52 protein-coding genes, 3 tRNA genes and 1 pseudogene (1 of these 56 only partly in view) are annotated in these 55,821 nt (G+C 68.5%); 34 read left to right on the top strand and 22 right to left on the bottom strand.

Annotation, left to right across the window (positions count from 1 at the left end; translation table 11 throughout):
- Positions 1–202: the 5' portion of a succinylglutamate desuccinylase/aspartoacylase family protein gene (locus EPL03_RS14530; RefSeq protein ID WP_135830066.1), read on the bottom strand. The gene continues 920 nt to the left of window position 1, outside the view; 202 of the gene's 1,122 nt are visible here — the first part of the coding sequence; its start codon is at positions 200–202; its stop codon lies beyond the left edge, outside the window.
- Between the two features lie 115 nt (positions 203–317).
- On the opposite strand from EPL03_RS14530, the gene EPL03_RS14525 reads away from it, so the two are divergent.
- Complete coding sequence (locus tag EPL03_RS14525; RefSeq protein ID WP_244605279.1) at positions 318–761, top strand: hypothetical protein; 444 nt, start codon at positions 318–320, stop codon at positions 759–761.
- Between the two features lie 100 nt (positions 762–861).
- Here EPL03_RS14525 and EPL03_RS14520 read toward each other — a convergent pair whose 3' ends face one another.
- Positions 862–1,791 carry an RNA-guided pseudouridylation complex pseudouridine synthase subunit Cbf5 gene (locus EPL03_RS14520; protein ID WP_135830065.1) on the bottom strand — a complete coding sequence of 310 codons (930 nt, stop codon included), beginning with the start codon at positions 1,789–1,791 and terminating at the stop codon, positions 862–864.
- 4 nt (positions 1,792–1,795) lie between these two features.
- Positions 1,796–2,371: a (d)CMP kinase gene (gene cmk / locus EPL03_RS14515; RefSeq protein WP_135830064.1), complete on the bottom strand. Its 576-nt coding sequence runs from the start codon at positions 2,369–2,371 to the stop codon at positions 1,796–1,798.
- A 141-nt stretch (positions 2,372–2,512) separates the two neighbouring features.
- Here cmk and EPL03_RS20125 point away from each other — a divergent pair.
- The 5 genes from EPL03_RS20125 (at position 2,513) to EPL03_RS14495 (ending at position 5,757) form a co-directional block, all read left to right on the top strand.
- Positions 2,513–2,664: transfer RNA gene (locus EPL03_RS20125), tRNA-Met, on the top strand.
- A 353-nt stretch (positions 2,665–3,017) separates the two neighbouring features.
- Complete coding sequence (locus EPL03_RS14510; protein ID WP_135830063.1) at positions 3,018–3,314, top strand: hypothetical protein; 297 nt, start codon at positions 3,018–3,020, stop codon at positions 3,312–3,314.
- Positions 3,315–3,405: 91 nt separating this feature from the next.
- On the top strand, positions 3,406–3,912 hold the full coding sequence (locus EPL03_RS14505; RefSeq protein WP_135830062.1) for a CBS domain-containing protein: 507 nt from the start codon (positions 3,406–3,408) through the stop codon (positions 3,910–3,912).
- Positions 3,913–3,998: 86 nt separating this feature from the next.
- On the top strand, positions 3,999–4,925 hold the full coding sequence (locus EPL03_RS14500; protein WP_135830061.1) for a DMT family transporter: 927 nt from the start codon (positions 3,999–4,001) through the stop codon (positions 4,923–4,925).
- A 103-nt stretch (positions 4,926–5,028) separates the two neighbouring features.
- Positions 5,029–5,757 (top strand): hypothetical protein, encoded by a 729-nt coding sequence (locus tag EPL03_RS14495; protein ID WP_135830060.1) that lies wholly within the window; start codon positions 5,029–5,031, stop codon positions 5,755–5,757.
- Between the two features lie 84 nt (positions 5,758–5,841).
- Here EPL03_RS14495 and EPL03_RS14490 read toward each other — a convergent pair whose 3' ends face one another.
- A complete protein-coding gene (locus tag EPL03_RS14490) occupies positions 5,842–6,255 on the bottom strand; it encodes a TRAM domain-containing protein (RefSeq protein ID WP_135830059.1) in 414 nt (137 codons plus the stop codon).
- A gap of 213 nt (positions 6,256–6,468) precedes the next feature.
- Between EPL03_RS14490 and mtnP the strand changes: the two genes are divergently transcribed.
- Positions 6,469–7,323, top strand: coding sequence for an S-methyl-5'-thioadenosine phosphorylase (mtnP, locus tag EPL03_RS14485; RefSeq protein WP_135830058.1), 855 nt, complete (start codon positions 6,469–6,471; stop codon positions 7,321–7,323).
- Between the two features lie 500 nt (positions 7,324–7,823).
- Here mtnP and EPL03_RS14480 read toward each other — a convergent pair whose 3' ends face one another.
- From EPL03_RS14480 to EPL03_RS14465, 4 genes are all read right to left on the bottom strand, one after another.
- On the bottom strand, positions 7,824–8,828 hold the full coding sequence (locus EPL03_RS14480; protein ID WP_135830057.1) for a segregation and condensation protein A: 1,005 nt from the start codon (positions 8,826–8,828) through the stop codon (positions 7,824–7,826).
- Positions 8,821–12,405 (bottom strand): chromosome segregation protein SMC, encoded by a 3,585-nt coding sequence (smc, locus tag EPL03_RS14475; protein ID WP_135830056.1) that lies wholly within the window; start codon positions 12,403–12,405, stop codon positions 8,821–8,823. The genes EPL03_RS14480 and smc overlap by 8 nt, the downstream gene beginning before the upstream one ends.
- Before the next feature lie 21 nt (positions 12,406–12,426).
- The gene (locus EPL03_RS14470) at positions 12,427–12,705 is read right to left on the bottom strand and encodes a DUF7518 family protein (protein WP_135830055.1); all 279 of its coding nucleotides are present in this window, start codon (positions 12,703–12,705) and stop codon (positions 12,427–12,429) included.
- Positions 12,706–12,780: 75 nt separating this feature from the next.
- Complete coding sequence (locus tag EPL03_RS14465; protein ID WP_135830054.1) at positions 12,781–14,418, bottom strand: sensor histidine kinase; 1,638 nt, start codon at positions 14,416–14,418, stop codon at positions 12,781–12,783.
- Positions 14,419–14,537: 119 nt separating this feature from the next.
- On the opposite strand from EPL03_RS14465, the gene gatB reads away from it, so the two are divergent.
- From gatB to EPL03_RS14450, 3 genes are all read left to right on the top strand, one after another.
- Positions 14,538–16,025 carry an Asp-tRNA(Asn)/Glu-tRNA(Gln) amidotransferase subunit GatB gene (gene gatB, locus EPL03_RS14460; RefSeq protein ID WP_135830053.1) on the top strand — a complete coding sequence of 496 codons (1,488 nt, stop codon included), beginning with the start codon at positions 14,538–14,540 and terminating at the stop codon, positions 16,023–16,025.
- 374 nt (positions 16,026–16,399) lie between these two features.
- Positions 16,400–17,275 carry an ABC transporter ATP-binding protein gene (locus EPL03_RS14455; protein WP_135830052.1) on the top strand — a complete coding sequence of 292 codons (876 nt, stop codon included), beginning with the start codon at positions 16,400–16,402 and terminating at the stop codon, positions 17,273–17,275.
- 1 nt (position 17,276) lies between these two features.
- A complete protein-coding gene (locus tag EPL03_RS14450) occupies positions 17,277–18,929 on the top strand; it encodes an ABC-2 transporter permease (RefSeq protein WP_135830051.1) in 1,653 nt (550 codons plus the stop codon).
- An 84-nt stretch (positions 18,930–19,013) separates the two neighbouring features.
- On the opposite strand, the gene EPL03_RS14445 is transcribed toward EPL03_RS14450, so the two are convergent.
- On the bottom strand, positions 19,014–19,445 hold the full coding sequence (locus EPL03_RS14445) for a hypothetical protein (RefSeq protein ID WP_135830050.1): 432 nt from the start codon (positions 19,443–19,445) through the stop codon (positions 19,014–19,016).
- Positions 19,446–19,567: 122 nt separating this feature from the next.
- Here EPL03_RS14445 and priS point away from each other — a divergent pair, with 122 nt between their 5' ends.
- Both priS and EPL03_RS14435 read left to right on the top strand, forming a co-directional pair.
- Complete coding sequence (gene priS / locus EPL03_RS14440) at positions 19,568–20,770, top strand: DNA primase catalytic subunit PriS (RefSeq protein WP_135830049.1); 1,203 nt, start codon at positions 19,568–19,570, stop codon at positions 20,768–20,770.
- Between the two features lie 10 nt (positions 20,771–20,780).
- Positions 20,781–21,692, top strand: a complete 912-nt coding sequence (locus EPL03_RS14435) for a hypothetical protein (protein ID WP_135830048.1) — start codon at positions 20,781–20,783, stop codon at positions 21,690–21,692.
- A 221-nt stretch (positions 21,693–21,913) separates the two neighbouring features.
- On the opposite strand, the gene EPL03_RS14430 is transcribed toward EPL03_RS14435, so the two are convergent.
- Positions 21,914–24,178 carry a CDC48 family AAA ATPase gene (locus EPL03_RS14430; RefSeq protein WP_135830047.1) on the bottom strand — a complete coding sequence of 755 codons (2,265 nt, stop codon included), beginning with the start codon at positions 24,176–24,178 and terminating at the stop codon, positions 21,914–21,916.
- Positions 24,175–24,420, bottom strand: coding sequence for a DUF7127 family protein (locus EPL03_RS14425; protein ID WP_135830046.1), 246 nt, complete (start codon positions 24,418–24,420; stop codon positions 24,175–24,177). Before EPL03_RS14425 ends, EPL03_RS14430 begins: the two co-directional genes overlap by 4 nt.
- A gap of 152 nt (positions 24,421–24,572) precedes the next feature.
- Here EPL03_RS14425 and EPL03_RS14420 point away from each other — a divergent pair, with 152 nt between their 5' ends.
- From EPL03_RS14420 to aroC, 5 genes are all read left to right on the top strand, one after another.
- On the top strand, positions 24,573–25,352 hold the full coding sequence (locus tag EPL03_RS14420; protein WP_135830045.1) for an alpha/beta fold hydrolase: 780 nt from the start codon (positions 24,573–24,575) through the stop codon (positions 25,350–25,352).
- Between the two features lie 175 nt (positions 25,353–25,527).
- Positions 25,528–25,764 (top strand): DUF5822 domain-containing protein, encoded by a 237-nt coding sequence (locus EPL03_RS14415; protein ID WP_135830044.1) that lies wholly within the window; start codon positions 25,528–25,530, stop codon positions 25,762–25,764.
- Between the two features lie 139 nt (positions 25,765–25,903).
- A complete protein-coding gene (gene paaI / locus EPL03_RS14410; RefSeq protein ID WP_135830043.1) occupies positions 25,904–26,305 on the top strand; it encodes a hydroxyphenylacetyl-CoA thioesterase PaaI in 402 nt (133 codons plus the stop codon).
- A 449-nt stretch (positions 26,306–26,754) separates the two neighbouring features.
- Complete coding sequence (gene aroA, locus EPL03_RS14405; RefSeq protein ID WP_135830042.1) at positions 26,755–28,056, top strand: 3-phosphoshikimate 1-carboxyvinyltransferase; 1,302 nt, start codon at positions 26,755–26,757, stop codon at positions 28,054–28,056.
- Between the two features lie 770 nt (positions 28,057–28,826).
- Positions 28,827–29,987 carry a chorismate synthase gene (gene aroC, locus EPL03_RS14400; protein ID WP_135830041.1) on the top strand — a complete coding sequence of 387 codons (1,161 nt, stop codon included), beginning with the start codon at positions 28,827–28,829 and terminating at the stop codon, positions 29,985–29,987.
- Here aroC and EPL03_RS14395 read toward each other — a convergent pair whose 3' ends face one another.
- Positions 29,988–30,626 carry a twin-arginine translocation signal domain-containing protein gene (locus EPL03_RS14395; RefSeq protein WP_135830040.1) on the bottom strand — a complete coding sequence of 213 codons (639 nt, stop codon included), beginning with the start codon at positions 30,624–30,626 and terminating at the stop codon, positions 29,988–29,990.
- 184 nt (positions 30,627–30,810) lie between these two features.
- On the opposite strand from EPL03_RS14395, the gene EPL03_RS14390 reads away from it, so the two are divergent.
- Genes EPL03_RS14390 through EPL03_RS14380 form a run of 3 tightly spaced genes read left to right on the top strand, consistent with a single transcriptional unit; the run spans position 30,811 to position 32,742 of the window.
- Positions 30,811–31,146 carry a HalOD1 output domain-containing protein gene (locus EPL03_RS14390; RefSeq protein ID WP_210425007.1) on the top strand — a complete coding sequence of 112 codons (336 nt, stop codon included), beginning with the start codon at positions 30,811–30,813 and terminating at the stop codon, positions 31,144–31,146.
- A 12-nt stretch (positions 31,147–31,158) separates the two neighbouring features.
- Positions 31,159–32,067, top strand: a complete 909-nt coding sequence (locus tag EPL03_RS14385) for a DUF7504 family protein (protein WP_135830039.1) — start codon at positions 31,159–31,161, stop codon at positions 32,065–32,067.
- Between the two features lie 42 nt (positions 32,068–32,109).
- Positions 32,110–32,742 carry a uracil-DNA glycosylase gene (locus EPL03_RS14380; RefSeq protein WP_135830038.1) on the top strand — a complete coding sequence of 211 codons (633 nt, stop codon included), beginning with the start codon at positions 32,110–32,112 and terminating at the stop codon, positions 32,740–32,742.
- Positions 32,743–32,808: 66 nt separating this feature from the next.
- Here the strand turns inward: EPL03_RS14380 and EPL03_RS14375 are convergent, their stop codons facing one another.
- Entirely contained in the window at positions 32,809–33,654 is an 846-nt protein-coding gene (locus EPL03_RS14375; RefSeq protein WP_135830037.1) for a VOC family protein, read from the bottom strand.
- A 151-nt stretch (positions 33,655–33,805) separates the two neighbouring features.
- Positions 33,806–34,012 (bottom strand): hypothetical protein, encoded by a 207-nt coding sequence (locus EPL03_RS14370; protein WP_135830036.1) that lies wholly within the window; start codon positions 34,010–34,012, stop codon positions 33,806–33,808.
- Between the two features lie 61 nt (positions 34,013–34,073).
- Here EPL03_RS14370 and EPL03_RS14365 point away from each other — a divergent pair, with 61 nt between their 5' ends.
- The 3 genes from EPL03_RS14365 to EPL03_RS14355 all read left to right on the top strand — a co-directional run bounded on the left by EPL03_RS14365 (position 34,074) and on the right by EPL03_RS14355 (position 35,778).
- Positions 34,074–34,835, top strand: a complete 762-nt coding sequence (locus EPL03_RS14365) for a TIGR04282 family arsenosugar biosynthesis glycosyltransferase (RefSeq protein ID WP_135830035.1) — start codon at positions 34,074–34,076, stop codon at positions 34,833–34,835.
- Positions 34,836–34,921: 86 nt separating this feature from the next.
- Positions 34,922–35,005 (top strand) — tRNA-Ser (locus EPL03_RS14360).
- A gap of 452 nt (positions 35,006–35,457) precedes the next feature.
- Positions 35,458–35,778 carry a DUF5785 family protein gene (locus EPL03_RS14355; protein ID WP_135830034.1) on the top strand — a complete coding sequence of 107 codons (321 nt, stop codon included), beginning with the start codon at positions 35,458–35,460 and terminating at the stop codon, positions 35,776–35,778.
- A gap of 248 nt (positions 35,779–36,026) precedes the next feature.
- On the opposite strand, the pseudogene udk reads toward EPL03_RS14355, so the two are convergent.
- Positions 36,027–36,639 (bottom strand): annotated as a pseudogene (gene udk, locus EPL03_RS14350) (uridine kinase); the annotation flags it as partial.
- 397 nt (positions 36,640–37,036) lie between these two features.
- Positions 37,037–37,231 (bottom strand): cold-shock protein, encoded by a 195-nt coding sequence (locus EPL03_RS14345; RefSeq protein ID WP_115862948.1) that lies wholly within the window; start codon positions 37,229–37,231, stop codon positions 37,037–37,039.
- A gap of 277 nt (positions 37,232–37,508) precedes the next feature.
- Here EPL03_RS14345 and EPL03_RS14340 point away from each other — a divergent pair, with 277 nt between their 5' ends.
- From EPL03_RS14340 to EPL03_RS14315, 6 genes are all read left to right on the top strand, one after another.
- Positions 37,509–38,267 (top strand): GTP cyclohydrolase III, encoded by a 759-nt coding sequence (locus EPL03_RS14340; protein WP_135830033.1) that lies wholly within the window; start codon positions 37,509–37,511, stop codon positions 38,265–38,267.
- Between the two features lie 88 nt (positions 38,268–38,355).
- On the top strand, positions 38,356–38,958 hold the full coding sequence (locus EPL03_RS14335; RefSeq protein WP_135830032.1) for a CBS domain-containing protein: 603 nt from the start codon (positions 38,356–38,358) through the stop codon (positions 38,956–38,958).
- Positions 38,959–39,146: 188 nt separating this feature from the next.
- Positions 39,147–40,259, top strand: coding sequence for a branched-chain amino acid ABC transporter permease (locus EPL03_RS14330; RefSeq protein ID WP_135830031.1), 1,113 nt, complete (start codon positions 39,147–39,149; stop codon positions 40,257–40,259).
- Complete coding sequence (locus EPL03_RS14325; protein ID WP_135830030.1) at positions 40,256–41,620, top strand: branched-chain amino acid ABC transporter permease; 1,365 nt, start codon at positions 40,256–40,258, stop codon at positions 41,618–41,620. The genes EPL03_RS14330 and EPL03_RS14325 overlap by 4 nt, the downstream gene beginning before the upstream one ends.
- Positions 41,617–42,450 (top strand): ABC transporter ATP-binding protein, encoded by an 834-nt coding sequence (locus EPL03_RS14320; protein WP_135830029.1) that lies wholly within the window; start codon positions 41,617–41,619, stop codon positions 42,448–42,450. The genes EPL03_RS14325 and EPL03_RS14320 overlap by 4 nt, the downstream gene beginning before the upstream one ends.
- Complete coding sequence (locus EPL03_RS14315; protein ID WP_135830028.1) at positions 42,447–43,151, top strand: ABC transporter ATP-binding protein; 705 nt, start codon at positions 42,447–42,449, stop codon at positions 43,149–43,151. Before EPL03_RS14320 ends, EPL03_RS14315 begins: the two co-directional genes overlap by 4 nt.
- 22 nt (positions 43,152–43,173) lie before the next feature.
- Here EPL03_RS14315 and EPL03_RS14310 read toward each other — a convergent pair whose 3' ends face one another.
- The 3 genes from EPL03_RS14310 to EPL03_RS14300 form a co-directional block, all read right to left on the bottom strand.
- Positions 43,174–43,488 (bottom strand): hypothetical protein, encoded by a 315-nt coding sequence (locus EPL03_RS14310; RefSeq protein WP_135830027.1) that lies wholly within the window; start codon positions 43,486–43,488, stop codon positions 43,174–43,176.
- 65 nt (positions 43,489–43,553) lie between these two features.
- The gene (locus tag EPL03_RS14305) at positions 43,554–43,859 is read right to left on the bottom strand and encodes a hypothetical protein (protein ID WP_135830026.1); all 306 of its coding nucleotides are present in this window, start codon (positions 43,857–43,859) and stop codon (positions 43,554–43,556) included.
- Between the two features lie 152 nt (positions 43,860–44,011).
- The gene (locus tag EPL03_RS14300) at positions 44,012–45,400 is read right to left on the bottom strand and encodes an ABC transporter substrate-binding protein (RefSeq protein ID WP_135830025.1); all 1,389 of its coding nucleotides are present in this window, start codon (positions 45,398–45,400) and stop codon (positions 44,012–44,014) included.
- A gap of 221 nt (positions 45,401–45,621) precedes the next feature.
- Here EPL03_RS14300 and EPL03_RS14295 point away from each other — a divergent pair, with 221 nt between their 5' ends.
- The 5 genes from EPL03_RS14295 to EPL03_RS14270 all read left to right on the top strand — a co-directional run bounded on the left by EPL03_RS14295 (position 45,622) and on the right by EPL03_RS14270 (position 50,246).
- Positions 45,622–46,821, top strand: coding sequence for a phosphoglycerate kinase (locus tag EPL03_RS14295; RefSeq protein WP_135830024.1), 1,200 nt, complete (start codon positions 45,622–45,624; stop codon positions 46,819–46,821).
- Entirely contained in the window at positions 46,822–47,325 is a 504-nt protein-coding gene (locus EPL03_RS14290; protein ID WP_135830023.1) for a GNAT family N-acetyltransferase, read from the top strand. It abuts the gene before it with no gap.
- 19 nt (positions 47,326–47,344) lie between these two features.
- Positions 47,345–47,418, top strand: a tRNA-Thr gene (locus tag EPL03_RS14285).
- 557 nt (positions 47,419–47,975) lie between these two features.
- The gene (locus tag EPL03_RS14280; RefSeq protein ID WP_135830022.1) at positions 47,976–48,488 is read left to right on the top strand and encodes an NUDIX hydrolase; all 513 of its coding nucleotides are present in this window, start codon (positions 47,976–47,978) and stop codon (positions 48,486–48,488) included.
- A 1,110-nt stretch (positions 48,489–49,598) separates the two neighbouring features.
- Positions 49,599–50,246 (top strand): helix-turn-helix domain-containing protein, encoded by a 648-nt coding sequence (locus tag EPL03_RS14270; RefSeq protein ID WP_135830021.1) that lies wholly within the window; start codon positions 49,599–49,601, stop codon positions 50,244–50,246.
- A 134-nt stretch (positions 50,247–50,380) separates the two neighbouring features.
- Here the strand turns inward: EPL03_RS14270 and EPL03_RS14265 are convergent, their stop codons facing one another.
- The 3 genes from EPL03_RS14265 to EPL03_RS14255 form a co-directional block, all read right to left on the bottom strand.
- Entirely contained in the window at positions 50,381–52,408 is a 2,028-nt protein-coding gene (locus tag EPL03_RS14265) for a DUF2070 family protein (RefSeq protein ID WP_135830020.1), read from the bottom strand.
- Between the two features lie 90 nt (positions 52,409–52,498).
- Positions 52,499–53,047 carry a GMP synthase subunit A gene (locus tag EPL03_RS14260; protein ID WP_135830019.1) on the bottom strand — a complete coding sequence of 183 codons (549 nt, stop codon included), beginning with the start codon at positions 53,045–53,047 and terminating at the stop codon, positions 52,499–52,501.
- Positions 53,048–53,721: 674 nt separating this feature from the next.
- Positions 53,722–55,821 (bottom strand): N-6 DNA methylase (locus tag EPL03_RS14255; protein ID WP_135830018.1); only part of this gene is annotated, 2,100 nt, incomplete at its 5' end.

Genomic DNA, 55,821 nt, shown 5'->3' with positions numbered 1-55,821 from the left:
TCACGTCCTGTGCGACCGCGAGGCCAGTGGCCTCGTTGCCGTGGATGGCGGCCGTAATCCAGAGCGTCGGTCCCTCGCCGCCGTCCTCGCCCTCCGCGACGAGGACCGGGAGGCGTTCGGGCGCTCCGGTCGGGAGGTCGGTTGCGTCGAGCCACCCCGTGACGAGTTCGCCGGGTTCGGATTCGGCGGTTCCGACTTGCATGGGATGGCGGTGGCGGAGCGGCGGCAAAAAGGTAGGCCTCGTGGCAAGCGAGTCGTCACGAGCGTCGTTCCGGTTCCGACCGAGCGACCCGAACAGTGGAGATACCGACCGGTTAATGACGATGACGGTGGAACGACCCGACGTGTACTCGCTCACCCTCCGCGACGCGCGTACCGTGGCGGTCCTCGGGGGCGTCGGCTATGCAGTCGCCGTCCTCTCGTGGCTGTTCTCGGAGGGCGTCCACTTCGCCTCGCAGGAACCGGGAGCGCTCGTGTTCGGGTACGGGTACGCGCTGGTCGGGATGTTCCTCACGGCGGCCGTTCCACTGTACCTGTTCGGCCGCTTCTCGCTCGTCTCCCCGCCACTGGCGACCCTCTCGCTCCTCGGCGAGACGGCGTACCAGTGGGCGTACGGGACTCATCTCCACCCGCTCCCGTCGTACCTGACGGTCTGGCCCATTCTCCTCGGGTTCACGCTGGCGGTTACGGCCGGAGAGGCGACACTACGGGTCGTCCTCGACCGGGCCGTCGGACGGTTCGGCCTCCGGCCACTCCTGTAACCCCGGTGGGTTCGTCCCTGGCTCGTCGAGTTCGGGCATGCAGACGCGGGAGTTCGCCCGCTTCGAGTTCACCGGAGAGGGGATGTCGAGTACTCGCCTCTCACACCAACACGCGTTCGAGTTCCACGGCCACGCCCTCCTCGGCGTCCGGGTCGCCGACCATCCGGCCGAGACAGACTGCGGCCTCGTCCGGCGTGAAGCAGGCGACCAACTGCCCGTCGTCGGCGTCGTCGGCTTCGATGACGCCCGGCGCGTACACCTGCGCGCCGTGGGCGACCTGTTCGGCCGCGCTCGGGGCGACGGTCACGCTCGGAAGGTGGGTCAGCGCGCGCTCGGCGGGCTGGACCACCTCGCGCAGCCAGTCGTCCGGGCCGTCCGCTCGCGAGTCGTCGCTTTGGGTCTCCTGGCTCCTCGCGGAGGCGTCTCGCGCCTCGCCCTCCCGCCAGCGCGCGAGCGCGTCCGCGAGGTCCTCCATCGTCACCAGCGTCGCGTCGTCGAACGGGTCGGTCGCGGTCCGGCGGAGGTCGCCCATGTGCGCGCCGGTGCCGAGCGCGAGTCCGAGGTCGTGACACAGTTTCCGGACGTAGGTGCCGCTCTCACACCGGATGCGGAGCAACGCCTGTCGACCCTCGACGCCCAGCACGTCGAGGTCGTATATCTCCCGGACGCGCAGTCGGCGGGCGACCGCGCTCTTTCGCGGGGGCTTCTGGTACGTCGGCCCCTCGAACTCCCGGACCACGGCTTCGAGGTCCGACGGCGGGTCGTCGTGGAGTTCCAGCACCGCGACGTACTCCTTCGCGCCTTCGAGGAACACCTGCGAGAGCCGGGTCGCGGTGCCGGTCAGGACCGGGAGACAGCCGGTGACCTTCGGGTCGAGCGTCCCGGCGTGGGCGGCCCGCTCGACCGCCGCCAGGTCCCGCACCCAGCCCGCGACCTGATGGGCCGACGGGCCGGGCGGTTTGTCGAGGTTGACGACGCCGAACGCCAGCAGCGCCTCCGGCGAGCGTTTCTCGGGTGGGTCTCGGAGCATAGCCTCAGAAGTCGTAGTCGACCGCGACGGGGTACGTGCCCTCGTCGACCGCGGGGTCGTACGTCTCGACGGCGGTCACGAGTACGTCCAGCACCGCCTCGGCGTCCCATCGGGCGGTGTTGAGCGACAGGTCGTAGATGCTCAGGTCGGTGATGTCGATGCCGTAGTACTCCTCGTAGCGGGCGGCTTCGCTGCGCTGGCGGGCGTCGCTCTCCTCGCGGGCCTCGTCGACCGATTTGTCCTCGCGGTCGGCGATGCGCTCGGCCCGGACGTCGAGGGGCGCGTCGAGCCACACCCGGAAGTCGGCGCGGTCGCCCGCCAGCCACCCGGCGAGGCGCGACTCGAGCACTACGTCGTCGCGCTCGACCGCCACGGTCCGGAGGCGTCGGTCGAGGTCGCGGTCGATCTGGTCGTCCTCCTCGGCGAGCTTGTTGAACTCCAGCGGGGTGTGGCCGCGCTCGTCGGCCAGCTCCCGGAAGATGTCCCCGCCGCTGACGTGGTCGAGTCCCAGCGAGGCGGCCAGGTTGGAGGCGGTCGTGCTCTTGCCGCTCCCCGGCGGGCCGGACACTGTAATCAACATATCCTACCTCCGCGTGGCGGTATGAAAGAGGTTTTGAACTCGCGTGGCCGACTCGCACGGACGCGAAACCACCGTGCGCGACGGCGACGTCCCGGCGCAGATGAGAACTTTAAAGAGTAGCACCCGCCTACGAGGAACCGAGCCCGGGTGGCTTAGCTGGACATAGCGCCGCACTCATAGGGTTCTGAGATTCGGCGCGCTCAGGCCTTGGAAGCCTCCTCATGCCCACGAGGCCCGCCGAGCCTCCGACCTGGGTCATGCGGAGATCGAGGGTTCGGAGCCCTCCCCGGGCATTTTGTTACTGCTCCACCACTTCTGCCAGCCTCCGGCTCGTGGGACCACCGCGATACCCCGACGGTCGACTCGCGAGTCCACGCTGGGCATCGGTCCCGTTGCGCCGCGCTTGTCCGAGGGAAGGCAACGCCTGATTACCCCAGCATCGACTGCGGTACCGGGACATTTCTACACGTAAAATCACCGAGGGAAAATCGCTTAGAGACGATTATAAATTTTATAATCGTTTTAGCGGACGTCGTAAAACGTCGCCGTTTTCGCGAGTTCGCGGTGAACTGTGCTGAACTCGCGCTAACGCTCTGTCCGTTATATGGTGTTGCCCGTTCAAGGATACGTCGAGGTCGAACGGTCCATGCCCGAATCCACCCTCCAGAACGAAAACAACTCCGCCGTGGGGTCCCGCACCGACGCCGGCGAGACGGCCGGCGGTCGGACCAGACTCGCCGTCCTGTACGACCGCTACCGCGAACACGCGCTCACGACGCCCATCGAGGCCGCCGGCTTCTGGGCGGCGATAGCCCTGCCGTTCCTCTACGTGCCGCTCCTGCTCACCGGCATCTCCTCGCAGGCCGAACTGCTCACCTTCCTCGGCCTGCTCGCCCTGAACGTCGCGGCGCTGCTGGCCGGCCACGACCACAACCGCGACTGATTCGCTTCGGCCCTCCCGAGTCCAGCGGTTCACCTCCGGGTCCCACGCCCGGACCGGAAACGATACGGTGCGACGCGCCCACGGGTCGACCATGCGAGCCCGCGACCTGATGACGACCGACGTCGAGACCGCCGACCCGGACGACGACGTAAGCGCGGTGCTGACCCGCCTCGCGCGCGCGGACTTCAACGGTTTCCCGGTCGTCGAGGACGACCGCGTGGTCGGCATCGTCACCCAGTCCGACCTCGTGAACCTGTTCCAGCCCAGCGACCGCACCCTCTGGATTCCGGTCGGCTTCCCGCCGTTCCTCGAGACGCTCGAATACGCCATCGACCTCTCGTGGGACAGCCTCGACACCGAGCTCGACCTGCTGAAACACGCCGGCGACCCCGTCAGCACCGTCATGACCGACGAGGTGGTCACGGTCGGTCCCGACGACGACCTCGAGCGTATCCTCGACCTGCTCGCCGACGACGAGCGCGACATCAACCGACTCCCGGTCGTCGACGAGGACGACCGCCTGCTCGGCATCGTCGCCAGACAGGACGTGCTCCGGGCGGTCCGCGACGAGCGTCGAGCGACCCGAACAGACGCCTGACCACCGGGCGACGACGCCGGGATTCCGGAACCGGCAACGTCCCGCCACTCCGAAACGTTGACGCCGAACTGGCGAGCAGTACGACCGTGAGCAGATACCGAAACGCCGGACTGTTCGTCGCGCTCGCCGCCGTGTGGGGGTCGGCGTTCATGGCCATCAAGGTCGGACTCGAGTACTTTCCGCCCGTGTTGTTCGCCGCGCTTCGCTACGACGTCGCCGCCGTCGTGATGCTTGGCTACGTCGCAGTCGCGTCGGAGCGGCGACGCCCGCGCGGGCGCGACGAATGGTGGTTAGTGTTCGTGGGCGGGGCGCTTCTCATCGCGGGCTATCACGCCTTCCTGTTCGTCGGCGAGCAGTACACCACCAGCGCGGTGGCGGCGGTCGTGGTTAGCCTCAGCCCGGTCCTCACCACCGGATTCGCCCGCGTACTGCTGCCGAGCGAGCGACTGACCCCGGTGGGAATCGCCGGATTGTTCCTCGGACTCGTCGGCGTGGCCGTGCTGAGCGCGCCCGACGCGGGCAACCTGCTCTCGGCCGACGTGGTCGGGAAGGCACTGGTGTTCGCGGCCGCCGTCTCGTTCGCGCTCGGGAGCGTCCTCACCCGCCGCGTCGACACCGACCTCCCGATGGAGACGATGGAGGCGTGGTCGATGGTACTCGGTGCGCTGTTGATGCACGCCGCCAGCGTCGCCCGGCCCGGCGAGTCGCTGGCCGCCGTCGAGTGGGCACCGGAAGCGCTCTGGGCGCTGGCGTACCTCTCGGTCGCGGCGAGCGCGCTCGGCTTCCTGATCTATTTCGACCTGCTCGAACGGCTCGGCCCCATCGAGATAAATCTCGTCTCCTACGTCGCGCCGATGTTCGCCGCGCTCTCGGGCTGGTGGTTCCTCGACGAAGGCATCGACCTCGCCACGGTCGCGGGGTTTCTCGTCATCTTCGCGGGGTTCTGTCTGGTGAAACGCGAGACGCTGGCCCGGGAACTGCCCCGGCTCCGCGCGACGGTCAGTCGCCGCTGAGACTCGACGGTCATCGGTCGTCGGGAGAACTCGCGGGGAACGCGACGCCGTGCGGGGCCGCTACGCTTATCGAACGCTGCCTCGAACGGCCTGTGGTTCGACCATGTCCGACGCGCCATTCGGCCACCGACGAGCCCCGACCGACGCCATCCCCGAGGGGCTGACGCTCGCGGCGTTCAACACCGACTGCCCGGAGTCGGTCCTCGACGACCTCGGCGACGCGCTCGACGCGTTCCTCGACGTCGAGGACGTGACGGTCGGGACGACGCTCACCGACGACCGGCCCCGCGAGTTCGCGGCGCTCCACGACGACGTGCTCGTCGACGGGGCACTCGTCCACCCCCGCCGGGAGGGCGACCCGACGGACGTCGTGGCGGCCGGGACCGAGCCGTTCGAGCCGACCGACACCCTCTTTCTGGCGGGCTACGACGACAGGTCCGGACTGCGGGTGCTCTCGAATCGGGTCGAGGCGCTGGCGTGGCGCGCTGGTCGGGGTCGCCTCTACGCGGGCGGTCAGCAGCGCCTCGCCGCAATGGACGACCATTGGGCGGGCTACCGGCGCATCGCCGAGCACGGCGTCGAGGTCCACCTCTTCGAGGCGGCCGACTACGTGCCGGGCGGCTCGGAGGAGTTCGTCGTCCACGGCGGACGACACGGGTTGGCGGGGACGTGGCTGGTGGCGTACGACGGCGACGGCAACGACGCCGCCAAGGCCGCGCTGGTCGCGGTCGAGCGCGACCCCGACAGTTACTACGGGCTCTGGACCCGGGTCCCCGCGCTCGTCGACCAGATAATCGAGCGCGCGCCCGAGTACGCGCCCGCCGAGCGATAACCGCCTCCGCGACGCGGGGTCCGGCCGAGCGGTTTCGCGAGCGGGGTCGCCGGCGGCGACCGCGCCCGCACCAGAGAGTCGTCCTCAGAAGTCCTCTTCGATTATCTCGCCGACCGCGAAGTTGGACTTGACCTCCGTGATCTCGACCTTGACGCGCTCGCCGATCTCGGCGTCGGGCACGATGATGACGTAGCCGCGCTCGACCCGGGCGATGCCGTCGCCCTGCTTGCCGATGTCCTCGACCTCCACGTAGCGGATTTCGCCCTCCTCGACCGGTGGCTGGGGTTGCGAGGGCGTGCCGCCACCGCCGCTGCTCTTGCTCTCGGACTCGGCGTCCGCGGACGCCGAGTCGTCGGCGATGAGCGCGACGCGGTAGGTCTCGCCGGGCTCGACCGACCCGGTCTCTATCTCTCGACGCGGTACCTCGACGACGTACGAGTCGTCCTCGATAGTCACGTCAGCACTGAACAGACACAGGAGTTTGTCAGAGATCTCCAAGGCTATATGCCTCCGTCCGACACAAGTAGTCAGGTCCTAAAGAATTTTACCCAACGAACGCCTGTTCGGGGAGCCAGCAGCGCCGGTCTCGGCACTACGGGGCGTCGACCCCGGACGACGTCGGTACTGGGCGGCCTCACCGCCGGACGGCGTCGGCGCTGGCTCCCGGCCGAATGAGTAGCCATTATAGTGCCCCCTCACGGAGTGTGTGGTATGACGATCGGTTTCATCGGCGGTAGCGGTATCTACGAGGCACTCCCGCTCGAAGACACCCGCGAGGAACGCGTCTCGACGCCGTTCGGCGACCCGAGCGCACCGGTCACCATCGGGGAACTCGCCGGCCGGGAGGTGGCGTTCCTCCCCCGCCACGGCCCGGACCACCAGTACACGCCGACCAACGCGCCGTACAAGGCCAACATCCACGCGCTCAAGCAGGTCGGCGTCGAGCGCGTATTGGCGAGCAACGCGGTCGGCACCCTGCGCGGGGACCTCCCGCCCCAGACGCTCGTGGTACCCGACCAGACGTTCGACCGGACCAAGCACCGCGACTCGACGTTCTTCGGCGACGGCGTCGTGGTCCACATGGAGTTCGCCGAACCGTACTGCCCCCACATGGTCGACCACCTCGCGGACGCGTCCGAATCGGCCACCGACGCCGACGCCGAGAAGGGCGGAACGTACGTCTGCATCGAAGGCCCCCAGTACTCGACCCGGGCCGAGAGCGAGTTCTACCGCCAGCAGGGCTGGGACGTCATCGGCATGACCACCATCCCGGAGGCCAAACTCGCCCGCGAGGCCGAGATGTGCTACGCCACGATTGCCGGCGTCACCGACTGGGGCGTGTGGCACGGCGAGAACGAGGACCGGCTCGGCGAGGTGCTGGAGAACGCGGCCGCCAACGAGGAGGCCATCAAGCAGGTCGTCGAACACGCCGTCCGGAACATGCCCGACGAGCGCGACTGTGACTGCGGGTCGGCCCTGGAGGGGACCATAAACACGCCGACCGACTCGATTCCCGAGGCGACCCGCGACCGCGTGGACCTGTTCCTCGGCGAGTATCTGGACTGAGACGACGGACTGGAACGAGTGTCCGCGGACGGGCACTGGCGAAGCGAAATTCGACTTTTCCGGCTGGCGCGCGCGAAGGAGGCGGTCGCGTCTGCGCGAGCGAAGCGAGTGCAGGCTCGTCGGACGCGGTTCGTCCGACGGCGTTTATGCGGCCGCCGAGGCTGGGGCGGTCTGAGAGGCCCGCGCTGTGCGGTGTGGTCGCGGATGCGGTGCTGTGCGGATACTCATAGGTCTCGGACGTAGCTAGCTCCTTCGGCACTCACAACACGACGTTTCGTACCGGAGAAGCTAGCTACGTCCGAGACCTAGGGAAACCGCACCGCAACCGCAACGACGGACCTCACCCCTCCCCAGCCTCCTCGTTCGCTCCGCTCACTCGTCCCTCGCGCGCGAGCGACGCGCGCGCCAGCGAGAAGTTCATCAGTGTATGAGACGAGACTCCGGTTCGAGTGGACGAAACGAGAATCCGAATGTCGACCGCCGCGAGAGTCGACCGGTCCCTAGTCCGCAATCGCCGGCGTCTCCACGTCGTCTTCCGCGTCGGCATCCACCACCCAGAGGTCGCCGAACATCTCGTCTTGATCCAGCGTGACGACCCCGCGATGGGAGAGGAACAGCACCGCGAGGAACGTCTCGATACGGGTTCCGCCCGCCGTCTCTACTTCGGCGTACAGCACTTCCTCGCGGCCAGCGTCGTAGTGGGTCGACAGTTCCTCGCGAACGTCGTCGATGACCGCCTCGATGTCCTCGTCGTGGGCGTTGCCCAGCGTCTCGTCGGCCGTGGGCTCGTCGTCGACCCGCATCGCGTCGTCGGGCCGGTAGTCCAGCGTCTGGGTACCGCGGTCGAACCCGCTGGGCGAGTCGGTGGTGTCGTAGCTCCGGGAGTCCTTCCACCACGAATCGCGCTCGCGCTCTCGCAACTCCCGGACGAGTTCGTCGAGCGTCTCGGGCGTTCCCCGTGCGGTCTTGCGCTCCATCCGACGGTCCATCTCGGCTTCGAGACTGGCGACCGGGTCGTAGGCCGGGCGGTCGCCCTCGGGGTCGTCGGGCATCGGTGCGTCCATCCCCGGCTCCCAGTCGTCCCACGACTCCTCGGGCTCCTCCTCGTCGTCGTCGGACAGCATGGCGTCGCTCTTCATCCGGAGCAGGACGCTGGCGTAGAACAGCGCCCGGCCGGAGGTCCTGAGGTCGGCCTCGTCGAGCGCGTCGAGGAACTTGTCGGTGACCCGCACGATGTCGATGTCCCACGGCTCTATCTCGCCGGACTCGGCCAGTTGGACGAGGAGTTCGACCGGCTCGGCCTCCTCGTCGTCCGGGTCGGTCTCGACGTCGAGTTCCTCGCCGAGAATGGCGTCGGGGTCGGGAGTCGCGTCGTCCTCGCGCTCGCGCGTCTCGGCCTCGTGGTCCGCGATGGTCAGGGAGAAGCCGTCTTCGTCGCGTCGCTCCTCGCTGCTCGCGGCTTCGCCGCTCGCGTTCTCCGAGGAGCGTCGCTCCTCGCTAGTCATCCGCCGGCACCTCCTCCTCGCCGTCCTCGCCCAACTGGATGCCCGTCACGGTACTGACGTTGTCGCCCTGCATCGTGACGCCGATGGCGCGCTCCGAGCGTTCCATCATCGCCGACCGGTGGCTCACCACGACGAACTGGGCGTCGCCCGCGAGTTCGTCGACCATCTCGCCCACGCGCTCGGCGTTTGCGGCGTCGAGGAAGGCGTCGACCTCGTCGAGCGCGTAGAACGGCGCGGGGTTGTACCGCTGGATGGCGAAGATAAAGGCGAGCGCGGTCAGGCTCTTCTCGCCGCCCGACATCGCGTCGAGACGCTGGATGGGCTTGTCGCCCGGCTGGGCCTTCATCGTCAGGCCACCGTCGAAGGGGTCGGCCTCGTCTTCGAGGTGGAGTTCGCCCGTGCCGTTCGAGAGGCGCTCGAAGATGTCCTCGAACTGGTCGTCGATGGCCTCGTAGGCGTCCATGAACGTCGCCTTCTTCTGGTCCTCGTACGACTCGATGCGGTCGCGTATCCCCTCGCGCTCCTCGACCAGCACCGTCTTGCGCTCTTCGAGGTTGTCGAGGTCGGCCTTCACGTCGTCGTACTCCTCGATGGCCAGCATGTTCACGGGTTCGAGCGCCTCCATCTGACGTTCGAGCCGCGAGATGTTGTCCTCGACCGCGTCCAAGTCGGGAATCTCGTCGGCCTCGTACTCACCGACCCGCTCTTCGAGGTCGGCGACGTCCTCGGCCAGTCGGTCCTCGGCCCGGCGCAGGCTCTCCAGCCGGTTCTGTACCGACTCGACCTCCGACTGCTTGTCGTCGCGAGCCTGCTGGGCGGCCCGGAGGTCGTCCTTGACGTCCGCGCGTTCGTCTTTGAGGTCGGCGAGTTCGTCTTCGAGGTCCGCGACCGCCTCGCGCTTCTGTTCGAGCAGCGCCTCCTGGTCGGCTATCTTGCCCTCGAGGTCGGTTATCCGCTCCTCCTGGTCGGCCTTCCGGTTCTGGGCCCGCTCGATGTCGTCGTGGAGGTCCTCGATGGCCTCCTCGGCGTACTGCTTCTCCAGTTGCAACTCGTTGAGTTCCCCGTCGAGTTCGTCGATGCGGTCCTCGTACTGGTCGATCTCGGCCTCGATGTCCTCGGCCTTCGAGGTGAGCTCCGGAATCCGGGAGTCCTCCAGTTCGGCCTCCAACTCGGCGATGGCGTCCTCGACCGCCGCGATGTCGTCCTCGCGGTCGTCGATGTCGGCCTCCACCTCCTGCATCTGCTCGTCGACCGCCTCGCGTTCGGCCGCCAGCTCGTCGAGTTTCGCTTCGAGGTCGTCTATCTCCTGGTTCGCGTCCTCGAGATCGGCCTCGGTGGACTCGACGTCGGCCTCGATGGACCGCACCTGGTCGGTGGCGTCGCCCTTCCGGTCGCGGGCGTCGTCGAGCCGCTCCTCGACGTCGCGGACGTCCTCGCGGACCGACCGGCGCTCGTCCTCCAACTCGTTGATGCGCTCGGCGATTCGCTCCAGTTGCCCCTTTCCCGACTTCGAGAAGGAGTAGCGGGACCCCGACTTCGAGCCGCCGGTCATCGCGCCGCTCTTCTCGACCAGTTCGCCGTCGAGCGTCACCAGCCGGTAGTCGCCCATGAGGTCCCGGGCGACGTCGAGGTCCTCGACGACCAGCGTGTCGCCCAGCACGTACGAGAACACGCCCGAGTACCGGGCGTCGAAGTCGACGAGGTTGTACGCGAAGTCGACGACGCCGGGCGCACTCGGGGCCGAGGGCAGGCTCCGGTCGTGCATCTCGGTCAGCGGCAGGAAGGTCGCTCGGCCGGCGTTGCGGGACTTGAGGTACTCGATGCAGTCCTGGCCCACGCCGTCGTCGTCGACGACCACGTTGGCCAGCCGCCCGCCGGCGGCCGTCTCACACGCCGTCGCGTACCGCTGGCTCACGCCGCCGAGTTGGCCCACCGTGCCGTGGACGCCCGGCTTCTCGGCGTTCAGCACGGTCGAGACCGCTCGCCCGTACGAGGAATCGCCGCCCTGGTCGGCCTTGGCTTCGAGTTCGGCGTACTCCTGCTGTTTGGCCTGTAGCTCGTCCTCGACCGAATCGAGGTCGTCCTGTAGCTCGCGCTTCTGCCGTCTGAGGTCCTCGACTACCTCCTCGATCTGGTCGCGGTTGCGCTCGGCCTTCGCGAGCTCGTCTTCGAGGTCGTCCAGTTCGGTTTCGAGTTCGGGGATGCGCTCGCGGGCCGCGTCGAGTTCGGTCTCCGCCTCGCTCTCGGCGTTCGACCGTCGCCGGGCCTCGTCGAGCAGTCGGTCCTGCTCGCGCTGGAGGTCGTTGCGCTCGCTCTTGAGTTCCTCCAGTTCGTCGCGCTTCTCGGCGAGGTCGGCCTTCACCTCGTCGTACTCGGTGTCGACCGCCTCGATTTCGGCTTCGATCTCGTCGAGTTCGGTCCGCTTGCCTTGCAGGTCGGCCTTCACCGACGACTTCTCTATCTTGACGTCGCGGACGTCGCTCTCCAGTTCTTCGACGTCCTCCTGCTTGCGGTCTATCTCCACGAACGCCTGGCGGCGCTCGTTCTCGGCGTCGGCTATCTTCTCCTCGGCCGATTCGACCGCGTCTTCGAGCCGAGATATCTCGCCTTTGACCTCCTCTATCTCGCTTTTGATGCGGAGCTGTTCGTCCTCGCCCTTGCGCTCGATTTCGGCGTTGAGCTCCTCCAACTCGTCCTCGAGTCGGACGACCTTGCCCTGCCGCTCGTCGAGTTCGGCCTGCAGGTCGGCGAGTTCGTCCTCGCGGTCTGCGATGTCCTCGCGCGTGTTCGACAGGTCCTCGCGCTTCTCTTCGAGTTCGGCGGCCTTCAGGTAGCCCTCGTACTCCGCTTTCTCCTCGCGAAGGCCCTGATACTCCAGTGCGGTCTCGCGCTCGTCGGCCAACTGGTCGAGTCGGTCGCGCTTCTCCTCGATTCGCAACTCGGCCTCGTCGATGCGCTCTTTGACCGTCTCCAACTCCGCCAGGGCGTCCTCTTTTTTGGCGTCGAACTCCGCCACGCCGGCTATCTCGTCGATTATCTCCCGGCGCTCGAACGGCGTCATGTTGATTATCTCGGTCACGTCGCCCTGCATGACGACGTTGTACCCCTCGGGCGTGACGCCGGCCTGGGCCAGCAGGTCCTGGATGTCCGAGAGGTTCACCGACCGGCCGTTGAGGTAGTAGTACGAGTAGTAGTTGTCGTCGGTCTCCTTGACCCGGCGCTTGATGGTTATCTCGTCGACCTCGCCCACGTTCTCGGAGCCGGCGGCGTTGACGACCTGCGTCCGGTCGAGGGTCCCGCTGCCGTTGTCGAGTACGACTTCCACGCTGGCCTCGCGGGTTCCGCTCCGTTCCTCGCTGCCGTCGGCGTGACCGGGGTTGTAGATGAGGTCGGTCAGCTTCTCGGCCCGTATCCCCCGCGTCCGGGCAAGTCCGAGCGCGAACAGCACGCTGTCGATGATGTTGCTCTTGCCCGAGCCGTTCGGACCCGAGACGGTCGTGAAGTCCTCGTAGAACGGTATCTCGGTCCTGCGTCCGAAGCTCTTGAAGTTGTCCAGGACGAGCTTTTTGATGTGCATGGGTGCTCGTACGCGGGGCCGTTACGCCACGATGATGTCGTCGCCGACGTCGGAATCGCCCCCCGTCTCGTCTTCGTTGTCGGCTTCGTCGCCTTTAGCCTCGTCGCTCTCTTCCTCGCGCACGCGCGACCCCTCGGCGGAACCGCGACCTGTCTCCGTCGCTTCCGGCGTCTCCCCGTCCTCTAGCGTTTCGAGCCGGTCGTGGACCTCGACGAGTTCCTCGGTCAGACCCTGCACCGTGGCTTCGAGTCGCTCGACCTCGGACTCGAGCTCCTCGATCCGCTCACTCTGGTCGCTCATGTCCGTGATGGGCCACGGAGGGACCATAAACGTACGTCAGACGTATATAAGATTCTCTACTTTTTCCGACCGGCGTCACCGGTCGGACGCGTCGCTGCGGTCGGGGGCGGTCGCCGGCAGCAGGTCGATGCGGACGACGGTCCCGCGCGGTTCGTTCTCGGCGAACGACAGTCGACCGCCGGACCGCTCGACCACCCAGTACACCAGCCAGAGGCCGAGTCCGCTGCCGTGTTCGAGGTCGGTCTCTTGGCCCTCGGTCAGGACGATGCGCTCGTGCTCCGGGATTCCCGGTCCGTCGTCGGCCACCGCGACCCGGACCCACTCCGCGCCGGCCTCGACGACCGTCTCGACCGTCAGCGACACCGCGGGCTCCGGGGCGTTGTTGTGCTCGACCGCGTTCTCACAGACGTTCTCGACGGCGGCCGAGAACGCGGGCGTCGCACGGGCGTACTGCTCGTCGGGGACGTCGACCGAGACGTCGGCCTCCGGGTAGGCCGCATCGACCTCCGCGGCCGCCTCGGCCGCGACCGCCGACACGTCGACCGGCGTCGGTCCGGGGTCCTCGCCCTGCATCGACGTCTCGATTCGGCTGGCCTTCTCGCTCATGTCCACGAGGTCCCAGCCGTGGGACGCGATCTTCTCGGCCGCCTCCCGGATGGCGGGGTCGTCCGTCCGTTCGGCCACGAACTCGGCGTAGTTGACGACCACGGTGACGTCGTTGCGGAGGTTGTGACGGAGTACACGGTTGAACACCTGGAGGCGCTGCTCGCGCTCCTCGAGTTCGGCTTCGCGGTCGGCCAACGACGACGCGATTTCGTCGAACCCCTCGCGAATCTGGTGCCACTCCTCGCCGGACGCGAGTTCCGGGGAGTGGTCGTAATCACCGTCCCGGAGCGCACGGAAGCCATCCAGGAGCTTCTCGGCCTGCCTGATGTTGGCGTTGTACTCCCAGACGGCGAAGCCGATGACGAGCGCCAGTACCACCACCAGGCTCGCCGCCTGTACGATGGCCATCTCCTGGAGCCGATCGTCCAGCGTCGACCGGTCCTGCGTGACGCGGACGGTCCAGCCGGTGGAGTCGACGGTCGCAGTACTCGCCACCCCGTCGGCGACCGAGGTGTTCGAGTCGTAGAGCACCCGACCGTCGGCGGTGACCGACACCGAGCGCGTATCCGTCTCCAGCGACTGGACCATCGGCAGGAACGTGAACTCGTCGACCGGCAGGCCAGCCGCGAGGACGGCGACGATTTCCCCGTCCTCGAAGATAGGCGCGCTGACGACCACGACGTACTGGTCGCTCTCGTTCGCGCGGTACGGGTCGGTCACGTACAGGTCCCCGGTCCGGGTAGTGCGCTGGACGTAAGACCGGTTGCTGAAATCGTCCCCCAGTTTCGCTCGCCGCACCTCCGGGGTGACGTCGCCCCGGAATGCGACGACGGTTCCGTTCGACGCGACGATGTGTGCCGCGAGGATGCGAGGATTGGTCAGAATCTGTTCGAGGAACTGGTCGCTTCGATTGAAGTTGCTGGCCGCAGGCTGGGACCCGTAGAACTCGACGTAGTCCGTTTCCTGCCGTATCTGGGCGTCGATCTGGTCGGCGGTCTGGACGGCTGTCTGGTCGACGTTCTCCTCGACCTGGGACATCGCACGGTCTTTCGCCAGTTCGAGCTGGCCGTAGACCACGCCGCCCAGCGCGAGCGTGACTACCAGCATCAACACGCCGAACCGGGTCCGAGCCTTCACGGTTCTTGAACTTGCTCACCCCGGGGTAATGAACCCTGCTGAACGTCCGTTCGTTAGCCTTTAGCGCCCCCGCCGACAACGGGACCGTGATGACTGCACAGGCTGCCCAGCGGGCGGACCTCGCGGTCGTGATAGGACTGGAGGTCCACGTACAACTGGAGACGGACACGAAAATCTTCTGCGGGTGTTCGACCGAGGTGGCCGACGACGAGCCGAACACCCACACCTGTCCGGTGTGTCTCGGGCTGCCCGGTGCGCTCCCCGTGCTGAACGAAGCGGCCGTCGAATCCGCCGTCAAGGTCGGGAAGGCCATCGACGCCGACATCCCGTCGGAGACGACCTTCCACCGGAAGAACTACTTCTACCCGGACCTCCCCAAGGGGTTCCAGATCACCCAGTACGACGCACCCATCTGCCGGGACGGCGAACTCGCCGTCGAGGTCGACGGCGAGCGCCGGACCGTGGGCATCCAGCGCGCCCACCTCGAGGAGGACCCGGGAAGCCTCCAGCACGAGGGGGGAAGTATCGACGCCGCCGATTACACGCTGGTCGACTACAACCGGGCGGGCGTTCCGCTGATGGAGGTCGTGACCGAGCCGGACTTCCGGAGTGCCGACGAGGTCCGGGCGTTTCTCGCGAAACTCGAAGAGGTCCTGGAGTACCTCGGCGTGTTCGACAGCCAGCGCGACGGGAGCCTCCGCATCGACGCCAACCTCAGCGTCGTGGACGCCGGCGACATCGGCGAGAACGGCGATATCGACGAGGAGGCGCTCGAAGCCGCGAACCGGACCGAGGTCAAGAACATCTCCAGCCACAAGGGCGCACAGAAGGCCCTCTCCTACGAGGCGACCCGGCAGAAGAACGCGGTCGAGCGCGGCCGGGAGGTCGCCCAGGAGACCCGCCACTGGGACGAGAGCCGCGGCATCACCGTCTCGATGCGCTCGAAGGAGGCCGAGAAGGACTACCGGTACTTCCGGGAAGCCGACCTGCCGCCGCTGCGGGTCAGCGACTGGAAGGAGCGGTTGGAGATTCCGGAACTGCCCGACGCCCGCCGCGAGCGGTTCCGCGAGGAGTACGGTCTGAGCGGTGAAGCCGCGAGCAAGCTCACCTCGACCAAGCAGGTCGCGGACTTCTACGAGGACGTGGCCGCCGAGTACGACCCAGACCTCGCCGCGACGTGGGTCGCGGACAACCTGCTCGGCGAGCTCAACTACCGCGACATGGCGATCACCGACGTCGAAGCCCGGCTCGGCGAGTTCAAGCACCTGGTCGAACTGGTCGCTACCGGGGAGATCACGACCAAGAACGCCGAGGAGGTCGTCCTCCGCGAGATGCTCGACGACGGCGACGACCCCGAGACGGTCATCGAGCGCGAGGGGCTGGGGAAGGCCGACGAGGGCGAGGTCGAAGGTGCCGTCGGCGAGGCCATCGAGGAGAACCCTGACGCCGTCGAGGACTACCACGCCGGCGAGGACGGCGCGCTCAACTTCCTCGTCGGACAGGTGATGGCCAAGACCGGCGGGAGTGCCGACCCCGGCTCGGTGAACGGGCTACTGCGCGAGCGACTGGACGAGTAGCGAGCAGGCGGCGCGTGCGTCGTCGACCGCGAGGGGCGCACCGCGCTCCCGCCTCGACCCCTCGCGGCGGTTCTCAGCTCACGGCTCCCTTTCGTCCCGGCTTCGCAGTTAAACTCTAGTACCGAATTTCTGCTCCCGCTGCGGTGAGAGGGGCGTCACGCTGGTTGGCAGCCAGCCCACTGCTCGACCCGTCGTTCGTGCAAGCGTGACGAACCGTGAATGAACGAACCGGTATATTTATCAGATGTATTTTATAAGTACCCCATCGTGACACCCCTCCATCGCCCCGCCCCAGAGCAGTCCGGAACCGCGGATAGACGTCCCATCGGCCCGCCGTCGAGCGCGAGCGCCCCGCGGCTCCGAGGTGGGCGCTCGTGAAACTCCGCACGGAGGGCCTCGGGAAGCGGTACGGCGAGGAGACGTGGGGCGTCCGCGACGTCACCCTCGAGCTCGGCGAGGGAATCCACGGGCTTCTCGGACCGAACGGTGCGGGCAAGTCGACGCTGCTGGGAATCCTCTCGACGGTGATGAAACCGACGGCCGGAGCGGCCTACTGGAACGGGACCGACATCGTCGAGTCGCCCGATGCCGTCCGGTCGGTGCTGGGGTATCTCCCACAGGACTTCGGGGCGTATCCGAACCTGACGCTCGAGGAGTTCCTCGAGTACGTCGGCGCTCTGCGCGGCCTCGACGCCGAGACGACCAGCGCCCGCATCGACGAGATGCTCGCGCTGACCAACCTCGTTCACGTCAGAGACCGCAAGATAAAGACCTTCTCGGGCGGGATGCGACAGCGGGTCGGCATCGCGCAGGCGCTGCTCAACGACCCGGACCTCCTCGTGGTCGACGAACCCACGGTGGGGTTGGACCCCGAGGAGCGCGTCCGGTTGCGGAGTGCGCTGACGAACACCGCGAGCGACCGGGTCGTCGTCCTCTCGACCCACATCGTCCCGGACGTCGAGGCGACCGCGAACGAGATCGCCATCCTCGACGACGGGCGGGTGGTCGCACACGAATCGGTCGAAACGCTCGTCGACCGGGTCTCGGGGACGGTGTACGAGTGTCTCGTGACCCCTTCGGACCTCACCGAACTTCGCGAGCAGTATCAGGTGTGCAGTACCGTCCAGCGCTCGGACGGGGTCAGCGTCCGACTGCTCGCGGACGAGCGACCCGTCGAGGACGCCGAGCCGGTCTCGGCGACGCTCGAAGACGCGTACCTCGACACGGTCGACCAACCGAGCGGGGTGTGACGTGCGCCGAACCTACCACGTCGCACGAGCGGACTTCCTCCAGCGAGTGCGCTCGCGACGGCTACTCGTGGTACTCGCGGTCGTGGCGTATCTGGGTTATCTGGTCAACGTCGGCCAGATCGAACTCGCCTACCAGCTGAGCGACGGCGACTCGCTCACGAACGTCCACGGCGTCGACACGGCACCGCTCGTCGGGCTGAAGGCGGGGATGACCGCCTCGATGGTGATGCTGTTCGCCGGGTTCTATCTGATGAAGGGAGCGGTCGCCCGCGACAGCCACCACGGCGTCGACCAGTTGACCGCGAGCACCACGATATCCGACCGAGCCTATCTCGTCGGAAAGTGGCTGAGCAACGTCGGACTCGGCGCGGTCGTCCTGCTCGCGCTCGGCTTCGCCACGGTCGTCAACCACGTCGTCCACGGAGTCGGGCCGACGAAACCGCTCGCGTTGGTCGGCCCGATACTCGCGCTGGGGCTTCCGCTGGCCGCGCTCGTCGGAGCGGTCGCGCTGTTGTTCGAGAGCGTCGGCCGGCTGGACGGAACGCTCGGGAACGTCGGGTACTTCTTCCTCGCGACGTTCGCGCTCGCCGGAATCGCCGCCGCCGAGGGGCAGCTCCCGAGCGAACTACCGGCGGCGGTCCGAGCGGCCGACGTCGTGGGGCACCTCGCCGTCTACGCGCTGACTGCGGACGCACTCTTCCAGGCGGCTCCCGACGCGGCGGGGGTGCTCCCGTCGTTCGGGACGCTGACCGGCGACGAACTGACCTTCCGCTACGACGGACGGGCGTGGCCGCTGTGGATATACGTCCAGCGGGCGGCGCTCGCGGTGCCCGCAGTCGCCGTCCTGCTTGCGGCCGCGATACCGTTGGAGCGACCCCGGTCGCGGACCGAGTCGAGCGAATCCGGCCGCTGGTCGCGAGTGACGGCCCTGTTACCTGCGTTCGGGCGCGGCGACGAGTCGACCGCCGAGCCGAGCGACGCCCCGTCGGTCGACTCGCTGTCGCTGACGCGGGTCGACAACAGGAATGCCGGCGGATTTCGGCGACTCGCGACGGCGGAGCTTCGCCTCGCGGTCCGGGGCCGGCGCTGGTGGTGGTACGCCGGCGTCCTCGCGCTGGTCGTTGCCCCGGTCGGACTGCTCGCGAACGCCGGCTCGTCGAGCGGCGTGCCCGACGTCGCTCGCGGGCTGTTGGTCCCGCTGGCGTTCGTCTGGCCGGTGTTCGTCTGGTCGGACCTCGGGACGCGGGCGGTCAAGCATCGGACGACCGACCTCGTGCTCTCGTCGAGCTATCCGGTCAGACAGCTCCTCGCCGAGTGGGTCGCGGGCGTCGTCGTGGCCGTCGGCGTCAGTAGCGGTCTCGTGGCGTTGTTCGCCGGGACGGGGCAGGTGACCGCGTTGCTCGGCCTCGCGAGCGGCGCGCTGTTCGCGCCGTCGCTGGCGGTCGCGGCGGGGATGTGGAGCCGGTCGTCGTGGCTGTTCGAGGTGTCGTACCTGATGCTGTGGTACGTCGGACCGCTGAACGGCGGGGAGCCGGTCGACTTCCTTGGCACGACCGCCGGCAGTCTCGACGCCGGCGTGCCGTTCGTCTTCGTCGGGTTGAGCGCGGCGCTCGTCGGTGCGGCAGTCGTCCGTCGGAAGCGGGAAGTGAAGTAGGAGCCGGATTGCGGTCGATTCTCGCTCGCGGACCGAGTCGATTGGGACGCTGTCGAGCCCGGTACTGCCCACGCTCGGGCGGGATTACGCGTCGCCCGAAGCGTCGCCGTCCGCAGCCATCGCCGGGTCCAGCGCGGCGACGAGCGCGTCCGTCTCGGTCGGGAACACCGAGATTGGTCGCGAGCGTCCGGCCACCTCGATGCGGGCCTTCCCGCGCTTCCGGTAGGTCCAGTAGCAACCCCCAGCGCCGACCGCGACGAACGCGAGTCCCAGCGCGACGTTTCGGGAGACCGAGTAGAGGCCGTATCCGACGAGCGCGACGCTCAGCACGCCGAGCCAGTGGTCGAACTCCTCGACCGTGACTTCGGCCACCTCCTCGAGTGCGATTCGCGTGAGGTCCCCGTCGGCGGCCACGAGCAGTCGGTCGTCGGTCACGGTCACCGACCCGCCGGTCCGGAGGGCGAGTCGCTCGCGGACGGTCTCGCCCGGTTCGAGCGCGTCGGTCGCGTCGGTCATGCTGACGGAGTTGGGTTCGGACCGCGAAAAAAGGTCGGATGGCCGGTCCCGGTCGACGCCGCGAGACGGACGGGCGCGGTTCCAACAACGATTTATCCCTGCGGCCGCGTCAGTTCGAGGCGATGGAAGAGCGAACCCGAGCGTACCTCCGGGGCCGGTTCCGCGACCACTACCGGCGGGAGACGCGGGACGCCGGGTCCGGCGACTCGACCCGGGAACGCCGGGCCGACCTCCCGCTTCCGCCCGAGGCCGACGCGCGCGAGTGGGGGTACATCCCGTGGACCGACGGCTCTACCCGGATGGTCCGCCACCAGTCGCTGCTGGAACTGGGCGAGGTGGGCGATTTCCTCCGGCGCGAGCGTCCGCGCCACGTCTACTTCTCGGCCGGACGCTACGACGACCCCGGCGCGGACGACATGGACGCGAAGGGGTGGCGCGAGTCGGACCTCGTGTTCGACATCGACGCCGACCACCTGTCGGGGGTCGACCCCCAGCGCGACGCCTACGGCGAGATGCTGGCCCGCGGGAAGGCGGAACTTCGGGACCTGCTCGACTTCCTCACGAGCGACTTCGGGTTCGAGGACCTCACCGCCGTCTTCTCGGGCGGCCGGGGCTACCACGTTCACGTCCGCGACGAGGGCGTCGGCGACCTCGGTCGGGACGCCCGCCGGGAGATCGTCGACTACGTCCGGGGCGAGGGGGTCGAACTCGACGCCCTCCAGCGCACGGAGATGGGCACCACCGCGACCCGGCGCGTGCTCGACACCGACGGCGGGTGGGGTCGCCGGGTCCACCGCGCGATGCTGGCGCTGGCCGACGAGCTGCTCGAACTGCCCGAGGAGGAGGCGCTCGACCGATTGCAGGAGTTCGACCGCATCGGCGAGAGCCGGGCGACCACCATCCTCGGTGCGGTCTCGGACGACTACGAGACGCTGGCGGCCGGCAACCTCGAACGGGGCGGGCCGGGCATCCGCCAGCTCGCGACGGTGACGACCGAGCGGGTCGTGGCCGACGAGTCGGCCGCCATCGACGAACCGGTCACCACCGACCTCCGGCGGCTCATCCGGCTGCCGGGCAGCCTCCACGGCGGGACCGGGCTGGAGGTCACCCGCGTTCCCCTCGACGACGTCGACTCGTTCGACCCGCTCGTCGACGCGGTCGCCGACACGTTCGTCGGTCACGACGTGGCGGTCGAGGTAACCGACCCCGGGTCGGTCGCGCTTCGCGACGAAAGCTTTACGCTCCCGGAGGGTGACGTATCGGTTCCGGAATACGTCGCCGTGTTCCTGATGGCGAGCGGGCGGGCCGAGAAGGGACGCGAGTGACCCACAAACCATGGACTTGGACGAACTCCGCACGGTACAGAGCAAGGAGCGCTCGAAGGACAGCCTCCAGCACCTGCGGGAGTCGTTCTACGCCGACGTGGCCGACTACGTGGCCGACCTGCGCGAGCGCCGCGACCGCGCGATAGACCGCGCGGCCGGCCGGGCCATCGACGACCCGGAGGTTCGTCGGCTCACCGACGAGATAGAGACCGCCGAGGCGGTAGCCGAGGGTCTCTACGAGCGCCGGGTCGGCAAGGTGGTCAAGCGCGCCAGCCTCGCCGCGATGGACCTCGGGGGCGACCCGGATGGGCTGACGGCCGAGGAGCGCGAGCTGTTCGACGAGCTGGTCGCGCGGATAGACGCCAACAAGCAGTCGGTCCTCGACGTGCTCGAAGGGGACGAGCGCTCGGAAGCCACCGCGACGACCGACCCGGCGAGCGGTGACGCCCGAACCGCTCCGGCGGCGGGCGACGCCGGGAGCCCGCCCGCCACCGAGGACGCGGGCGCGCCGGACGTGAGCCCGGCGGACGTGATGGGCGGCGACGGGCCGCCGGTCGGCTCCGACTCGGCCGGGGCGGCGGCCTCGAACGCGACTGGCGCGTCCGAGTCGGCGCGCCCGAGCGCGGAGGCCGGCGCGGTCGTCGGTGACGGGGCGGCCGACGGTTCCCCGGCCGGCGACGGGGCGGACTCGGGCGAGGAGGTCGCGCCGTCGGCCGGCGCAGGAGCCGACGACGCGGCCGACGCGACCGACCCGCTCGCCGGCCTCGCCGAGCGCACGACCGTCCGGGTCACAGACGACGTGGGCGAGATATTCGGCGTGGACGAGCGCACCTACGACCTCGCCAGCGAGGACGTCGTGACCCTGCCGGCGGCGAACGCCGAGCCGCTGGTCGAACGGGGCGCGGCCGAGAAGCTGGAGTAGCGACTGGGGGTCGGGTTCGGAAAAATCGAGCGGTAGCGCTCGGTGGGACGTTCAATCGGAGTACACCGCGATTCCCGCTCGCTCGCCGCTACGCAGCGCGCAGCGGCGAGCGAGCGGGCCAAGCGACGTCCGGAGCGAAGCGACCGGCGGGCGGAGCCCCGTGTGTTTCACGACCGCTCTGTGAGGGTGGTGCGTTCGTGGGCCGCCCGCAGCAAACGGTTCTACTGGAACGTCCGGCCCAGCTGCTCGCCCTCCGACTCGGGGTCGGTCGTGTCGAACTGCTCTTCGATCTCCTCGTAGTGCTCGATGGTCTCCTGGTCGACGCTCGGGACGACCTCGTCGAGCGCCTGCTCGAAGTGCTCCCTGCTGATGCGGACGTTGCCGACGCTCTCGCCGATGTCCTCGGGGTCGACGCTGGTGATGAACTCCCGGCTGGCGGCCATCGACGCCTCGCGGGCGACCGCCTCGACGTCGGCACCGACGTAGCCCTCCGTCTCGCCGGCGAGCCAGTCGAGGTCCACGTCGTCGGCCAGAGGCTTGTCGCGGGTGTGGACCTCGAAGATGGCCTTGCGCGCGTCCTCGTCGGGCACGGGCACGTGGACGTGACGGTCCAGCCGGCCGGGCCGCAGGAGTGCGCTGTCGATGAGGTCGGGCCGGTTCGAGGTGGCCACGACCACGACGTCTTCGAGCTCTTCGAGCCCGTCGAGTTCCGTCAGCAGCTGGGAGACCACGCGCTCGCCGACCTCCGACCCGCCGCCGGAGCCGCGACCGCGCTCGCCCGCGATGGAGTCTATCTCGTCGAAGAACACCACGGTCGGGGCGTTCTCCCGGGCCTTGCTGAACACCTCGCGGACGCCCTTCTCGGACTCGCCGACCCACTTGCTGAGGAGCTCGGGACCCTTGATCGAGATGAAGTTGCTGTCGCTCTCGTTGGCGACGGCCTTGGCCATCAGGGTCTTGCCCGTGCCGGGCGGGCCGTACAGCAACACGCCCTTGGCGGCCTGCATGTCGAGCGCGTCGAACACCTCGGGGTAGTCGAGCGGCCACTGGATGGTCTCGCGCAGCCGCTCTTTGGTATCCTCGAGCCCGCCGACCCGGTCCCACGTCACGTCGGGGACCTCGACGAACACCTCGCGGAGCGCGGAGGGCTCGATGCCCTTGAGCGCCTCCTTGAAGTCGCGCTCGGTGACCTGCAAGGAGTCGAGCACGTCGGCCGGAATCTCGTCGGATTCGAGGTCTATCTGGGGCCGGATGCGCCGCAGGGCGTTCATCGCCGACTCCTTGGCCAGCGATTCGAGGTCGGCACCCACGAACCCGTGGGTGCTGTCGGCGTACTCTTCGAGGTCGATGCCGTCGGCCATCGGCATGCCCCGCGTGTGGACCTGCATGATTTCGAGGCGGCCGTCGCGGTCGGGGACGCCGATGTCGATCTCGCGGTCGAACCGGCCGGGCCGGCGGAGCGCGGGGTCGATGGCGTCGACGCGGTTGGTCGCGGCGATGACCGTCACCTCGCCCCGGGATTCGAGCCCGTCCATCAGGCTGAGCAGTTGCGCCACGACGCGGCGCTCGACGTCGCCGCCGGCCTCCTCGCGCTTGGGCGCGATGGAGTCGAGTTCGTCGATGAACACGATGGCCGGGGCGTTCTCGGTGGCCTCGTCGAAGACCTCCCGGAGCTTCTCCTCGGACTCCCCGTAGTACTTCGACATGATCTCGGGGCCCGAGATGGTCTGGAAGTGGGCGTCGATCTCGTTGGCGACGGCCTTGGCCATCAGGGTCTTACCCGTGCCCGGCGGGCCGTGGAGCAACACGCCCTTGGGCGGCTCGATGCCCAGCCGGTTGAACAGTTCGGGGTGGCGCATCGGGAGCTCTATCATCTCCCGGACCTGTTCGAGTTCGCCCTCCAGCCCGCCGATGTCCTCGTAGGTGACGTTGGGCGTGGCCTCGCCCCCGCTCGCGCCGCCCTGTGCGATCTCCTCGGCGGCGCGCTCGCTGACGTTTATCTCGGTGGAGTCGGTCACCACGACCGTCCCCTCCGGGTCGGTGCTGGCGACTTTGAGCGGGATGGACTGGCCCGAGCGCATCCCCATCAGGCCGAAGCCGAAGGGCACGTTTTGCCCCTTCGTGATGGCCTGTCCGCTGAGCTTGTCCCGGACGTGGGGCGTGATGTCGCCCCGAATCTGGAGGTTCTGCGGGAGCGCGATGGTGACCGAGCTGGCGGGCTTGACGTCGGCGGGCTCGATGGTGACCCTGTCGTCGATGCCGACGCCCGCCTCCTGGCGGAGCTGGCCGTCGATTCGGACGACCCCGCGTCCCTCGTCCTCGGGGTAGCCGGGCCACACGCGGGCGACCGCTCGGCCCTGATTGTTCCCCTCGATGACCACGTAGTCACCGTTCTCGACGCCGAGTTCGTGCATGGACTGGCGATCGATGGCGGCCAGTCCGCGACCGGCGTCCTTCTGCTTCAACGGCTTGACGGTGAGCTTCATTGTCCCACCTCGATACTGAGGACCCCGTTGGTGATAAACGCTTCCGCCTCACCCTCGGGGAGTTGGAGCTCGAGTTGGCGGGTCTCGTCGCCGTCCTCGACCACGACGATGGCCTCCTCGCCGAGGACGTCCACGGACGCCTCGCTCCCGACCCCGAGGTCGGCGGCCAGAATCTCGCCGTCGTCGTACTCGTACCGGCGTGCGAACACGTCGTCGCGTTCTTCGATGTGCTTGAGAGTCATTCTTCCTAACTTCGAGTTAGTCCTTTCTATACTTAAGTCTTTCTGCGACATAACCGCCGTACTACGACGGGAAGCAACTGAATCGGTCGAATTGCAGTTCGCCCCCGCGTCGCGACGGGAGCTTTTTGGTCCGGCCCGACGAATCGGTCCCCATGAACGAGGTCACACACCACGGTCGGACGACGACCTACCGCGTCGCCGACCGCGGGGGCGAGGGGACGCCGGTACTGTTCGTCCACGGCTCGGGCGGCACCCACGAGGTGTGGAAGGCGCAACTGGGGCGATTCGCGCGCGAGCGGCCGGTCGTCGCGCTCGACCTGAGCGGGCACGGCGACTCCGAGGACGTCGACGCCACCGCCGGCTGGGAGACCCTCTCGGCGTACGCCGACGACGTGCTCGCGGTCGCCGCCGAGACCGACGCCGGCGTAGTCGTCGGCAACTCGCTCGGGGGCGCGGTCGCGCTCCAGCTCGCGCTCGAACGCGACCACGCACTCGACGCGCTCGTGCTCGCCGGAACCGGCCCGAAGCTCCCGGTGCTGGCCGACCTCCGGCGCTGGCTGGCCGAGGAGTTCGACCGCGCGGTCGAGTTCCTCCACGGGCCGGACCGGCTGTTCCACGACGCCGACGCCCGCTATCGCCGGCTCTCGACCGAGACGATGCGCGAGGTGGGACAGGCGGTCACCCGCCGGGACTTCGAGACCTCCCACAGGTTCGACGTGCGCGACCGGCTCGACGAGATATCGGTGCCGACTCTGGCGGTGGTCGGCGAGCACGACAAGCTGACGCCCCCGGACTACCACGAGCGGCTGGCCGACGGGATTCCGGACGGCCGATACCGGGAGATTCCCGACGCCGCTCACCTCGCCATGCTGGAGGAGCCCGAGGCGTTCAACGCCGCGCTCCGGGAGTTCCTGGACGAAGTGGGTGCGTAGGCTCACGTCGCGGGCGTCCGTTTCGAGCGCCGAACCGCCCCGCGTCTTCCCGGTTGCCCCGTTCCCGGGGACCCCGCAGCCGTCCTCGACCCGGCGAAGTCCACTCTTTCCCGTGTCCCACCGACGCACGGCCGAGACTGCAACGTTTAAGCTCCGAGGCCCACGACCTCGAAGCGTGCCCGAACCAGTCGAGACCTACGACCCGGAGGGCGTCGACTACGCGTGGGTGATGCAGACGACCTTCGTGCTCACGGTCGCCGGCGGCGGCCCGGTAGTCGCCCTGCTGGCGCTGTTCTCGGGCGTCTCGCTGCCGACGTGGGGCGCGCGCGCGTCGTTCGCCGTCCGGGTCGGGGCGTTGCTCTGGTTCGTCGTCGCGGTCGCGGTGTTCCTGTACGCTCGAAAGCAGGCGTAGTCGGCCCGCGGACGGGCGAGTGCGAAGGCGTGGTCGAGGCGACGCGACTGCGCTCGACGACGCGGTCGCTCCGCTCCGGGGCGGTCGGGGGAGTACCGACCCGGCCGGCTATAAATAGCCGTCGCGCTAATCGGTCCCTATGACCGAGATTCCCGACGACCGCCGCGAACGCATCGCCGCCGACCCCTTCGCCGCCAAGCTCGGCATCGAACTCGTCGACCTCGGGCCGGGCCGCGCTCGGACCGAGCTGACCGTCACCGAGGACCTGCTGAACTTCCACGGGACGCCCCACGGCGGCGCGCTCTACTCGCTGGCCGACGCGGCGTTCGCTGCCGCCTCGAACGCCGAGGGCGACGCCGCGCTCGCGTTGGAGACCAACATCTCGTACTTCGAGGCGGTCGAGGTGGGCGACACCCTGACCGCCGAGGCCGAGCGCGTCCACGAGCGCGGCCGGACCGCCTCGTATCGCGTGGCGGTGACCGACGAGGCCGACGACCCGGTGGCCTCCTTCCGGGGCCGGGTGTATCTCCCCGGCGAGTGACGGGCGCGGGCCCGACTGGCGTCGTCGCCGACTCGACGCGAACCGAAGCTATTCGGGCCGGGGCCGCGCCCCGCCGGATATGTCGACAGGACGAAACGACTCCGGCTCCACGCGCCCGTCGACCGCGATTCGGTTCGGGGTCGTCGGACTCAGCCTCCTCGTGCTGCTGTACAGTGTCGTCGTCGCTCGGCCTGCTCTCAGACACGAGAGCCGCAACTAGGTCCTCTAAAGCCCTCGGCGCGCTCGCCACCGTCGGAGGCAAGCTCCCACGAGCCGTGCCGCACGTCGTTCGGCAAGACGCCAGCGCGCGCCGACGTGGAAAATGAAGCTACCCCCGCCGGTACTGTTTGGCGTACCGCGACCGAGTTCTCGCTCCGTAGCCGAACACCCCCTCGACGAGATTCGCCCGCTCCGGTAGCCTGATACGCCCCCACGCCCTCGCCCGACCCATGGACGTAGAGATATCGCCATCGACGCTCTCGGGGACCGCACGCGCCCCGTCCTCGAAGAGCTACACCCACCGGGCCATCCTCGCCGCCGGCTTCTCGGGCGGCGCGCTGGTGTACGACCCGCTCGTGAGCGCCGACACGAAGGCCACGATGCGAGCGGTCGAAGCCTTCGGCGGGGAGGTAACCCGCGAATCGGACCGCCTCGACGTCGACGGCTTCGACGGCCGGCCGGAGGTCCCCGGCGACGTTATCGACTGCGCGAACAGCGGGACGACGATGCGACTGGCGACCGCGACCGCCGCGCTCGCCGACGGCGGGACGGTCCTGACGGGCGACAGTTCGCTTCGCTCGCGCCCGCACGGCCCGCTGCTCTCGGCCATCGAGGACCTCGGCGGGCGGGCCGAAAGCACGCGCAAGAACGGACAGGCTCCCCTCGTAATCGAGGGGCCCACCTCGGGCGGGCGCGTCTCGATGCCCGGCGACGTCTCCTCGCAGTTCGTCACCGCCCTGCTGATGGCGGGCGCGGTCACCGACGAGGGAATCGACGTGGCGCTCGAAACCGAACTCAAGTCCGCGCCGTACGTCGACATCACCCTCGAACTGCTCGACGAGTTCGGCGTCGAGGCCGGGAAGCGTCGTGAAGACGGCGGCGGGGTGTACCGCGTCGAAGGCGGCCAGTTCTACGAACCGACGGACGGCGAGTACCACGTCCCGGGCGACTTCTCGTCCATCTCGTACCTGCTCGCGGCGGGCGCGATTGCGGCCGAGGGGTCCGAGGCGGTCCGGGTGCGCGGTGCGTACCCGAGCGCGCAGGGCGACAGCAAAATCGTCGGCGTCCTCGACCGGATGGGTGCGGACGTGGACTGGAACCGCGACGACGGCGTGCTGACGGTCCGGCGCTCAGCCCTCTCGGGCGTCGAGGTCGACGTGGGCGACACGCCCGACCTGCTGCCGACCGTCGCGGCGCTCGGTGCCGTGGCGGACGGCGAGACCCGCATCGTCAACTGCGAACACGTCCGGTACAAGGAGACCGACCGCGTGACCGCGATGGCCGAGGAGCTTCGCAACCTCGGCGCGGAGACGACCGAGAGCGCCGACACCCTCACCGTGGTCGGTGAAGAATCGACCCTGACGGGCGGCGCGGTCGACGGTCGGGGCGACCACCGCATCGTGATGGCGCTGTCGGTCGCGGCGCTGGCGTGTTCGGGGCCGACCGTAATCTCGGGCGGCGAACACGTCGACGTGTCGTTTCCGACCTTCTTCGACGTACTCTACGACCTCGGCGCGACCGTGGACCGGTGAGGTGAAGTTCTGGTGTTCGTGCTTTGTGGAGGGCGTGGATTCGGACGAGCGCTTTCGGGATTGATCTGTGAGACGTGGTTTCGGGATTGGTCTGCGGTTTCGGCGTTCGGTCTGCGGTTTCGGCGTTCGGTCTGCGGTTTCGGCGTTCGGTCTGCGGTTTCGGCGTTCGGTCTGCGGTTTCGGCGTTCGGTCTGCGGTTTCGGCGTTCGGTCTGCGGTTTCGGCGTTCGGTCTGCAGTTTCGGCGCGTGCTGGCGCGGCCCGGAGTGGCCGCGCCCAAGCGCGCGAGGGAGGGGCGCTCTCGTGCGCCCCGAGGCTGGGGAGGCGTGAGGCCTGCCGTTGCGGTGCGGGTGCGGTGCGGGTACTCATAGGCCTCGGCAGAAGCTAGCTTTCTGACGGCATCCTCGTCTGATTCGAGCGTATTCGAGCTAGCTTCTGCCTCGACAAATGAGTGACCGCGCCGCGACCGCACAGCACCGCAACCGCCACCGCGCCGCAACCTCACGCCTCCCCAGCCTCCTCGCTTCGCTCGTCCCTCGCACGAGTTGGCGCGACCACGAGGGTCGCGCCAGCGCGCGCCGAACCGGAAACTCAGACAAACGCGCGCCCAACCGGAAAACCAGACAAACGCGCACCGAATCGGAAAGACGGACTGGCGTGCCGAACCAGCTTCCGTTCGATTCGCCGTTCCCGTCCGAAGCCGGCGTCCAGTCGCCTAGACCACTTGCACCTTCTGAAAGGCTCAAATAGGGCCGCCCTGAACACACGCCTAATGAACGGCAACAGCTTCGGACGCCTGTTCCAGGTCACCACGTTCGGCGAGAGCCACGGCGAGGCGATGGGGGTCACCGTCTCGGGCTGTCCGGCGGGGCTCGAACTCTCCGAGGACGACGTCCAGCGCGAACTCGACCGGCGCAAGCCCGGCCAGTCGATGATAACCACGAGTCGGGGCGAACCCGACCACGTCTCCATCAAGTCCGGCCTGCAGGACGGCTACACCACCGGCACGCCCATCGGGATGGTCATCGAGAACAAGGACGCCCGCTCGGGCAAGTACGAACCGTTCGTCACCGCGCCCCGGCCCAGCCACGGTGACTTCACCTACTCGGCGAAGTTCGGCACGCGCAACTGGGGCGGCGGCGGGCGCTCGTCCGCGCGCGAGACGGTCAACTGGGTCGCGGCCGGAGCCATCGCGAAGAAACTGCTCGCCGAGGAGGGCGTCGAACTCGCGGCTCACGTCAACCAGATCGGCGACGTCGAAGCGCCCGAGGTCCCCTTCGAGCGGATCCGGGACCGCGCCGACGACAACGAGGTGCGGTGTGCCCACCCCGAGACCGCCGAGAAGATGCGCGAACGAATCGACGAGTATCAGGACGACGGCGACTCCATCGGCGGCTCCATCTACTTCGAGGCGCGGGGCGTCCCGCGCGGGCTGGGCGCGCCGCGATTCGATTCGGTGGAAGCCCGACTCGGACAGGCGATGCTGAGCGTGCCCGCCTCGACCGCGTTCGAGTTCGGACTCGGCCGCGACGCCCGCGAGTACGCCGGCAGCGAGCGCAACGACGAGTGGGAGTTCGGCGAGGACGGCGACCCGAAACCCGTCGAGAACGACCACGGCGGGCTACAGGGCGGCATCACGACGGGCGAACCCATCTACGGCGAGGTCACGCTCCACGCGCCCACCTCGATTCCCAAGCCCCAGACCACCGTCGACTGGGAGACCGGCGAGGAGACCGAAGAGCGGGTCATCGGTCGCCACGACCCCGTCCTGCCGCCCCGTGGCGTCCCCGTCGTCGAGGCGATGCTGGCGCTGACGCTGGTCGACTTCATGCTGCTGGGCGGGCGACTCAACCCCGACCGCGCCGACGACCGCCCGGGCGAGTACGACACCGACTACCACCCGAGTAGCCCGAAAAACGAGCCCGGCGAGTAGCTACGAACTGTCGTTCCCGGCACCGCCGCCCGACTCGACCGTCACGTCGCCGACCATCGTGTTCGGGTGGACGAGACAGATGTAGCTGGCCATCTCGGCCGACGCGGTGAACTGAACTGCCTGTACGGCCCCCTCCTCGCTGATAATCTCGGTCTGGGCGACTAACTCGCCGTCCCCGCCGACCGTGGTGCCGTTACCGGCCATACCGCCGGACTCGTTGCCCGCCGAGACGCCGGTGACGTTGCCCTCGGAGACGTCGAGCGAGACGCTCTCGTTCGCCCCGGTCCCGTTTATCTGCTGGTACGTGTCCCGGTCGATGCCGAGTGGTCGGAGGACCTCGAGGTTCTCGCCCTGTTCGTCCTGAATGGCGAAGTTGTGCGGCTGTCCGTCCCCGTTCACCCAGACGAGGGTGTAGGTCGTCCCCTCCTGTAGCGAGAGCGCCGGGTTCTGGTCCGTCCCGGTCGCCTCCGCTCCGCCGGGCAGCCGATACGCGAGCCAGCCCGGCGTCAGGCCGTCGAGGACGACGAGTTGCTCGCCCGCGCCGCCGTCCTGTGCGAGGACGGTCGCGTTCAGTCCCGCCAGTGCGCCAGTCGCTGCCGCCGCCTTCAGAAAGCGGCGGCGAGACGTGTGCTCGGTCATGAAACCCCCACTGAACGCAACCCGGCGAGCGGATTAAATGGCGCGGCCGCCCCACGGTTCTCGACCGCCGGGAACCGCGTAACGCCCCGTTACGTCGTCGGTTCGGGCCGCCCCGCCGACCGCGCTCGAATTCGCCGTAAATTTATTACATTTACGGGCCGAACATTGCGTGAGGTCGGGAAACGTGTCCAAAAGCAACACCGGAAACGACATCGCCGACAGTTCGGGACTCACGGAGGCGTCCGACCGACAGGGCGTCTACCGGGCGACCCACGACGCCGACGGGCCGGCCACGGTCAGCGACACGGTCATCGAAGCGATAGCGGAGGTCGCCGGAATCGACCCGACCAACACGGTCATCCCGCTGTCCGAGCGCGTCGACCCGGACGCCCTCGACGCCCTCTTCGCCGACGACGAGGGCGACGCGCAGGTGAGCTTCCGCGTGTGCGGACTGGACGTGCTGGTCCGCAGCGACGGGAACGTCCGAATCGTAGACGAGACGGTCGGAGACGCCGAGTAGGGGGGCGAAAGCGTGCAAGACACCAGACTGGTGCGGACCAGCGTCGCGGGCAACCCGCACACGCTCGTCCTGCGGCGGACGTCGGACGGGGCCCGGGAGTTCGAGCCCCTGTTCGACCTGCTCCCGGCCGACGGACCGAACGACGTCCTCGCGGTCACCCACGAGCAGTCCACCAGATTTCTCCGGCGGTGGGGCGAGCGAATCGACCGCCGTCCCCGGAACGTCGGGGTCGTCAGCGTCGGCGAGGTGATGCGGTCGACGAGTGCGGTCGACGTCGCGTCCCGGAGGCCGGTACGCGGCGTCGCCGACCCGACCGACGCCGAGGAGATACGCGACGCCGCGACCGGCTATCTCGACGCGTGGCCCGACGAAGGACGGACCGTTGCGTACGTCGACTCGGCGACGGCGGTGGTCGACGACCTCGGCGTCGAGCGCGGCGTCGAGTTCCTCCGGACGTTCCGGCGCGCGCTCGACGCTCGCGACGCGGTGGGCTACGTCTGTCTCGCCCCCACGGCCCACGACCGGACGGTCGTCCGCGAGGTCGCGTCGCTGTTCGACACCGTAATCGAGTGCGTCGACAACGAGGCCGAGACCGCCGCGACGCCGTCGGTCGGCGACTGCTTCGAGGCGATGTCGGACAGGCGGCGGCGGGGCGTGCTCGCGGTCCTGGCCGACGAGGGACCGTTGCCGGTCGACGACCTCGCCGACCGGGTGGCCGCCCGCACGCGGGTCGACCGCGACCGGGTCCTCGCCTCGCTCATCGACGTCCACCTGCCGAAACTGGCCGCGCTCGGACTCGCCGCCTACGACCGCGAACGCGTCGCTCGCGGCGAGCACTTCGAGCGAGTCGAGCCCTACCTCGGTCGGACGGTCGAACGAGACCGCCCGGCGAGGGGCGACTGCCCCGTGGCCGAGGAGTGACTCCCGACCGGTTTTTACCGCGCGGCCCCCACGCTCCCGACGATGGACGCGAACCAGCAGACCCGCTCGAACCCGTTCGGGATGGACGCCGACTGCCGGAACTGCCCGGCGCTGTGTGACGCCCGCGAGCAGGTCGTCCACGGCTACGGCGACGTGGGCGCGGACTTCCTGTTCGTCGGCGAAGCGCCCGGCGAGGGAGCCGACCGGACCGGCGTCCCGTTCACCGGCGACGAGCGCGGGGAGGCGCTCCAGCACGTGCTGGGTCAACTCGGGCTCAACAACTCGCTGCCCAGCGCCGCCGACCCCGAACTCGAAAACGCGTTCGTGACCTATCTCGCGCGGTGTCGCCACCCCGAGCGGTCGCCGACCGACGAGGAGGTCCGGACCTGCGAACCCTACCTCAACGCCGAGATTCGGATGATAAATCCCGAGATACTGGTCCCGGTGGGCGGGCGCGCGCTGACCGAGCTCGCGGCCGAGTACACCACCGCGCCGGCCGAGGCGTTCGACGCGACTGACGACCACGCCACCACGATTCGGGGCCGGGGGTTCGAAATCGTGCCGATGGCCGACCCGCGAGAGGCGACCGACGACGAGCGCGAGGCGTTCGTCGACCACTTCCTCGACCTGATGGACCGGGATTATCGACAGACCAAGGGGCGGCGGGGTCGGTAGCGAACGTTGGCGTCGGAAGCGCCGGCGAGAAACCGCCACGCGGAAACTACGTCTACTGCGCGGACGCTACGTCTCGACCCGAAATCGGACTTCGATGTCGTCCGGTCCCGTGACGGCGACGCCGTCGTCGGTCTCGGCCATCGCGTACTGGCTCGCCGAGAGCCGGTCCCGTATCGCGTCGAGCGCCCGCGCTTGCGGGACGACGACCTCGAACCACGACAGCCCACCGTCGCCGGTCGGTTCCGAGCGACCGTTCCACGTGTTCGCGCCGACGTGGTGGTGATAGCCGCCGGCGGACACGAACAGGGCGTCGGGCACCGCCGCCTGCCGCTCGAACCCGAGGCGGTCGACGTAAAACTCCTCGAACGCGTCGAGCGAGGTCACTTCGAGGTGGACGTGACCCACGTCGGTTCCGGGCGGCGCGGCCGACTCGCCCGTGGCAGCGGCCGCCAGCGGGTCGAGGTGGAGGCGGTACGTGCCCATGCGGACGCCCCCGTCGGCGCTCCGGGGCCACTCCGCTCGCGGGAAGTCCCGGTAGATTTCGACGCCGTTTCCCTCCGGGTCGGTGAGGTACAGCGCCTCGCTGACGCCGTGGTCGGACGCGCCGTCGAGTCGCGCGCGGTCCCGAATCCGAGCCAGGGCGTCGCCCAGCGCACCACGCGAGGGGACCCTGAACGCGGTGTGGAACAGCCCCGCCCGCGACGGGTCTCGCCGGCCTGCGTCCGAGTCGCGGTCCAGCACGAGCAACGGGGTCCCGTCGACGCCGAGGACCGCCGTCGCGTCGGTGCGGTCGAGGACGCCGAGTCCGACCACGTCCCGGTAGAACTCGACCATCTCCCCGAGATTCGACGCCCCGAGGGCGGTTCGTCCGATTCGAGTCTCGGCCGGGAGCGCGTCTACGTTCGAGTCCATGGTCGTTCGGTTCGGCGCGGTCGCTTGGCACGCAGTTCGCCGGACGCTCTGTCGTCTATCACGCCCGTCGTTTGGTCGGAGACGCTCTTATAGCTCCGGCAACGCCGACGTGAGCAGGTTACGTCGACCCAACCGCCTCGCCGCGTGGCGGTTATCGTCCCCAGTAAGGCGTCGACAGCGCGCGGGACGGCGCGGAGCCGAGTCCGCCCAGACTGACGACGACGAGCGCGACGAGGCCGACCGTCGCGAGCGCGGCGGCGTTTCCGGCGACCGCTCGGGCGAGGCCGACGAACGACCCGACAGCGCCGGCGGCGGTCGCGCCGACTGCGAGTGCAGCGAGTGGCGTGAGGCGATTCATACCCGGACCGTGAGCACCCAGGAGTAAAACCTTCAAGGGTCGCGCCGCCCGAGGTCCGGGCATGACAGTCATCGCGGTCCTCGCCGACCCGCCGCGGCCGGGGCTCGTCGTCCCGAAGCTCCCCGCGTCGTCGCCGCTCTCGGAATCGGAGGCGGCCGACCTCTACGCCGCGTCGCTGAAGGACACGCTCCGCGCGGTCGAGCGCAGCGGGGGCGACCTGCTGGTCAACTACCGCCCCGACGACCGCCTCCCGGAAGCGTACCGCCAGGAGGAGAGCGCCCAAGCCGCGGTCCGCGCGCTCGCGGCCGACGCGCTCGACGACCCCGAGGCGGCCCGCTTCGAGGTGCAGGTCGGCTCCGACCGTGCCGCGCGGGCGGGCAACACCGTCACGCACCTGCTCGACGAGGAGGGCGTTCGTTCGGCCGCTGTCGTCCCCGGCACCGCGCCGAGCATGACTCGCAAGGAGGTCGACAGCGCCGCGATGAAGCTCCGGACCAACGAGGTGGTGCTCGGCCCGAGCGAGCGCGGGGGCACCTACTACGCGGGCTTCACCGACACCGTCGACTTCGAGGACGCGTTCGCGGTCCCCGAGGTCGAGACGCTGGCGACGCGCGCGGCCGACGCGGGCCACTCGGTCGCGTTGCTCCCGTCAGCGCCCCGCGTCGGGACCGGCCCGGAGCTGGCGTCGCTGGTCGCGGTGCTCGACGCCCGGATTTCGGCCGGGCTGGCCGTGCCCGAACACACCGCCGAACTGATTCGGGAGTGGGGCCTGTGCGTCCGGCCCGACGGGGACGGCGAGCCGACGCTTCACCGCACGAACTGACTCGCGGTGCCGCCTTCTTTTAGCTGGTTGGCAATCCGAATCGAGACCGACAGTTCTTAGACGAGTCGCGGCCAAGCATCGGGCGCGGTGGGATGGCAGAGCGGCCTATTGCGCCTGCCTTGAAAGCAGGTGGCCGGAAGGCCTCTTGGGTTCAAATCCCAATCCCACCGCTTCTGCGACGAACAAATGGCGAGTACCTCGTGTACTCGCGTCATGGTGCGGAGCAATGCGGTTCCGATTGGGATTTGAGCCCTGCCAGTCGCAGCCCGGACGCGCAGCGAGCGAGGCCAGGGGCCTCGAAATGCGACCGGCAACGCCGCGAGCGAAGCGAGCATCCCGGGCCGTCTGGCTCCGGTTCAAATCCCAATCCCACCGTCGTTCTGACGCGAGCGACGGGTCGAGCAGCTCGTCTGTCAGTTCGACCTCGAATCGAACGACCGTCCTGAACCGAGTGATACTGCCGAGGACAGCAACGAGGCCGCGAGCTGTTGCTCGAGCATATGAGACCGCAACCACGCCGCGAGCACACGGACAGCACCGCAACCGCGACCACACGCCACTGCACCGTGCTGGCCGACCGCGAGGAGAAATCCTTTTGCTCCACCCGTCCGACGCTTCGGGTATGGACTGGCCCCACGACCCAGACGGCGAGGAGGGCAGCGAAGGCGGACGCAAGTACGGCATGGCGATCCTCGCCAAGCGACTCGACGAGGACGAGGACTTCCCGCTGGCCAAACAGGAGTTCGTCGAGGAACACGCCGACGAGCCGCTGCGCATCAACTCCGGGCGCGTGGTCAGCGTCGCGGACGTCTTCGAGTACGTCGAGGGCGAGGAGTTCGAGACCATCGTCGACTTCCACAAGGCGGTAGGTGCCGGGATGCGCGCCGGCGGGTTCTGGGACTACCACCCGCAGGGCGAGTCGCCCGAGAAAAAGAGCGCCTGACCGGCGCTCCCGGCTCTTCTACGGCTCTCCGTCGTCGAGCGATTGGTCGTCTCGCGCGCGCTCGTCGACCCACGGCTCGCTGTCCTCGTCGCCCCACGCGCTCGCGTCGCCGTCCCGAGCGGGTCCGTCGCGGTCCCACCTCTCGGTTTCGGTGGCGTCACCGACGCCGGGTTCCGTGACCGCGAGGCGCTCGGCCCCCTCGTGCTCGACGCCGGCCTCGTCGAGCGTCCACCCCGAGCCCGAATCGGCGTAGGTTTCCGCGCGGACCTTCTCTTCGAGCAGGTTCACCGCGACCCTGTTCGCGCCCTCGGGGATGATGAGGTCGGCGCGCTTCTTGGTGGGCGCGACGAACTGCTCGTGCATCGGCTTGACCGTCGAGAGGTACTGGTCCATCACGCCTTCGAGGTCGCGCCCGCGCTCGACCACGTCGCGCTCGATGCGCCGGAGGATGCGCACGTCGGCGTCGGTCTCGACGTACACCTGCACGTCGAGCATCTCGTTGACGTCCTCGTCGTACAGCGCGAAGATGCCCTCCAGAACCACGACGTCGGTGGGGTCGACCGTGACGGTCTCGTCCTTGCGGTTGTGGTCGGCGAAGTCGTACTGGGGCATCTCGATGGTCCGCCCCGACAGGAGCGCGTCCATGTGCTCGCGCAGGAGTTCCCACTCGAACGCCGACGGGTGGTCGTAGTTGGCCGCCGCCCGCTGCTCGAAGTCGAGGTGGCTCAGATCCTCGTAGTAGTTGTCCATCGGGATGCGCGTCACCGAGTCCTCGACCTCGGCGGTTATCTCGCGGGCCACCGTCGTCTTCCCCGCGCCGGTCCCCCCGGCGATGCCGATGACGAACGACGGGATTGTCATTGGCAGGGTACAGGCGTGACGGGGGTTTGAATCCCCCGAAACGACCGCAGGGAGTGAGCGGCTCGCGGTCGCGTGCAGTTGCGGTGGTGTGCGGTTGCAGTGCGGTGGCGGCGCTGTGCCGTGCGGTCGCGGTTCCCCTCGGCTCAAGCAGTAGCGAGCTGCGCCTTTCCGTCGCTTCGTCCCGTTACCAATTCCCGTAACCGACGTTTCCCGCCGCCTCCAGCCACCACTACCGACCGTCACCGTCACCGTCCTTCGAGCCCCGGCAAAAGTGCCACACACAGCGCTGCGAGTTGTCGTCGAGCGCGTTCCGACTCGACGGCGGGCTCGCCGCTGGTCGGTCGTAGTGTCACGGAAAAGCGCGTTCATCCGCCGTCAGGCGGCCTGAAAGCGTTGTTTAAAGGCGCGTGAGGTTCGTCGCGCGCGGACCCTTCGGGGCCTGTTCGATGCTAAACTCTACGTCGGTTCCCTCTTCAAGGTCCGGGCCGCCGATGTCTTCCATGTGGAAGAACACGTCGTCGTCCGCGTCCTCAGTCGAGATGAATCCGTAGCCGCCAGTGTCGTTGAAGAAGTCAACGTTTCCTTCTGCCATTGCAACTCGAATGCCCGGTGTACGGATAAGACTTCCGTAATACGTTTGCCTGCGGCCGTATATTTTGGACGAATATGTCCCCTATCTCGAATTCCGACGGTCGAATGCGACTGTTCGGTCACCTACCGGGAGCGCTTCGTGGGAATCGGCGGCTACTCGCCGATTCTCGTCCGTTCCGGCAATAGTGGTGGCCCGACTGACCGCCCATTCACACTTCTGGAACTCCTATCGGAATTAGGATGGCTTATAAGGTGGCAGTGACAACCGTCGCGTAACAGTGACGAACGCCCAGGTCACCCTGATCCAGATCGACAACTACGGGCCGTGGACAGTGACGCCGGAACCGCGCCGGGAGGTCGACCTCCAGACGCTCCAGTCGCGGCTGTACGCCGACCTCTCGCAACTCGTCGGCAACCGCGAGGGGTACGTCTTCTTCACCCGGTTCGACAACATGGTCGCGGTCACGAACGGGATGGACGAGGCCGACCACGCCATGATACAGGAGTCGGTCCGCAACCGCTACCCCGTGACCGTCAGCTTCGGCGTCGGCGTCGCGCCCAGTCCGGTCGACGCGCTCTCGGCCGCGACCGACCACCTCCAGGACGCCGGGAGCGCCCAAGAGGCCGACCGGACCGAAATCCTGCGGGGCGGGACGCTCGCCGCCGACGAGCGGACCGACCACGACGTCCACCTCGCCCACTTCGACGTGAACGACGCCACCGGCAAGTACACCGACCGGCTCAACGCCTACGACTCGTTCATCCACATCGAGCAGGCGTACGCCGAACTCATGCGATATCTGCGCCGGGCCCACGACGGCCTCGCCTTCTTCGTCGGCGGGGACAACGTCATCGCGGTCTGCCCGGACCTCGACGAGGCCGCCTACCGGGACGCCATCGACCACGTCGAGCGAACCGTCGAGGTCGAGCTCAAGGTCGGGGTGGGAAGCGCGGCCACCGCCCAGCCGGCCGGGATGGCGGCCAAGCACGCGCTCGAAGCGTGTCGCGAGGACGGCCACCGGGTCGTCGTCGACTGACGGCGCGTAGCAACCTCGAAGCTACGCCCGACTCGGGCTTAAGCCTGCCGGGGATACTTTTTAGCGCGCCTGTGCCAATCTCTCGCACATGGAGGGCGAAGTGACCGTCAGGGACGTGATGACCAGGGAGTTCGTCGGCGTCAGCGAGTCGGACACCGTGTTGGGGGCGGTGAAGCTGATGGACGAGGAGGACGCCGGCTACGTCGTCGTCCTCAGGGGGAGCCAGCCGGTCGGCATCGTGACCGAGTCGGACGTGCTCGAACTGGTCGCCGACGAGCGCGACCCGGCCGACGTCGCGGTGTCGGCGGTGATGTCCGATCCGGTGGTGTCGGTCGACGTCGACCGGGCGCTCTCGGACGCCGCGGCCACGATGTCCCGCGAGGACATCCGCAGAGTCGCGGCCACCAGCGAGGGGGAACTGGTCGGCGTCCTCTCCGAGCGCGACCTCATCGCAGCGTCGGCGTCGCTGTCGGGCGCTCGGACCGCCCGCGAGGAGGCCCCCGACGACGTCGCGTTCTCGAACGCCGGCGGGACCTCGATGGGTGCGGGCAGCGCCGGCGGCGACGCCCGGGACGAGGCCGACCGATACGAGTACGCCGACCGGAGCATCTGCGAGACCTGCGGCACCCTGAGTCGGGAGCTCGCGAACGTGAACGGCCAGCTCATCTGCGCCGACTGCCGGGGTGTGTGACGGTCGCCACCACACCGCACGAACCGACCGCAGGTTTCCAGGCCGAGCGCCGCGTCCGACCCGGCCCGACCCCGCTCGCGTCCGGCGAAACGAGCGAAAGGTGTTGGATTTTATACGACGTAATATTATCGATATTGGAAACCTTATTATGGGTCCGGGGCAGGATACTGTCATGAGGAGTGTTATCAATGGGTGTATCTGAAACGTACGTGCGCGGCCGCCGGCTCGCCCGCGAACAACCGTTCGCGGTCGTGGTCGGACTGGTCGCTCTCTGGGTCGTGTGGTTCCTCCTCGACGGGTTAGCCACGGGGTCCATCGAAGTGAACGACGTGGCATCGTACGCGTGGGACGGGTTGCTTCGGGGGCTCATCGTCGGCCTCGCCGGCATCGGGCTCTCGATGACCTACAGCATCCTCAACTTCGCGAACTTCTCGCACGGCGACTACCTCACGAGCGGCGCGTTCTCGGGGTGGGCAGTGACGTACCTGCTCGCGGGGCTCGGCGAGGCCAACGTCGGCTCGCTGCTTCTGGTCGGGGCGGGCGGGTCGGTGTTCGGCGGCGCGCTGGGCATCGGCATCACCACCTCGCCGATAGCCGTCGTGGCCGGGATGGTCGTCGCGGGCGTCGCGACCGTCGCGCTGGCGCTGGTCGTCGACCGCTTCGTCTACCGACCCATCCGCGACGAGGGCGGCATCACCCTGCTCATCACGAGCGTCGGCGTGGCGTTCGCCCTCCGATACCTCATCGTGTTCGTGTTCGGCACCGACGTCCGGGGGACGACCGCGGCCGGCTCGGTCCCCCAGATGAGCGTGAACGTCGTCGACGGGGCCGTCCGCGTCAACGCCCACGACCTCACGCTGGTCGTCGTGGCGGTCGGGCTGATGGCGGGCGTCCACCTCCTGCTCCAGCGGACCAAGCTCGGCAAGGCGATGCGCGCGATGTCCGACAACGAGGACCTGGCCCGCATCACCGGCATCCCGACCGAGCAGGTCGTCCGCTACACGTGGATCATCGGCGGCGGGCTCACCGGGGTCGCGGGCTACATGTTCGTCCTCTGGAAGGGGACGCTCGGATTCAACGACGGCTGGCTGCTGCTGTTGCTCATCTTCGCGGCCGTCATCCTCGGGGGCATCGGCTCGATATACGGGGCCATCGGCGGGGGCATCATCATCGGGATGACCGCCTCGATGTCCGTGATATGGATTCCCTCCGAGTTCGGCCGGGCCGCCGCGTTCCTCGTGATGATCGTGATACTGCTGTTCAAACCGCAGGGCATCTTCAGCGGGAGGACGACCGCATGAGCGCGAGCGACCTCACCGACCGGCTGGGCTCGCTGTCGGACAGCGACCTCGGACTCGTGCTGGTCGTGTTCGGCGCGCTCTACCTCGCGTACGCCCTCGCGGGCGTCATCTTCGGCTTCGCCTTCCGGGGCGTCGTCAACTCGCTGGCCAACCTCACGTTCTACGTCGGGGTGTTCGCCATGCTGGCGCTCGCGCTCAACCTTCACTGGGGGTACACCGGGCTGTTCAACATCGGCATCGTCGGGTTCATGGGCATCGGCGTCTACGTGACCGCGATCGTCGCCAAGCCGCCGGTCGCGCAGGGCGGCGCGGCGCAGGTCGGGGGCTTCGGCCTCCCGCTGGGCGTCGGCGTCGTCGCCGGCGTGCTCGCGGCGGCGCTGTTCGGGTTGTTGGTCGCGCTCCCGGCGCTGCGGTTGCGCGCTGACTACCTCGCCATCGTCACCATCGCGTTCTCGGAGATCGTGCGGTTCTCGCTGATGTCCCGGACGCTGCAGTCGTTCGAGGTCCCGGACACGGTGCTGGGCGTCGACCTCGCGGCCGACACCGTCGGACTCGGCGGCGGCGGCGGGCTCATCCTCAACTATACGTCCCCGCTGGAGGCCCTGCTCAGGACGCTGTTGCTCTGGGACCCGTACCTCGGGTTCGTAAACTTCGTCGGGAACAACTTCATCCCCAGCAACCCCAAGCCGGTCGTCGACAGCATGGCGTACGGGCTCCTGTTGCTCGCGGTCGTCGGCCTGTTCTACTGGCTGCTCAAGTGGACGGGCGAGTCGCCGTTCGGCCGGGTGCTCAAGGCAATCCGCGAGGACGAGGACGTCGCCAACGCCCTGGGCAAGGACACCAACCGGTTCAAGCTGATATCGTTCGTCCTCGGCTGCGCGCTGATGGGGCTGGGCGGCATCCTCTGGTACGCGGGCCGGGGGAGCATCACGCCGCCGTCGTTCCGACCCAACATCACGTTCTACATCTGGATCGCGCTCATCATCGGCGGCGCGGGCTCGAACACCGGGAGCGTGCTGGGCGGCGCGCTGTTCGCCGGTGCGCTGTACGAGGGGCCCCGGCTCGTCAAGAACCTCGTCGAGGCGGCGTTCGATCTCGGCGAGGGGCCGGGCACCTTCGGGCAGGCGATGGCCGCGATGGGGTCGTTCGACCCGGTTCCGTTCGTCATCTACACGCTCAACAGCATCAGCCAGCTCCGGCTGGTCATCATGGGGCTGGTGCTCATCTGGCTGATGCACAACCGGCCCGAGGGGCTGCTCGGCCACCGCAAGGAGACGGCCGCCAGCATCGACCTCTCGCGCCCGGCCGGCTCCGAGCCGTCGGGCGACGCGGCCGCCGCCGACGGGGGTGAACAGCAATGAGCGAGACCGACGAACCGGCCGACGACGCCGCGATTCCGGTTCAGAGCGTCGACCTCGACAGCGACGTGCCCCTCGAAGTCGAGGGGCTTCGGAAGACGTTCGGCGGCATCACGGCGGTCGACGACGTCAGCTTCGGCGTGGAGAAGGGGTCGCTCACCGGCCTCATCGGCCCGAACGGCGCGGGCAAGTCCACGACGTTCAACCTCATCACGGGGATGCACGAGCCCGACTCGGGCGCGGTTCGGTTCAACGGGGAGGACGTCACCGGACTCCCGCCCCACGAGATCGCCACCCGCGGGCTGGCCCGGACGTTCCAGATCGCCCGCGAGCTGGAGGAGATGACCGTGCTGGAGAACATGATGCTCGCGCCGAAGGGCCAGATGGGCGAGTCGCTGTGGCGGTCGGTCACGCCCGGCCTCCGCAACGACGTCCAGCGCCAGGAGACCGAACAGCTCGAACGCGTGTGGGACGTGCTCGATTTCTTCGAGATCGACCACCTCGCCGAGGAGTACGCGGGCAACCTCTCGGGGGGCCAGCGCAAGCTGCTGGAGATGGCGCGCGCGCTGTTGACCGACCCGGACGTACTCCTGCTCGACGAGCCGTTCGCCGGGGTCAACCCCTCGCTGGAGAAGCGACTGCTCGAACACGTCCACGACCTCCGCGAGGAGGGCTACACCTTCCTCATCGTCGAACACGACATGGACCTCATCATGGAGAACTGCGAGCGAGTCATCGTCATGCATCAGGGCCGGATTCTGAAGGACGGCACGCCGACCGAGGTCAAGCAGAGCGAGGACGTCATCGAGGCGTACCTCGGAGGTGAAGTATGAGTTTGCTGGACGTCGAGAGCCTCGACGCGGGCTACGGCGACCTCCAGATACTCACGGACGTCGACCTCGACGTCGAGGACGGCGAGTACGTCACCATCGTCGGCCCGAACGGCGCGGGCAAGTCGACCGTGATGAAGTCGGTGTTCGGGCTCACCACTTACATGGGCGGGACGGTGACGTTCGCGGGCGAGGACATCACCGACACTCGACCCGAGGACGTCATCCACAAGGGACTGGGCTACGTTCCCCAGAGCGACAACGTGTTCGCCGAACTCGACGTCGAGGAGAACCTCGAGATGGGCGCGTACATCCTCGACGAGGTGCCCGAGGACGCGCTCCGGGAGGTGTACGACCGGTTCCCGATTCTGGAGGAGCGCACGGGCCAGAAGGCCGGCACCATGTCGGGGGGCCAACAGCAGATGCTCGCGATGGGCCGGGCGCTGATGCTCGACCCCGACCTGCTGTTGCTCGACGAGCCCTCGGCGGGGCTCGCGCCCGACCTGGTCGACGAGATGTTCGACAAGATAGACGAGATCAACGACACCGGGACCTCCATCCTGATGGTCGAGCAGAACGCCAAGGAGGCCCTGCGGCGCTGTGACCGGGGCTACGTGCTGGCGAACGGCCAGAACCGGTACGTCGACGAGGGGACGAAGCTGTTGAACGACGAAGAGGTCCGCCAGCAGTTCCTCGGCGGGTAGGTCCGGGCGCGACCGTCCCCCGTCACGACCGGACCAATCGCAGGAACCGCTTCCCGTCGCTCGGCGTTCCGGCGTACGGTCCCCGCGAGTACGTCTTCGGTACGACGGTCCGGTACAGCCTGTAGCTCTCGCCGACGAGGAGATTTGCGACCACCCAGAACGACGGGCCGTCGACGCCGCCGAGGAGTACGACGCCGAGTACGCCGATGGTGAGCCGGGCGCGTCCGCCCGCGAACAGAACCGGGAGCGCGTATCCCAGTTCGTGAGCCAACAGGAGGCCGAACGTTCCGACCGGAATCAGACAGTAAACCGCCACGCTCGCCAGCCAGATCGACATAGTCTCTCGTCACTCCCTCGATAGCTTGTCTTTTTCGACCGTCCGACAGTCGTCGGACCGACGATTCACGCGTCGAGGTGGGTCGAAACGTACCACTCCACGACCGCCAGCAGTTCCGCCTTGTCGCCGTAGTCGTTCAACGGGCGGTCCAGCAGTTCCGCTTCGGAGAGGTTCCCGACGCTCGCTGGCAGTTCTGGGTCGGCGTCCCGGTCCGCGACGTTCTCGGCGGCGATTGACTTCCACATCATGGCTTTCTGCTGGGGCGGTTCGTCGACGTCCCGAACCGTGACGTTCCCGACCTCGCGCAGCGACATCGCGCCGAACTCCGGCGACAGGTCGGGGAGTTCCTCGGCGTCTCGTGGCTGTACCATGGTACCTGCTGGTTCGTACGCGTTGAAAAACGTACCGTCCGTTGATACCTCGGGACGCGTATCGGTCGGTCGTCCCCGACGACGCCGAACCCGGGGCTGCCGAGAAACGACGCCACCGACTCCGAAAGAAAAGTCCGTCGTGGAGGCTCCGACTATCCGCCGCTGCCCAGCGCCTGCTCGATGACCGACGTGTACGACGACTCGCCGATGTTGAAGCTTATCTGGTCGTACACCTCGCCGCCGAACTCGTCCTCGAATACGCTGGTGAACCGCTCGGAGAGCTGCTGGCCGTAGTCGTTGTTCACGTACAGCGTCGCGGCCGAGGAGGCATCGAGCCGCTCGGACCCGACCTGCGCCATGACCCGGCCCTGCAACTGGTCGCTGGGCGCGGTCCGGAAGATGTAGTCGTCGTCCTCGAGGTTCGTGACCGACAGCGCCGTGCTGGACGGCGAGCAGCCGACGACCTCGTTCGGGATGAACACTTCCTGGGACACCGGGACGTTCACGCCCGAGGACGCCGACCCGCAGACGGCGGGCACGCCCGCACTGATCAGCGACTCGGCCGCGCTGACCCCCTGGTCGGGCGAGGTGTTGGTGTCCTCGTACTGGGCGTTGACCGTCAGGTCGAGGTCCGAGTCGTTTATCTGCTGGGGCGGTAGCTCGGCCGCGTTTATCATCGGACCGCCGACCGACGCGAGGTCGCCCGTCTCGGGCAGGAGGATGCCGACGCTGACCTCCCGACCGAGGCCGCCCGGCGACTCGTCGGCGCTCGGCCCCGCGCCGTCGGGGTTCTCGCCCTCGAAGCTCTGGGTCTCCTGGACGGTGACCGACTCGGACTCGACGCCCTCGAACTCCCAGATGGAGTAGGCCGCCGAGGCCGGGTCGCCCGCCTCGTTGAAGTTCGTCGCGCTCGACGCGCCCTGGTAGTTGATGTTCTCGCCGTTCGCGACCGCCTCGGCGGCGGCCACGAACTCGCCGGGGCCGTACTGCTCGCCGTCGGGGTTGGCGATGCGGCGCAACTGGTCCCTGATGGCGGTCCCGCTGTTCTCGCCCGCAGCGATGTTGGCGAGCGTGAGGAGCGCGACCGAGTCGTACGACTGGGAGGTGAACACGCCGGGGCTCTCGCCGTACTCGTCCTGATAGAGCTGGTTGAAGGCTTCCTGGTTCGGGCCGCCCGCAGCGGGCGCGGTCCCGGTGACGTTGGCCATGTCGTTGCCGACCTGTCCCGGCATCGCGCCGTCCTGCAGGCCGTCGGGGACGAGGATGTCCTCGGAACCGTCCGAGATGCTGTAGTAGTCCCGGAACAGCTGGATGCCGCTCTCGGGATAGCCGATGATGGTCAGCAGGTCCGGCCCGTCGCCCTGATTGCCGCCGTCTCCGCCGCCACCGTCTCCGCCGCCACCGTCCCCACCGCCGCCACCACCGTCGTCGCCGCCCTCGTCGCCGTCGTCGCCGCCGCCGCCGACACAGCCGGCCACTCCGACCGTGCCAGCAACGCCAACGCCCTTGAGCACGTCACGCCTTCTCGTGTGGTATGACATATCTGCCCATATAATCTCCTCTGTTATAAGTATATCCTTGACGGTAGAGCTACGGATGGGATAATTCACCACCCGTCGTCGAGTTGGGATTTGGGCCGCGAGCGGAGCGAGTATCCGACTCGGCGCCCACGACCGCCGTTTGATAGATATTCACTCGGGGCCGAGTTTTATTTGGTAGCTATCCCGACACATATATGCGTCCAGCCGTCGCACGAACCCGTATGCCGATACAGACCCTGGACGACCTCGCCGTCCAAGGGACCACGCTCGGAGTGCGTATCGACATCAACAGCCCGCTCGACGACGCCGGCGGTCTCGCGGACGACGCACGCCTCCGCGCCCACGTCGCGACCCTCTCGGAACTGTTGGAGCGGGGCGGTCGCGTCGCCGTCCTCGCCCACCAGGGCCGGCCCGGCGGCGAGGAGTTCAGGGACCTCCGGCCCCACGCCGACCAACTCGACGACTTCCTCGACGCGCCCGTCGACTACGCCGACGCCACGTTCTCGGCCGACGCCCGCCGCGCGGTCGAGAACCTGAGCGACGGCGAGGCGGTCGTGCTGGAGAACACCCGCTTTTACAGCGAGGAGTACATGGAGTTTTCCGCCGAGCGCGCGGGCGAGACCGAACTCGTCGACAAGCTCGTCCCGGTGCTCGACGCCTACGTCAACGACGCCTTCGCGGCCGCCCACCGCTCCCAGCCCTCGCTGGTGGGCTTTCCGGCCCGGATTCCCGGCTACGCGGGCCGCGTGATGGAGGCCGAGATAGACGTCCTCGGCGACATGGAGAGTACGCCCGAACCCCGGACGTACGTCGTCGGGGGCGCGAAGGTCCCAGACTCGCTGGCCGTCGTCGAGAGCGTGCTCGACCGAGGCGTGGCCGACCGGGTGCTGACGACCGGCGTGGTCGCGAACGTGTTTTTGCTGGCCGACGGGGTGGACCTGGGCGACGCCAGCGCCGACTTCGTCTACGACAACGGCTACTGGGACGAAATCGACCGCGCGGCCGACCTGCTCGACGAGTACGGCGACCGCGTCCGCCTCCCCGAGGACGTGGCGGTCGAGCGCGACGGCGACCGCCACGAACTCGCGCTCGCCGACCTGCCCCCGAAGGAGGGCGAAGCCGTGATGGACGTTGGGTCGGCGACCGTCGCGGCCTACGCCGCGGTCATCCGCGACTCGGGGACGGTCGTCCTCAACGGCCCGGCGGGCGTCTTCGAGGACGAGACGTTCGCGGACGGCACGCACGACCTCTTCTCGGTCGCGACCGAGGCCGACTACAGCGTGGTCGGCGGCGGGGACACGGCCGCCGCCATCCGACGGTTCGGCATCGAGGGGTTCGACCACGTCAGCACGGGCGGGGGCGCGGCGCTCAACATGCTCACGGGCGAGGACCTGCCGGCCGTGGAGGCGCTCCGGGACTGAATGGTCGCCGTCGAGCCCGGCCGCGTCGGGGACGCCGACGGGGTAGCCGACCTGTGGGTCGCCCTCGCCGCCGACCAGCGCCGGTACGGTTCGCACCTGCTGGCGGACGAGAACCGCGAGGTCGTCCGGGAGGCGTTCGCGCGCGACGCGGTCGCCGGCGAACTCCTCGTGGCCCGCGCGCCGCCGGCGAACGACGACCAGTCGAACGGGGGCATCGTTGGCTTCGCCACGTTCGGCGTCGAGTCCGGGCGCTACGACACCGACGCGGTCCGGGGCGTCGTCGAGAACGTGTTCGTCGTTCCCGACCGTCGCGGGGAGGAGGTCGGGGCGGACCTGCTCGCGGCGGCCGAGTGCCGCCTCGCGGACGCCGGGGTCGACGTGGTGGCGCTGGAGGCGATGGCCGACAACGAGGCCGCCCGGCGGTTCTACCGGCGCCACGGCTACAGTCCACACCGCGTGAAGCTGGAAAAATCGGTCGAAAGCGATACGCTCACAAAGGAGTAGCGAGAACGTCGCGCCACGCGCCAGGGGAGCTTGGGCGGTCCAAGCACCCGACTTGTAATCGGGAGTTCGTGGGTTCGAATCCCACCCCTGGCTTACAGCCGAAGCCGGACACTCAAGCGCTCCCTTACCGAGTATCGGTAACAGAGTACAAATACTGAACCCCCTGACGACACGCCGAGACGAATTCGTTGAACGGGAGACCCCCGCGTTTCCGTCTGGAGCAGACGTCGACGCCGCCCCAAGTCCAACTGGTCTCGGAGAACGCCGTCCAGGACGGTCAGAGAACAGTGAGAGACTGCTCCACGGTGACGATGGCTACGACGAGGCTCGAACGGTGCCACTGCAACCAACTACCGTCATTCCATCCCACGAAATGCATGGAGTCGATACACTCCCGGCAGACCGCTCCGGTGGAGCAACAGGGGAATCCACCGACGAGACACTCGGTAACTATACGTGCCGAGGGTCCAACCGAACGGGCTAACTCCGCGTTCATCCTCGCGGATGGCGCTCCACAGACCGGTTGATGCGTATCCTACCGAAGGTTCTGCCGTGAACGCGACACTGGCCGGTGCCCAGTTCAGATAATATACGAGATACACGCGGGTAGGATAGCAAAAGCTTTCAAATTAATTTGAATTCCCTCTAGTATGGTCGTTGCTGACCCCCGTCAACAGTATGATGACCTCTTTGAGAAGTGCATCGAGGAGGAGGTCGATGAGGAGACATTCGGAGCGCTCGAAGAGAACGAAGCATTCAGCGCTGGGTGGGCTGTCTCGGCGGTCGTGGTCGACGATAGTGAGCGAGTCCTCTTGGCCTATCACGGCGGCGATGGTTCGTGGCTCCTTCCCGGTGGGAGTGTTCAACCCGGGGAATCGCTCCGGGACGCTACCGTCAGGGAGGTCCGTGAGGAAACTGGCGTTTCGGTGAAGCCCGACCGACCCTACGCCGTCGTGGAAAATATCGTTCAGCACGGGGAGGATTCGCGCTCTTTTACGTTTGTTTTGTTTTCAGCCCACGCAATCACAACAGAGATCGGGAGCGAATTGGGGACGCCCGACGAGCCGATCGAGGACGCGGATTGGTTTGACGACCTTCCCGACAACGTTTTTAAGCGGGAAATAGCAGAACGGGTCCTCGAGCGAGTACGGCAAGGAGAGTAACGGTCTCTCCCTGTCATCGCGGTGCCTACGTACTATTGACTGTACAAGACGTTTGCCGAAGCGACTCGATATTTATTGAACTCGGTCCAGTAATATAGACAGCTACCATCCTCCTTCGCTATCCAGTTAGGGCGGTTCGAGAAGTGAGCGGGTCGTTCGGTTGGTTGGAACGAGGTTCGCAGACCTGCTTAGAGGACGTTAGACGCGGCCACTCTTGAGCTGGCGACGCGAGCGGACGGCGACACCTGTTCGGACATCGCCGTCCACCTCTACGCTGTGGCTGTTCGCTCGGAGAAACAGCGCGATTCTCGGACTTCTCGGCGTCGAACGGACGCACAGAGCGATTTGGAACTGAGTGCATCGGCTGGCTGACAGCGTGGGCGACCCATCAGTGGCGCGGCAGTCGACGGCATCCGCGTCCGTCGACCTGGACAGGAGAGTGTGGTTATTCAATCGTCTCCCCACCAGACGGTCGCTTCCGTCCTGCAGGACGACTGCCGGTCTCACGATTCCTCGGCGGCCGAATCGTACGACGGCCCAGCGACCCGGCCGCCACGAGCAGCTCGGGGTCGCGTCCACGCCGGCCGGGGGTCCGCGACCGGGTGGATGGTGCAGTCGGCGGGCGAACCTCGCGCGTCCAGCGGAACTCGCCCGCTCGGGTGGTTTGCCGGCGCTCGACCGCGAGGAGCCGCCGGCGGACGGCCGCTGTCTTTTTGCGTCTGCCGTGACTCTCACCTCCCATGGCCCTCTCCGAGGAAGAGCGCGAACGCATCGCCCGGTTCGTCTCGACGCCGCGCTACGAGCGCACGCCCGACCAGCTGCGCCCGGAGACCGACGACGGCTGAGGTTCGCCACGGCGTGACCGGCCGAGTCCCGTCTCGCTTCCGGCCTGCGTCGCTCCGACGAACGCACCACAAGACCTATTACGTACCTCCGGTGTCGATGAATTACCGCGGGTAGGGGTACCTTGCGGTGTTCTTTCGGCCGCGACGGGTGCCGACCGCGCTATCGACGCCCAGTCGCACGTCTCGTCGATGAATCGTCGGCTCGCGCCCGGAACGGGTTCAACTAAATCGTGCAATTGATGTCTGTCCTCGTCGAGCGTCCGCCGTGAGCATCCTCACCGCGTTCGACGTTCCGGCGGCCGACTTCCTGCTCGACCGGACGCTCGGGGCCGTTCCGGAGATGCGGGTCGAGATCGAACGGGTCGCCGTCGAGGACGAAGAGGTGACTCCGTACTTCTGGGGGGCGGGCGGCGACTTCGAGGCGTTCGAGGCGGCGCTGGACGACGACCCGACGGTCGACGACGTCGTCACCGTCGAGGGCCACGACGACGAGCGCCTCTACCGAGTGACGTGGGCGCGCGACGCCAGAAGCATCGTCTACGCCGTCTCGGAGTCGGAGGCGACCATCCTCCAGGCGACCAGCGAGGACGGCGACTGGTTCGTCGAGATTCTGTTCCCGGACGAGGCGGCGCTCTCGTCGTTCCAGGACCACGCGGCGACCCACGACCTCTCGTTCGAGCTCCGCCGGCTCCACGGCGCGACCCACTCCGAGGCGTTCGGTCGGTACGGCGTGACCGACGAGCAGCGCGAGGCGCTCGTGACCGCCTACGAGCGGGGGTACTTCGAGGTTCCCGGGGCGATATCGCTCGGCGAACTGGCCGACGAACTCGACATCTCGGCGAACGCCGCGTCGGCGCGACTCCACCGGGGGTACGCCAACCTCGTCCGGAGCACGCTGATACACGACGAGTGATCGCGCTCGAACCTCGCGACCGGTCCCATGGCATCCAGAGGTGGCCGGGGCGACGCACCGGCGACCCAGCCACCGAACCCCGGACGTCGACCGCCGCGCGCCGGCGGGTCGGTCCCTGGTCGCCGTCGGCCGCGCTACGCCCCCGCGAGCAGGAAGATGAGGAAGCTGATGACCATCGCGGCCAGCACGACGACCGCCGCCAGCGCCGCGCCCATCGAGATGACGGCGTTGGCGTGGCTCGCGAGCGTCTCCGTCCGGTCGTTGCCGAACACCGTCACCTCGGCGCGCTCGCTCGCCATGCCGGCCTCGACCGGCTCGAGGTCCGCGGTCGCCTCCGCGACCAGTCGGTCGACCAGCGCAACGAGCTCGTCGTCGTCGATGGACTCGCCCACCTGATTCGACGCCTCGACCTGGTTCACGACGTGGGTGTCGGTGGTCATCACTTCGGCCGCGTCGGCGGTCGGGGGCCGCGCGCCGTCGGCGCGAGGGGTCGGCTCCGCGGCGGCCGGTTCGGACGACTCGGCCGGCGGGTCCGTCGCCCCGGCGGTCGAGTCGGCGTCGTCGGTGAGCCGCGCCACGATGCGGTCCCGAAGCCCGGGCTCCATGTTGTTGCCGTCGACCAGCACGTAGGCGGTGCGGTGGTCGCCGACGTCGAGGACCGCGACTCGGACCCCGAGCGGGCCGATGCCGTCGCGGGGTTCCCAGTCGGTCTCGTCCCACGCGACCCCGAGCCGGAGGGGCCCGCAGTCGGCGTCCGCGAGTCGGTCGCCCGCCGCGCCCGCCGCCCGCATCATCTCGAACGACCGTTCGCTGCCGGGGTGGACGTGGCCGAGGTCGGGACCGTCGAGCCCGTCGTTGCAGTTGTGGGCGTCCACGAGCATCACGTCATCGACGCCGGCCGACCGGGCCTCGGCGGCCGCCGACAGCCCGACCGCGTACGAGACGTCGTCGGTGCAGACCGGCGAGAACGTCCCCACCAGCAGCGCGTCGTCCCCGAACCCCTGCCCGACGACCTTGGCGTCGCCCTCCTGGACCCGGACGCTCGGCGTCGCAGTGTCGTGGTACTCGATGTTCCCGTGGGCCTCGCGGGCGGTCTCGATGAGGGCGTCGACCTCGCGCTCGGTGACGAGGTTGAAGTCGTGGCCGGCGGTCGCGTGGGGCGGGAACGCCAGCCCGTCGGCCTCCAGCGCCACGCGCTCGGGCAGGTTGCCGCCGCCGATCTCCCCCATCGGGCCGGGGTGTATCATCGGCAGGACGAACCGGGCCTTCTCGCGGTCGTCGGAGCCTTCGGCGGCCGACGCGCCGTCGGCGTTCCCGTCGGCCGACGCGTCCTCGTCCGGCCGGCGGAACGACAGCACCGTGACCGGGACGACCGCCTCCTCGCCGATGGTCTCGAAGAAGTCCTCCAGTTCGCGGGTGCCCTCGGCGATGTGACCGATGAAGCCGCTGACGAAGTCGAGTACGCTCACGTCGAGGCTGCGCTTCCACGGCCGGTCGATGAACGCGACGAACGCCCACACCGCCACGCCGTAGATGACGCACATGATGCCCAGCAGCGCGAAGTCGACGGGGACGATGACGCCGAGTTCGGGCGGTGCCTCGTCCGAGCGCATGAGCAGGATGTCGATCACCGGGCCGCCGCCGAGTTCGAGGTAGCGCAACGTCCCGCTGTAGATGAAAAACAGCAGGGCGGCCGTGGCGGTCTGGACGCTGGCCGGAATCGCGGCGACGACGACCGACGTGCCCGACACCGCCATCACTATCAGCAGTCGGAGCGCGAACACCGACGCCAGCCCCACGATGAGTGCGTCGAAGACGAACCCCTGACCCAGTCCGGGCACGAAGTGGGCAACGGCTCCCGTTCCCGCCATGATGGCGACGATGAGCACCTCGCAGGTCAGCGCCAGCAGCGACGACCGGTTGTAGGTCAACTGCCCGCCGAGTTCCCGGTCGACGGGCGTGGTCACCAAGCTGGCGACGACGGTCGGCACGCCGATGAAGAACACCCCCTGCCACGCGTCCTCGAGGACGAACCGCGAGTCGAACGCCCCCACGCCCGCGACGCCGGCCACGAGCAGCGCGAACGCCACGCTGGCGTACCACCGCGGCGCGCGGAAGACGTACCGCGACAGGCTGGCGAGGTCGCCCTGCGTCGCTGTCATGTCGAGGAAGTACGAGGGCGCACGCTTAAAAGGTACTACTTGCCACCGGCCGACGAGTTGCGTCCGGTCGAGTTGGCGTGAGCGCCGCGACTACTCGCAGACCGCGAGGAAGTTCTCGAACAGTTCCTCGCCCTCGGCGGTGTGGGCCACCTCGGGATGCCACTGGACGCCGTACAGGTCTCGGTCGGGGTCGGCCATCGCCTCGACGTCGCAGACGTCGCTGGTCGCGGTGCGGGCGAACCCGTCGGGCACCGCCGTCACCTCGTCGGCGTGGCTCGCCCACACGCGGGTCTCGGGCGCGAGCGACCCGACCACGGGGTCGTCGTCGTCGAGCACCTCGACGGTCACGTCGGCGTAGCCGCCGTAGTCGCCCGACCCGACCTCGCCGCCCAGAATCTCGGCCATGGCCTGCATCCCCAGACAGATGCCCAGCACGGGCACGTCGAGGTCGAGGTAGTCGGCGCAGTTGCCGACGTCGTCCATGCTCGGGCCCCCGGAGAGGACGAGGCCGTCGGCGTCGAGGTCCGCCGGTGGCGTGTCGTTGTCGACGATCTCGGTGTCGACGCCCATGTCCCGGAGCGCGCGGTGTTCGAGGTGCGTGAACTGTCCGTGGTTGTCCACCACGAGGATGCGAGTCATTGGAGGGGCGTAGTCAGCAGTCGCACTAAAGGCGTTCGGTGGCGGCGGGGAGGGCGTAGAGTCGCAACAGCGGACTATCGACGCTCACGTCTCGCTCGTATTGTACCTTGCGTCGGTCCGGCGCGCGCTGGCGTCTTGTCGAGCGGAGCGAGACAAGGCTGGTGGGAGCGTGTCTCCCACGGCGCGACCCGTCAGTGGTCGCGCCCAGGCGCGCGAGGTCCTCGTGAGCGGACGCGAGCGAGGGCTCGTCAGCGCTCGCCTCTGACGGTGGCGGGGCGCGTTCGTGCGCCCCGAGGCTGGGGCGGCGTGAGGTTCCCGTTGTGCGGTCGCGGAGCGGTGCGGTCGCTCATTTGTTGAGGCAGTAGCTAGCTTCACGATAGCGTCTCTGTTGTTCCGAGCGTATCCGAGCTAGCTTCACGATAGCGTCTCTGTCGTTCCGAGCGTATCCGAGCTAGCTTCTACCTCGGGCTATGAGTGACCGCACCGCTCCGCGACCGCGCAGCACGGCACCTCGTCCTCCCCAACCGCTTGCGTTGCTCGGCCTTCGGCCTGCGCTACTCAGCCCTCGCGCGAATTGGCTCGACACGAGGTCTCGCCAGCGCACGCCGAGCGACCGGTGCAAGTCACGTCGTCACCGACAGGGGACGCGACGGCTCCAAACTGGAACGATTCCGTCACCCCGTTTCGTCCGGACTCAACACACCGTCAGCCAGCAGTTCCTCGACGAGGTCGTCGATTTCGGCCTGCACCGCCGCCAGTTCGTCGATGGTGGTCCGGTTGTACTCGCGCTTGCTCACGTCGACGTGCTCGGGGACGATGTCGTGGGCCGCCATCGAGAGGTCGGCCAGCCGTCGCTGGTCGGGCGTCCCCCGATACGCCGGCAGCGCGAGCTTCGAGACCACCGACTTCGAGAGGCTGGCCTTCCCCTCCGAGGCGAGGTCGCGCAGGCACGTCTGGTACGGGGCCGAATTCAGGAGCGCGGTCAGAAAGTGCGCCTCGTGCTCGTCCTCACAGGCCACGAACATGCAGTGGTCGCCCGGCACGACCGGCCGCTCGCCGAGTTCGGGGTCCGCGACCGTCGAGACCACCGCGAAGTGGGGCTTGAACCCGAGCCGACACCACACCACCTTGTAGTCGGCCCACGTGTACTCGCCGAGACCGAACAGGCTGTAGAACGGCCCCCGGTCGAGCCACGACGACCCGCGCGCTTCCAGTCGGTCGCGGTGGCGCGCCAGATAGTCGTAGGTGTCGGGATACCGGCTCCGGAGTTCGTCCTCGTTGTCCTCGCCCGCCCGCGCCATCGGCACGAGGTGGCGGTCGTGGCCGAACAGCCCGTACTTGACGACGTGTTTCGACCGGAGGTACGGATACACGAGGTCGGCGTCGAGGGCCGCGAGGTCGCCGGCCTCGACCGAGAACACGTCCTTGGCGTCGTCTTTCAGCCCGTGGCGTATCTCGTGGTGACAGTCGCCGAGCGCGCGCCGCTCGGCGTCCCGCCGCACCCACGCCGAGGTCGGGTCGTCGGGCTCGACCGGGACGAGGCTCGTCTCCGCCCGGGCCAGCGAGGCCCGCATCGCGTCGGCGCTCGAAAACGCCGGCGCGTCGGTCTCACGCGCCCCCGAACCCGACTCCCGCGTCCACGCGGTCGCTCGAATCGGGAACTCGGGGTCGTCGTCGGCCGAGAGGGCGTAGACGGCCGCTCCGGCATCGACCTGGTCGCCGAACGGCCGGAGGTCGGTGAAGTCCTGCACCGACCGCACTGCGACCGACCGGTCGCCCACGCGCTGGCTCCGGAGCAGCGTCCCGGCCGGCCCCTTCATCGCGTCGCGTTTCAACACGAACGCGGCGTCGCCGCCCGCCCGGAGGTAGCGGCGGACGCAGACCAGCGCGAACTGGACCGACACGTCGTCGTTGCCGTGGCCCAGCCGCGCCGCCGCCCCGCCGTGGGGAAACAGGTCGAGCGACTCGACGTACGTGTCCCGCCACGCGTCCTTGAGCCGGTCGGTGAGGTCGGCCCACGTCGTCCACGGCGGGTTGCCGACGAGGTGGTCGACCGCGAACGTCCCGGACTGGTCGGCCCTCGCGCGTTCGGTCCCGAACTCGTCGACCGCAAGCGGGTCCTCGCGCGTCAGCGCGAGCGCGTCCCCGAGGAACACCGGCACCTCGACTTCGGGCGCGTCGGCGGCCGCGAGTTCGGGCCCCAGCGCCAGGACGTAGCCCAGTTTCGCGCTCTCGACCGTGACCGGGTTGAGGTCGATTCCGAGGACCGACTCGGTGACGGCGTCGACTACGTCCGCCGGCGCGCGCTCGCCCGCGAGCGCCTCGCGCTTCCGGTCGATGGCGGCCGCGAGGAAGACCCCCGAACCGCACCCGGGGTCGAGGAACGTCTCGGTCGGCGCGCCGACGTCCAGCTGCTCGACCGCGAGCTCGGCCACGCCCCGGGGCGTGTTGTACTCGCCGAGCGCGAGCCGCGCCTCCCGGGCGAGGACCGACTCGTAGAGCGCCCGGAGGTCGCTCACGCCGGCGTCGAGCAGGTCCTCCCGGTCGAGGTCGGTCGCGGCCGGGCCGGACACCGACGCGGCGTCGGCCACCTTCGAGCCGAGCGACCCGAAGTCGACGTCGAGCGCGTCGGCGGGACCGCGCGGGCCCGGATTCGTCACTTCGAATCCGAGCGTCTCCTCGGCCGCGGTGAGGAGTCCGTCTACCACGAAGTCGTAGTAGAGCGCGTCCACGAACAGTCGCTCGCGGGGGCGTTCGGCGTCCATTCGCGCGAA

This window comes from Halorussus halobius, assembly GCF_004765805.1.
In the GTDB taxonomy this organism is placed as follows: Archaea; Halobacteriota; Halobacteria; order Halobacteriales; family Haladaptataceae; genus Halorussus; species Halorussus halobius.
Note: the sequence above shows the minus strand (reverse complement) of the source record. Positions and strands in the feature narration are given on the sequence as shown.

What these genes read in the sequence shown, in the direction of transcription:
- EPL03_RS14525 (WP_244605279.1), top strand. Translation starts at nt 318, where the DNA reads ATGACGATGACGGTGGAACGACCCGACGTGTACTCGCTCACCCTCCGC.
- EPL03_RS14520 (WP_135830065.1), bottom strand. Translation starts at nt 1,791, where the DNA reads ATGCTCCGAGACCCACCCGAGAAACGCTCGCCGGAGGCGCTGCTGGCG.
- cmk (WP_135830064.1), bottom strand. Translation starts at nt 2,371, where the DNA reads ATGTTGATTACAGTGTCCGGCCCGCCGGGGAGCGGCAAGAGCACGACC.
- EPL03_RS14510 (WP_135830063.1), top strand. Translation starts at nt 3,018, where the DNA reads ATGCCCGAATCCACCCTCCAGAACGAAAACAACTCCGCCGTGGGGTCC.
- EPL03_RS14505 (WP_135830062.1), top strand. Translation starts at nt 3,406, where the DNA reads ATGCGAGCCCGCGACCTGATGACGACCGACGTCGAGACCGCCGACCCG.
- EPL03_RS14495 (WP_135830060.1), top strand. Translation starts at nt 5,029, where the DNA reads ATGTCCGACGCGCCATTCGGCCACCGACGAGCCCCGACCGACGCCATC.
- mtnP (WP_135830058.1), top strand. Translation starts at nt 6,469, where the DNA reads ATGACGATCGGTTTCATCGGCGGTAGCGGTATCTACGAGGCACTCCCG.
- EPL03_RS14480 (WP_135830057.1), bottom strand. Translation starts at nt 8,828, where the DNA reads ATGACTAGCGAGGAGCGACGCTCCTCGGAGAACGCGAGCGGCGAAGCC.
- smc (WP_135830056.1), bottom strand. Translation starts at nt 12,405, where the DNA reads ATGCACATCAAAAAGCTCGTCCTGGACAACTTCAAGAGCTTCGGACGC.
- EPL03_RS14470 (WP_135830055.1), bottom strand. Translation starts at nt 12,705, where the DNA reads ATGAGCGACCAGAGTGAGCGGATCGAGGAGCTCGAGTCCGAGGTCGAG.
- EPL03_RS14465 (WP_135830054.1), bottom strand. Translation starts at nt 14,418, where the DNA reads ATGCTGGTAGTCACGCTCGCGCTGGGCGGCGTGGTCTACGGCCAGCTC.
- gatB (WP_135830053.1), top strand. Translation starts at nt 14,538, where the DNA reads ATGACTGCACAGGCTGCCCAGCGGGCGGACCTCGCGGTCGTGATAGGA.
- EPL03_RS14445 (WP_135830050.1), bottom strand. Translation starts at nt 19,445, where the DNA reads ATGACCGACGCGACCGACGCGCTCGAACCGGGCGAGACCGTCCGCGAG.
- priS (WP_135830049.1), top strand. Translation starts at nt 19,568, where the DNA reads ATGGAAGAGCGAACCCGAGCGTACCTCCGGGGCCGGTTCCGCGACCAC.
- EPL03_RS14435 (WP_135830048.1), top strand. Translation starts at nt 20,781, where the DNA reads ATGGACTTGGACGAACTCCGCACGGTACAGAGCAAGGAGCGCTCGAAG.
- EPL03_RS14430 (WP_135830047.1), bottom strand. Translation starts at nt 24,178, where the DNA reads ATGAAGCTCACCGTCAAGCCGTTGAAGCAGAAGGACGCCGGTCGCGGA.
- EPL03_RS14425 (WP_135830046.1), bottom strand. Translation starts at nt 24,420, where the DNA reads ATGACTCTCAAGCACATCGAAGAACGCGACGACGTGTTCGCACGCCGG.
- EPL03_RS14420 (WP_135830045.1), top strand. Translation starts at nt 24,573, where the DNA reads ATGAACGAGGTCACACACCACGGTCGGACGACGACCTACCGCGTCGCC.
- paaI (WP_135830043.1), top strand. Translation starts at nt 25,904, where the DNA reads ATGACCGAGATTCCCGACGACCGCCGCGAACGCATCGCCGCCGACCCC.
- aroA (WP_135830042.1), top strand. Translation starts at nt 26,755, where the DNA reads ATGGACGTAGAGATATCGCCATCGACGCTCTCGGGGACCGCACGCGCC.
- aroC (WP_135830041.1), top strand. Translation starts at nt 28,827, where the DNA reads ATGAACGGCAACAGCTTCGGACGCCTGTTCCAGGTCACCACGTTCGGC.
- EPL03_RS14395 (WP_135830040.1), bottom strand. Translation starts at nt 30,626, where the DNA reads ATGACCGAGCACACGTCTCGCCGCCGCTTTCTGAAGGCGGCGGCAGCG.
- EPL03_RS14380 (WP_135830038.1), top strand. Translation starts at nt 32,110, where the DNA reads ATGGACGCGAACCAGCAGACCCGCTCGAACCCGTTCGGGATGGACGCC.
- EPL03_RS14375 (WP_135830037.1), bottom strand. Translation starts at nt 33,654, where the DNA reads ATGGACTCGAACGTAGACGCGCTCCCGGCCGAGACTCGAATCGGACGA.
- EPL03_RS14370 (WP_135830036.1), bottom strand. Translation starts at nt 34,012, where the DNA reads ATGAATCGCCTCACGCCACTCGCTGCACTCGCAGTCGGCGCGACCGCC.
- EPL03_RS14365 (WP_135830035.1), top strand. Translation starts at nt 34,074, where the DNA reads ATGACAGTCATCGCGGTCCTCGCCGACCCGCCGCGGCCGGGGCTCGTC.
- EPL03_RS14355 (WP_135830034.1), top strand. Translation starts at nt 35,458, where the DNA reads ATGGACTGGCCCCACGACCCAGACGGCGAGGAGGGCAGCGAAGGCGGA.
- EPL03_RS14345 (WP_115862948.1), bottom strand. Translation starts at nt 37,231, where the DNA reads ATGGCAGAAGGAAACGTTGACTTCTTCAACGACACTGGCGGCTACGGA.
- EPL03_RS14335 (WP_135830032.1), top strand. Translation starts at nt 38,356, where the DNA reads ATGGAGGGCGAAGTGACCGTCAGGGACGTGATGACCAGGGAGTTCGTC.
- EPL03_RS14330 (WP_135830031.1), top strand. Translation starts at nt 39,147, where the DNA reads ATGGGTGTATCTGAAACGTACGTGCGCGGCCGCCGGCTCGCCCGCGAA.
- EPL03_RS14325 (WP_135830030.1), top strand. Translation starts at nt 40,256, where the DNA reads ATGAGCGCGAGCGACCTCACCGACCGGCTGGGCTCGCTGTCGGACAGC.
- EPL03_RS14320 (WP_135830029.1), top strand. Translation starts at nt 41,617, where the DNA reads ATGAGCGAGACCGACGAACCGGCCGACGACGCCGCGATTCCGGTTCAG.
- EPL03_RS14315 (WP_135830028.1), top strand. Translation starts at nt 42,447, where the DNA reads ATGAGTTTGCTGGACGTCGAGAGCCTCGACGCGGGCTACGGCGACCTC.
- EPL03_RS14310 (WP_135830027.1), bottom strand. Translation starts at nt 43,488, where the DNA reads ATGTCGATCTGGCTGGCGAGCGTGGCGGTTTACTGTCTGATTCCGGTC.
- EPL03_RS14305 (WP_135830026.1), bottom strand. Translation starts at nt 43,859, where the DNA reads ATGGTACAGCCACGAGACGCCGAGGAACTCCCCGACCTGTCGCCGGAG.
- EPL03_RS14300 (WP_135830025.1), bottom strand. Translation starts at nt 45,400, where the DNA reads ATGTCATACCACACGAGAAGGCGTGACGTGCTCAAGGGCGTTGGCGTT.
- EPL03_RS14295 (WP_135830024.1), top strand. Translation starts at nt 45,622, where the DNA reads ATGCCGATACAGACCCTGGACGACCTCGCCGTCCAAGGGACCACGCTC.
- EPL03_RS14290 (WP_135830023.1), top strand. Translation starts at nt 46,822, where the DNA reads ATGGTCGCCGTCGAGCCCGGCCGCGTCGGGGACGCCGACGGGGTAGCC.
- EPL03_RS14280 (WP_135830022.1), top strand. Translation starts at nt 47,976, where the DNA reads ATGGTCGTTGCTGACCCCCGTCAACAGTATGATGACCTCTTTGAGAAG.
- EPL03_RS14265 (WP_135830020.1), bottom strand. Translation starts at nt 52,408, where the DNA reads ATGACAGCGACGCAGGGCGACCTCGCCAGCCTGTCGCGGTACGTCTTC.
- EPL03_RS14260 (WP_135830019.1), bottom strand. Translation starts at nt 53,047, where the DNA reads ATGACTCGCATCCTCGTGGTGGACAACCACGGACAGTTCACGCACCTC.